Source organism: Roseinatronobacter domitianus (assembly GCF_023336755.1).
Lineage (GTDB): Bacteria > Pseudomonadota > Alphaproteobacteria > Rhodobacterales > Rhodobacteraceae > Roseinatronobacter > Roseinatronobacter domitianus.
The window spans coordinates 1-55,145 of record NZ_JALZWP010000009.1 but is presented as its reverse complement, the minus strand read 5'-3'; the positions used below and the strand labels follow the sequence as shown (position 1 = coordinate 55,145).

The 55,145-nt window shown below is 61.5% G+C and carries 58 protein-coding genes and 1 pseudogene (1 of these 59 running past the window's edge); 22 read left to right on the top strand and 37 right to left on the bottom strand.

Annotated elements, in window-relative coordinates; genetic code table 11:
* From M3N55_RS10445 to M3N55_RS10375, 15 genes are all read right to left on the bottom strand, one after another.
* A protein-coding gene (locus M3N55_RS10445; protein WP_249058598.1) for a glycosyltransferase family 4 protein crosses the window boundary here: on the bottom strand, positions 1–1,049 show its 5' portion. It extends 151 nt beyond the left edge of the window; 1,049 of the gene's 1,200 nt are visible here — the first part of the coding sequence; the start codon lies at positions 1,047–1,049; the stop codon falls past the left edge of the window.
* Complete coding sequence (locus M3N55_RS10440) at positions 1,046–1,921, bottom strand: hypothetical protein (RefSeq protein ID WP_249058597.1); 876 nt, start codon at positions 1,919–1,921, stop codon at positions 1,046–1,048. The genes M3N55_RS10445 and M3N55_RS10440 overlap by 4 nt, the downstream gene beginning before the upstream one ends.
* On the bottom strand, positions 1,914–2,756 hold the full coding sequence (locus M3N55_RS10435; RefSeq protein WP_249058596.1) for a sulfotransferase: 843 nt from the start codon (positions 2,754–2,756) through the stop codon (positions 1,914–1,916). The genes M3N55_RS10440 and M3N55_RS10435 overlap by 8 nt, the downstream gene beginning before the upstream one ends.
* On the bottom strand, positions 2,753–3,442 hold the full coding sequence (locus M3N55_RS10430) for an acylneuraminate cytidylyltransferase family protein (protein ID WP_249058594.1): 690 nt from the start codon (positions 3,440–3,442) through the stop codon (positions 2,753–2,755). The genes M3N55_RS10435 and M3N55_RS10430 overlap by 4 nt, the downstream gene beginning before the upstream one ends.
* A complete protein-coding gene (gene neuC / locus M3N55_RS10425) occupies positions 3,439–4,569 on the bottom strand; it encodes a UDP-N-acetylglucosamine 2-epimerase (RefSeq protein ID WP_249058593.1) in 1,131 nt (376 codons plus the stop codon). The genes M3N55_RS10430 and neuC overlap by 4 nt, the downstream gene beginning before the upstream one ends.
* Positions 4,566–5,612, bottom strand: a complete 1,047-nt coding sequence (locus M3N55_RS10420) for an N-acetylneuraminate synthase family protein (protein ID WP_249058590.1) — start codon at positions 5,610–5,612, stop codon at positions 4,566–4,568. The genes neuC and M3N55_RS10420 overlap by 4 nt, the downstream gene beginning before the upstream one ends.
* A 256-nt stretch (positions 5,613–5,868) precedes the next feature.
* Complete coding sequence (gene phnE, locus M3N55_RS10415) at positions 5,869–6,681, bottom strand: phosphonate ABC transporter, permease protein PhnE (RefSeq protein ID WP_249058588.1); 813 nt, start codon at positions 6,679–6,681, stop codon at positions 5,869–5,871.
* Positions 6,678–7,484: a phosphonate ABC transporter, permease protein PhnE gene (phnE, locus tag M3N55_RS10410; RefSeq protein WP_249058585.1), complete on the bottom strand. Its 807-nt coding sequence runs from the start codon at positions 7,482–7,484 to the stop codon at positions 6,678–6,680. Before phnE (M3N55_RS10410) ends, phnE (M3N55_RS10415) begins: the two co-directional genes overlap by 4 nt.
* Positions 7,481–8,308, bottom strand: coding sequence for a phosphonate ABC transporter ATP-binding protein (phnC, locus tag M3N55_RS10405; RefSeq protein ID WP_249058584.1), 828 nt, complete (start codon positions 8,306–8,308; stop codon positions 7,481–7,483). Before phnC ends, phnE (M3N55_RS10410) begins: the two co-directional genes overlap by 4 nt.
* A 75-nt stretch (positions 8,309–8,383) precedes the next feature.
* Positions 8,384–9,331: a phosphate/phosphite/phosphonate ABC transporter substrate-binding protein gene (gene phnD / locus M3N55_RS10400; RefSeq protein ID WP_249058583.1), complete on the bottom strand. Its 948-nt coding sequence runs from the start codon at positions 9,329–9,331 to the stop codon at positions 8,384–8,386.
* Between the two features lie 182 nt (positions 9,332–9,513).
* Positions 9,514–10,212, bottom strand: a complete 699-nt coding sequence (locus M3N55_RS10395) for a L,D-transpeptidase (RefSeq protein ID WP_249058580.1) — start codon at positions 10,210–10,212, stop codon at positions 9,514–9,516.
* A 53-nt stretch (positions 10,213–10,265) separates the two neighbouring features.
* Positions 10,266–10,640, bottom strand: coding sequence for a hypothetical protein (locus M3N55_RS10390; RefSeq protein WP_249058579.1), 375 nt, complete (start codon positions 10,638–10,640; stop codon positions 10,266–10,268).
* Between the two features lie 11 nt (positions 10,641–10,651).
* Positions 10,652–11,320, bottom strand: a complete 669-nt coding sequence (locus M3N55_RS10385; protein ID WP_249058577.1) for an orotate phosphoribosyltransferase — start codon at positions 11,318–11,320, stop codon at positions 10,652–10,654.
* A gap of 73 nt (positions 11,321–11,393) precedes the next feature.
* Entirely contained in the window at positions 11,394–12,431 is a 1,038-nt protein-coding gene (gene pyrC, locus M3N55_RS10380) for a dihydroorotase (RefSeq protein ID WP_249058575.1), read from the bottom strand.
* 10 nt (positions 12,432–12,441) lie between these two features.
* Positions 12,442–13,515, bottom strand: a complete 1,074-nt coding sequence (locus tag M3N55_RS10375; RefSeq protein WP_249058573.1) for a threonine aldolase family protein — start codon at positions 13,513–13,515, stop codon at positions 12,442–12,444.
* Between the two features lie 116 nt (positions 13,516–13,631).
* Here M3N55_RS10375 and M3N55_RS10370 point away from each other — a divergent pair, with 116 nt between their 5' ends.
* The 9 genes from M3N55_RS10370 to M3N55_RS10330 all read left to right on the top strand — a co-directional run bounded on the left by M3N55_RS10370 (position 13,632) and on the right by M3N55_RS10330 (position 21,717).
* Positions 13,632–14,189, top strand: coding sequence for a NifU family protein (locus tag M3N55_RS10370; protein ID WP_249058572.1), 558 nt, complete (start codon positions 13,632–13,634; stop codon positions 14,187–14,189).
* A complete protein-coding gene (gene tsaB / locus M3N55_RS10365; protein WP_249058570.1) occupies positions 14,179–14,823 on the top strand; it encodes a tRNA (adenosine(37)-N6)-threonylcarbamoyltransferase complex dimerization subunit type 1 TsaB in 645 nt (214 codons plus the stop codon). The genes M3N55_RS10370 and tsaB overlap by 11 nt, the downstream gene beginning before the upstream one ends.
* Positions 14,820–15,230 carry a ribosomal protein S18-alanine N-acetyltransferase gene (rimI, locus tag M3N55_RS10360; RefSeq protein WP_249058568.1) on the top strand — a complete coding sequence of 137 codons (411 nt, stop codon included), beginning with the start codon at positions 14,820–14,822 and terminating at the stop codon, positions 15,228–15,230. Before tsaB ends, rimI begins: the two co-directional genes overlap by 4 nt.
* Positions 15,231–15,387: 157 nt before the next feature.
* Positions 15,388–16,377: a BMP family lipoprotein gene (locus M3N55_RS10355; protein ID WP_249058567.1), complete on the top strand. Its 990-nt coding sequence runs from the start codon at positions 15,388–15,390 to the stop codon at positions 16,375–16,377.
* Positions 16,378–16,386: 9 nt separating this feature from the next.
* Positions 16,387–17,958, top strand: coding sequence for an ABC transporter ATP-binding protein (locus tag M3N55_RS10350; protein WP_249058565.1), 1,572 nt, complete (start codon positions 16,387–16,389; stop codon positions 17,956–17,958).
* The gene (locus M3N55_RS10345; RefSeq protein WP_249058564.1) at positions 17,955–19,049 is read left to right on the top strand and encodes an ABC transporter permease; all 1,095 of its coding nucleotides are present in this window, start codon (positions 17,955–17,957) and stop codon (positions 19,047–19,049) included. The genes M3N55_RS10350 and M3N55_RS10345 overlap by 4 nt, the downstream gene beginning before the upstream one ends.
* On the top strand, positions 19,049–20,011 hold the full coding sequence (locus M3N55_RS10340) for an ABC transporter permease (RefSeq protein ID WP_249058562.1): 963 nt from the start codon (positions 19,049–19,051) through the stop codon (positions 20,009–20,011). Before M3N55_RS10345 ends, M3N55_RS10340 begins: the two co-directional genes overlap by 1 nt.
* A 24-nt stretch (positions 20,012–20,035) precedes the next feature.
* Positions 20,036–20,956, top strand: a complete 921-nt coding sequence (locus M3N55_RS10335; RefSeq protein WP_249058560.1) for a sulfite exporter TauE/SafE family protein — start codon at positions 20,036–20,038, stop codon at positions 20,954–20,956.
* On the top strand, positions 20,956–21,717 hold the full coding sequence (locus M3N55_RS10330) for a TIGR02186 family protein (protein ID WP_249058559.1): 762 nt from the start codon (positions 20,956–20,958) through the stop codon (positions 21,715–21,717). Before M3N55_RS10335 ends, M3N55_RS10330 begins: the two co-directional genes overlap by 1 nt.
* A 132-nt stretch (positions 21,718–21,849) precedes the next feature.
* Here the strand turns inward: M3N55_RS10330 and M3N55_RS10325 are convergent, their stop codons facing one another.
* Together M3N55_RS10325 and M3N55_RS10320 are read right to left on the bottom strand one after the other, a co-directional pair.
* Positions 21,850–22,341 (bottom strand): flavin reductase family protein, encoded by a 492-nt coding sequence (locus tag M3N55_RS10325; RefSeq protein ID WP_249058557.1) that lies wholly within the window; start codon positions 22,339–22,341, stop codon positions 21,850–21,852.
* An 85-nt stretch (positions 22,342–22,426) separates the two neighbouring features.
* Positions 22,427–23,518, bottom strand: a complete 1,092-nt coding sequence (locus M3N55_RS10320) for a UDP-3-O-(3-hydroxymyristoyl)glucosamine N-acyltransferase (RefSeq protein ID WP_249058704.1) — start codon at positions 23,516–23,518, stop codon at positions 22,427–22,429.
* A 103-nt stretch (positions 23,519–23,621) separates the two neighbouring features.
* On the opposite strand from M3N55_RS10320, the gene M3N55_RS10315 reads away from it, so the two are divergent.
* From M3N55_RS10315 to rnr, 5 genes are all read left to right on the top strand, one after another.
* The gene (locus M3N55_RS10315; RefSeq protein WP_249058556.1) at positions 23,622–24,047 is read left to right on the top strand and encodes a YqaA family protein; all 426 of its coding nucleotides are present in this window, start codon (positions 23,622–23,624) and stop codon (positions 24,045–24,047) included.
* Positions 24,048–24,101: 54 nt separating this feature from the next.
* Positions 24,102–24,449 (top strand): hypothetical protein, encoded by a 348-nt coding sequence (locus M3N55_RS10310; RefSeq protein ID WP_249058554.1) that lies wholly within the window; start codon positions 24,102–24,104, stop codon positions 24,447–24,449.
* Positions 24,442–25,587: a succinyl-diaminopimelate desuccinylase gene (dapE, locus tag M3N55_RS10305; protein WP_249058703.1), complete on the top strand. Its 1,146-nt coding sequence runs from the start codon at positions 24,442–24,444 to the stop codon at positions 25,585–25,587. The genes M3N55_RS10310 and dapE overlap by 8 nt, the downstream gene beginning before the upstream one ends.
* A complete protein-coding gene (locus M3N55_RS10300) occupies positions 25,584–26,006 on the top strand; it encodes a GNAT family N-acetyltransferase (RefSeq protein WP_249058702.1) in 423 nt (140 codons plus the stop codon). The genes dapE and M3N55_RS10300 overlap by 4 nt, the downstream gene beginning before the upstream one ends.
* A gap of 145 nt (positions 26,007–26,151) precedes the next feature.
* Positions 26,152–28,362 (top strand): ribonuclease R, encoded by a 2,211-nt coding sequence (gene rnr, locus M3N55_RS10295; protein ID WP_249058553.1) that lies wholly within the window; start codon positions 26,152–26,154, stop codon positions 28,360–28,362.
* Between the two features lie 81 nt (positions 28,363–28,443).
* Here rnr and M3N55_RS10290 read toward each other — a convergent pair whose 3' ends face one another.
* The 8 genes and pseudogenes from M3N55_RS10290 to M3N55_RS10260 all read right to left on the bottom strand — a co-directional run bounded on the left by M3N55_RS10290 (position 28,444) and on the right by M3N55_RS10260 (position 35,303).
* Complete coding sequence (locus M3N55_RS10290; RefSeq protein ID WP_249058551.1) at positions 28,444–28,662, bottom strand: DUF1127 domain-containing protein; 219 nt, start codon at positions 28,660–28,662, stop codon at positions 28,444–28,446.
* 177 nt (positions 28,663–28,839) lie between these two features.
* Positions 28,840–30,132, bottom strand: coding sequence for a crotonyl-CoA carboxylase/reductase (gene ccrA, locus M3N55_RS10285; protein WP_249058549.1), 1,293 nt, complete (start codon positions 30,130–30,132; stop codon positions 28,840–28,842).
* A gap of 134 nt (positions 30,133–30,266) precedes the next feature.
* Entirely contained in the window at positions 30,267–31,664 is a 1,398-nt protein-coding gene (locus tag M3N55_RS10280; RefSeq protein ID WP_249058547.1) for a 1-acyl-sn-glycerol-3-phosphate acyltransferase, read from the bottom strand.
* 180 nt (positions 31,665–31,844) lie between these two features.
* Positions 31,845–32,267: a nucleoside-diphosphate kinase gene (gene ndk / locus M3N55_RS10275; RefSeq protein WP_249058545.1), complete on the bottom strand. Its 423-nt coding sequence runs from the start codon at positions 32,265–32,267 to the stop codon at positions 31,845–31,847.
* A 130-nt stretch (positions 32,268–32,397) separates the two neighbouring features.
* A pseudogene (locus M3N55_RS16850) lies at positions 32,398–32,628 on the bottom strand (hypothetical protein); the annotation flags it as partial.
* 147 nt (positions 32,629–32,775) lie between these two features.
* The gene (locus M3N55_RS10270; RefSeq protein WP_249058543.1) at positions 32,776–33,453 is read right to left on the bottom strand and encodes a DUF502 domain-containing protein; all 678 of its coding nucleotides are present in this window, start codon (positions 33,451–33,453) and stop codon (positions 32,776–32,778) included.
* Positions 33,454–33,472: 19 nt separating this feature from the next.
* Positions 33,473–34,399 (bottom strand): pseudouridine-5'-phosphate glycosidase, encoded by a 927-nt coding sequence (locus M3N55_RS10265; RefSeq protein ID WP_249058542.1) that lies wholly within the window; start codon positions 34,397–34,399, stop codon positions 33,473–33,475.
* Between the two features lie 10 nt (positions 34,400–34,409).
* Positions 34,410–35,303: a PfkB family carbohydrate kinase gene (locus M3N55_RS10260; RefSeq protein WP_249058540.1), complete on the bottom strand. Its 894-nt coding sequence runs from the start codon at positions 35,301–35,303 to the stop codon at positions 34,410–34,412.
* Here M3N55_RS10260 and M3N55_RS10255 point away from each other — a divergent pair.
* A complete protein-coding gene (locus M3N55_RS10255) occupies positions 35,302–35,445 on the top strand; it encodes a hypothetical protein (RefSeq protein WP_249058537.1) in 144 nt (47 codons plus the stop codon). The two genes, M3N55_RS10260 and M3N55_RS10255, sit on opposite strands and share 2 nt — an antisense overlap.
* A gap of 96 nt (positions 35,446–35,541) precedes the next feature.
* Here M3N55_RS10255 and M3N55_RS10250 read toward each other — a convergent pair whose 3' ends face one another.
* Positions 35,542–35,754, bottom strand: coding sequence for a hypothetical protein (locus tag M3N55_RS10250; protein ID WP_249058535.1), 213 nt, complete (start codon positions 35,752–35,754; stop codon positions 35,542–35,544).
* Positions 35,755–36,020: 266 nt separating this feature from the next.
* Between M3N55_RS10250 and recA the strand changes: the two genes are divergently transcribed.
* The 3 genes from recA to M3N55_RS10235 all read left to right on the top strand — a co-directional run bounded on the left by recA (position 36,021) and on the right by M3N55_RS10235 (position 40,145).
* The gene (recA, locus tag M3N55_RS10245; RefSeq protein ID WP_249058533.1) at positions 36,021–37,097 is read left to right on the top strand and encodes a recombinase RecA; all 1,077 of its coding nucleotides are present in this window, start codon (positions 36,021–36,023) and stop codon (positions 37,095–37,097) included.
* Between the two features lie 100 nt (positions 37,098–37,197).
* Positions 37,198–39,855 (top strand): alanine--tRNA ligase, encoded by a 2,658-nt coding sequence (gene alaS / locus M3N55_RS10240; RefSeq protein WP_249058531.1) that lies wholly within the window; start codon positions 37,198–37,200, stop codon positions 39,853–39,855.
* The gene (locus M3N55_RS10235) at positions 39,852–40,145 is read left to right on the top strand and encodes a DUF1330 domain-containing protein (protein ID WP_249058529.1); all 294 of its coding nucleotides are present in this window, start codon (positions 39,852–39,854) and stop codon (positions 40,143–40,145) included. The genes alaS and M3N55_RS10235 overlap by 4 nt, the downstream gene beginning before the upstream one ends.
* Before the next feature lie 92 nt (positions 40,146–40,237).
* Here M3N55_RS10235 and truA read toward each other — a convergent pair whose 3' ends face one another.
* Both truA and M3N55_RS10225 read right to left on the bottom strand, forming a co-directional pair.
* Positions 40,238–41,005 (bottom strand): tRNA pseudouridine(38-40) synthase TruA, encoded by a 768-nt coding sequence (gene truA, locus M3N55_RS10230; protein ID WP_249058527.1) that lies wholly within the window; start codon positions 41,003–41,005, stop codon positions 40,238–40,240.
* Positions 41,006–41,040: 35 nt separating this feature from the next.
* Positions 41,041–41,886, bottom strand: coding sequence for an SDR family oxidoreductase (locus M3N55_RS10225; RefSeq protein WP_249058525.1), 846 nt, complete (start codon positions 41,884–41,886; stop codon positions 41,041–41,043).
* A gap of 115 nt (positions 41,887–42,001) precedes the next feature.
* On the opposite strand from M3N55_RS10225, the gene ppk2 reads away from it, so the two are divergent.
* The gene (gene ppk2 / locus M3N55_RS10220; RefSeq protein WP_428982640.1) at positions 42,002–43,003 is read left to right on the top strand and encodes a polyphosphate kinase 2; all 1,002 of its coding nucleotides are present in this window, start codon (positions 42,002–42,004) and stop codon (positions 43,001–43,003) included.
* Between the two features lie 198 nt (positions 43,004–43,201).
* On the opposite strand, the gene phoU is transcribed toward ppk2, so the two are convergent.
* The 9 genes from phoU to M3N55_RS10175 all read right to left on the bottom strand — a co-directional run bounded on the left by phoU (position 43,202) and on the right by M3N55_RS10175 (position 51,403).
* Positions 43,202–43,924, bottom strand: a complete 723-nt coding sequence (gene phoU, locus M3N55_RS10215; RefSeq protein ID WP_283163945.1) for a phosphate signaling complex protein PhoU — start codon at positions 43,922–43,924, stop codon at positions 43,202–43,204.
* A 12-nt stretch (positions 43,925–43,936) separates the two neighbouring features.
* Positions 43,937–44,734 carry a phosphate ABC transporter ATP-binding protein PstB gene (gene pstB, locus M3N55_RS10210; RefSeq protein WP_249058523.1) on the bottom strand — a complete coding sequence of 266 codons (798 nt, stop codon included), beginning with the start codon at positions 44,732–44,734 and terminating at the stop codon, positions 43,937–43,939.
* A gap of 47 nt (positions 44,735–44,781) precedes the next feature.
* Complete coding sequence (gene pstA / locus M3N55_RS10205; RefSeq protein WP_249058521.1) at positions 44,782–46,104, bottom strand: phosphate ABC transporter permease PstA; 1,323 nt, start codon at positions 46,102–46,104, stop codon at positions 44,782–44,784.
* A complete protein-coding gene (pstC, locus tag M3N55_RS10200; RefSeq protein WP_249058519.1) occupies positions 46,101–47,564 on the bottom strand; it encodes a phosphate ABC transporter permease subunit PstC in 1,464 nt (487 codons plus the stop codon). The genes pstA and pstC overlap by 4 nt, the downstream gene beginning before the upstream one ends.
* A 125-nt stretch (positions 47,565–47,689) precedes the next feature.
* Entirely contained in the window at positions 47,690–48,730 is a 1,041-nt protein-coding gene (locus M3N55_RS10195; RefSeq protein ID WP_249058517.1) for a substrate-binding domain-containing protein, read from the bottom strand.
* A 159-nt stretch (positions 48,731–48,889) separates the two neighbouring features.
* Positions 48,890–49,747, bottom strand: coding sequence for a DMT family transporter (locus M3N55_RS10190; protein WP_249058515.1), 858 nt, complete (start codon positions 49,745–49,747; stop codon positions 48,890–48,892).
* Between the two features lie 114 nt (positions 49,748–49,861).
* Positions 49,862–50,701 carry a tyrosine-type recombinase/integrase gene (locus tag M3N55_RS10185; protein WP_249058697.1) on the bottom strand — a complete coding sequence of 280 codons (840 nt, stop codon included), beginning with the start codon at positions 50,699–50,701 and terminating at the stop codon, positions 49,862–49,864.
* A 131-nt stretch (positions 50,702–50,832) separates the two neighbouring features.
* Positions 50,833–51,177, bottom strand: coding sequence for a hypothetical protein (locus M3N55_RS10180; RefSeq protein ID WP_249058513.1), 345 nt, complete (start codon positions 51,175–51,177; stop codon positions 50,833–50,835).
* A gap of 7 nt (positions 51,178–51,184) precedes the next feature.
* Entirely contained in the window at positions 51,185–51,403 is a 219-nt protein-coding gene (locus M3N55_RS10175) for a MerR family transcriptional regulator (protein WP_249058511.1), read from the bottom strand.
* 177 nt (positions 51,404–51,580) lie between these two features.
* Between M3N55_RS10175 and M3N55_RS10170 the strand changes: the two genes are divergently transcribed.
* The 3 genes from M3N55_RS10170 to M3N55_RS10160 are packed head-to-tail and all read left to right on the top strand — an operon-like array spanning position 51,581 to position 55,032.
* Complete coding sequence (locus M3N55_RS10170) at positions 51,581–52,015, top strand: helix-turn-helix domain-containing protein (RefSeq protein WP_283163944.1); 435 nt, start codon at positions 51,581–51,583, stop codon at positions 52,013–52,015.
* Entirely contained in the window at positions 52,015–52,590 is a 576-nt protein-coding gene (locus M3N55_RS10165; RefSeq protein ID WP_249058509.1) for a hypothetical protein, read from the top strand. The genes M3N55_RS10170 and M3N55_RS10165 overlap by 1 nt, the downstream gene beginning before the upstream one ends.
* 6 nt (positions 52,591–52,596) lie before the next feature.
* Entirely contained in the window at positions 52,597–55,032 is a 2,436-nt protein-coding gene (locus M3N55_RS10160) for a class I SAM-dependent DNA methyltransferase (protein WP_249058508.1), read from the top strand.
* Positions 55,033–55,145: the final 113 nt, after the last annotated feature.

The window sequence follows — 55,145 nt, the reverse complement described above, 5'->3', positions numbered from 1 at the left end:
AGACTATCACGAATGGCATCGGTATCGTCGGACGCAACCAGTAGGGCGTTGTCCTCATGCGTGAAAATCTCTGGATTGCCATCTACAGCGGTGGCCAGCACCGCGCAGCCGGCGGCAGAGGCTTCAAGGTTCACCCGCGCAAAGGGTTCGACCCGCGACAGCATGGTGAAAATATCGGCAGCCCACAGAACCGGCCGCACATCCTGCACGAAGCCCAGGAAATGCACTCTTGGTGCCAGCGCATCCGGCAGATGCGCGGCGCGGAAAGCGGCAATATCCTCGGCGCTGCCGCCACCAATAATATAATGCAGATCGGGATTTTGCGCCTGCAAGCCCTGAGCGGCCGCCATTAGCAGGTCCAACCCTTTGCGAGGTTTCATGCTGCCCAGAAACGCCACCACAGGAGCGTCTTCAGCGATCCCCAACTGCGCGCGCAAAGCCTGTCCCTGCGCCGGGTCTGGACGGAATTGCTCGGCGTGAATACCATTGTAAACTGTGTGAACCTGGTCTGGGCGCAATCCGGTGCCCGGCACCTCCAGCACCAGTTTGCGCACGGCTTCTGACACACAGATCACCGCGCGCGCCCGGCCCAGCATACGTGACAACCGCCCCAGCGCCCGACCGCGCGGTTTGAGGTAGTTTTCAGCCTCGCGCACATGGATCACGACGGGCCGCTTGCGCAGCCAAGCGGCCAAAACAGGGGCGGAATGCAGCACTGTGTTGACATATACAAGGTCCACTATGCGAGCTTCGCGCCAGACCCGTCCCAGCCGCGCCAACTTGCACAGCCGCCTCTGCACCCGCAGCCATGCCTGTTCCACCCTGTAGGTAAGCGGGGCGCGTGTGGTGTCGGGAACCCCATTGCAGGGGTTCAACACCTTTATGTCAATTCCCTGTTCACGTGCGAAGCTCACCAGATCACCCGCGCCATGTGTCAACAGACGAATATCGTGCCTCTGCACAAGATGCAGGCATGCGAAAATCAGGCTGCGCGGTGCGCCATACAGCAGTGATTCATGCGAGATGGCCAAGATACTCAGACGGGTCATGGTCGCGAACGTCCTTTCCGTAATTGGGCCAGACCGGTCGCCTTGTAAATTCTGTAGCTCATCGCAATAGCGTTCCATTTTAGGTTATGCAGTCGGTAATGCAGGAAAGATTCAGGCTTGCGCGTTCCATTGGCCCGCACCCGGCTTGCCCGTAGCTTGGTCAGTCGCAGGGTTACTGGGTTAGTTCTAACCACATGTTTCAGCAGTTTTTCGCCATGTAGTGGGCCGTAGGCGCTGCAATACTCTAGCGCGGCGCCCAGCCTATTCCCGTAAGTTCGGGCGGCCACGCGCCCTTTGCATAGAGCAAACCGGTCGTTTAGCCCGCGCCAATGCTGCCAATTCGCCACTGTGACTACCTGATCCGCCCGGTCTTGCAAAAGCCGCCCAACTGCGCCGGTAAAATCATCATGGTATAGAAGGTCGGGGCGCAAGAACAGAAACAGTTCGGTGCGATCCGGTACTGGGTCTGCCAGTGCTGCTTCTGTCACAATGTCAAGCGACCGAAGCTGGTGCAATAGATTGCGACGTGAGCGTCCGCCATCGCCCCATGTGTCACCGAAAGATGTGATCTTGTTCGCCTCTATCTGCGGCAGGAATTGGTCCGGTGGGTCGATCTGTATCCAGTCTGGTGCAAGCAGTTTCCAGTCATCTGCGCCGACACCGACATGTTCGCCACTGCGTGGGTTGTCGATCTGACGCTGGTCGAAGAAATGCGCAAAAATGCGGCAAGGTCCGAGGGCTTGCGCTGGATTGATCACATTTTGGCGCAATGCATCTATTGTGTGCGGCAGGGATCTGGTGATCCCGAAAAAGCACAGGGTGATCTGCGGATCTGCCTCCGACACCTGTTGGGCGTAGGGTGCATTACACATTTGTATTCCACGCTAGAGGGCGGCCATCCAGCAACGGGGCAATGGCGTGTGCTTGCTCTGCCCGCCAATCCGCCAGATCACGTTCCAGCCCGGCGCGCTCTGCGTCTGTCACCGGCATCGGGGCCGGGGGGTTGAACCTGTCCCAAAGGCTTTGCACCAGTTGCTTGGCCCCCACGGCCTTGACCACGCGGCGCAGTGGCTCCAGCTCGGGCCGGATCAGCACCCGCGTCGCCACGTCATGGCGGCGTAGCGCGTCCGCCGTGCGATTGCGTTGTTCGCCCTGCTCAACGCGGATCGTAGGCAAGTCCAGCCCATTGCAAACCCGATCCATTATAGCTTGGGGGGCTTTTGCCAAGTCTTCTGCCTGAAGCACCATGACCGGGCCAAAACGCTTCTGGTAGGGGCGTATCTGCGCCGCGTAGTCGCCATAATCGCGGTAGCGCGGGTCTGCCGCCACGGCTTCGCGCAGCGGGCGCGTTTCGCCATGCACCCGCCGGTTGAACAAATACTGGCTGACGATCCGCGCTACGGGTTCACGGATCATGTAGATTATGCGCGCCTCTGGGCAGGCATCTGCCAGCCGCGCGGGCGCATTCGTCACAGTGGGGTGCTTGGTGTATTGCGTGCTCGACTCGCCCCGGTAGCGACAGCCCGCGCCCGCCTTGAACAGCGCCAGATAGCGTTCGGTATCTTGCTGGTCCGGGCTGCTTTTGGAAAAGTAGCTGGGTTCCTTCGGGTCGCACATAAAGATGTCTGGGTGCTGGTCCAGATAGGCGTGCAGCGCCGTGGTGCCCGCCTTCATGGCGCCGACGATGAACAGATTGGGCCAGCTCATGCGCGCGCCTCCAGCAACGCTTCGACACGGCTGAAATCCGCCAATGTGTCGATGTCGAATGCGCGGTCGAGCGGTGTTTCCACCATGCCCACGCCGTGCACTGCCAAGGCGCCAAGGCTGCCCGCGCGGCGATAGGCGTCGGCGTCAAAGACATAGACCGCGCCATCTGGCCTATAGACAGGAGGCAGTTCGGCGCGATTGGTGAAGCAATGCGCGGCATCGCGCGACAAGGGCACAAAACGCCCGTTTTCGGCGGTGCCCCATTTCAGCACGCCAGACTCGGCGCGGGTGGCGGACATCACCAAGGCATGCTCGCCAGTGGCATGCAGTGCGATTGCGCGCGCAATGTCCTGCGGCGCGCGCAGCGGCGTGGTGGCCTGCAACAGCACAATGGTCGCGGGGCCGGGCGCGTCATGGGTCAGCACATGGTCCAGCACGGCATCCATTGGCGTGGTATCCTGCGCCAGATGCGCCGGGCGGGGCGCGAAACGCGCACCGGGGCCAAGCTCGGCGCTGGCCAGTTCCGCAATATCGCTGGTGACAAGCGCTGGGGAAATGCCTGCGGCACGCGCCTGTTCAAGCGCATGCGCATAAAGCGGGCGGCCCGCCAGCAACCGGGTATTCTTGCCCGGCAGCCCCTTGGAGCCTGCGCGCAGCGGCACAATGGCAAGGCAAGGCGCGGTCATGTTGCACCTTCGGTGAAGTGTTTTTGCAGGGGCCGCGTCCAGAAAACGGGATCGGCCAGAACCGACAGGAAATTATCGGCGGCCCGACCTGCGCCGAATTCCTGGCTGGGGGCGTGGCGCTTGCCCCAGTCGTCGCGCAGGAACGTGGCGATTCCGGCGTGGTCGTCAGCGGCGGCTTGATGCACAGAGGCACTGAGCGCGCGATTGGTCTGGCGCGTGCCGATATCAAGGCTGGGGATGCCAAGGAACGGCGCCTCGCGCACGCCGGTGCTGGAATTGCCGATGATGGCCGCCGCGTTGCGCAAGAGTTCCGAGAAATGTGCAAACCGCATCGACGGCAGTACCCGGAACCGCGCCGGTGGCAGGGCGGCGATCACCGCCTGAATCGCATCTACGCCGGGGTCGTTATTGGGGCGGATTACGACAAAGCCATGGCCCGACGCGTCCAGCACGCGAAACAGGTCGGCGGCCTGTTGGCCCATGCTAGAGGCTTCTGACGTGACCGGGTGAAAGATCACGATGCCATAGCTGTCGAAGGGAATGTCATAGCGCGCGCGCACCGCATCAAGCGTGACACCAGAGGGCGCGGAATGGGTGTCGAGTTCAGGCGAGCCGATGACATGCACGCAATCGGCGCTTTCGCCCATGGCCAGCACGCGGCGGCGCGCGGTCAGCGAACTGACAAGGTGGCTATGCGCCAGCTTGGTGTTGCAATGCCGAAACACCTCGTCAATGGTGCCCGACACTTCGCCGCCTTCGATATGCGCGCAGCGGATGTAATTCGTGGCGCAGACCAGCGCGGTGGCCATGGCTTCGACCCGGTCGCCATGAATTACAACCAGATCGGGCGGCTCTACCCGCAGATGGTCGGAAAAGCCGATAACCGTCTTGGCAAAGATCACGTCCTGCGGGTCGCCCTCGCGGTGGTTGAGGAATTCGACCACATCCACGCCCGGCACGCGATGCACCTCGACCTTGGTCAGCCCGTAGGCGGGCAGCATGTGCATTCCGGTCACGAAAAACGACACATGATGCCCCGCATCGCGCGCCGCAAGCGCCAGCGGTTCCAGCTTGCCGAAATCGGCGCGCGTGCCGGTGACGAAGAGGATGCGGCGCGGCTTGGTCATGTCAAATCGGACCATTTCAACTGCGTGTTCCGGGTAACGGCGCGGGTCAGTGTGCGCCCCACGACCTTGTCGAAATCATAACCAGCGATTTCACCGGAACCGGGGCGGCGCGCCCAGATATCGGCTTCGGTCAGCACATGGCCTTGGGGCAGGTCGGTATCTGCGACGATGCTGGCGCGGGCGAAACGGTAAACATCTTCCTCGGCGGTGCTACGCGCCTTGGGGTTGTTGGCCGCAATCCAGATTTCCCGCGAACGGTCGATCAGGAAGCGCAGTTCCGCCGGGTCCATCGAATTGATAATGTCGGGGCCCTTGCGGTAGCGCGTATCGGTATAGTGCCGCTCCAGAATCGACGCGCCAAGCGCGACCGAAGCCAGCGCCATTTCCGGGCCGATGGAATGGTCCGAAAAGCCGACAACGGCCTTCGGGAATGCCTCGCGCAATTCGGTGACACCGCGCAGCGATACGATTTCGGGCGGGCTGGGATAGAGGTTTGTGCATTCCAGCAGCGCATAATCCGCGCCTTCGGCATCGAGAATATCGACCGCCGCGCGGATGCTGTCGATGCTTTGCATCCCCGTGGACAGAATGATGGGCCGTCCCTTGCGCGCGATATGGCGGATCAGCGGCAGGTTGTCGGCCTCTCCCGAACCGATCTTGAAGGCCGGCACGTCAAGCGTGTCCAGAAAATCGGCAGCCGCGCGCGAAAACGGGGTGGAGATGTAGATCACCCCAAGGCTTTCGGTGTAGCGCTTCAGCTCTGCCTCATCTTCCAACGAGAGCGCGCAGGATGCCATGACATCCCAGATCGACACATCTGCATTGGGCGGGAAGATCGACTTGGCCTCATCCGTCATCTCGTCTTCCAGAATATGCGTCTGATGCTTGACACATTCGCAGCCAGAGGCGGCGGCAAGGCGCACCATTTCTTTGGCGACGGCCAGATCGCCGCCATGGTTGATGCCGATCTCGGCAATGACCAAGGGCGGATGCATGGGGCCGATGGCGCGGCCTGCGATTGTCAATTCCGGGGCAGATCGCATGCGCATCATCCTGTCGCTAGAAGGGGAGCAAAGCTTGGCAAGGTGCAGAATGCCCGGCGCATGTGTAATCTTTTGGTAGCATGATCCGTCACGGCAATCTGAATTTTGGGGTCGGTTTGCTTACGAACTATGCCCGCAAATGTCAGGCCGCGCCCCAATCTTTCATGGGTCGTAGGTTCCGGCACGGGCTTTGTCAACCAAGTGGCCGCCGCAAGTGGTTGCTTGCGGCGGCGGTGCCTGTGCGATGGGCATGGGGTTAGATGATCGCGTGGCGGACCTTCGCGGACACCCATTCGCTGACCACGACCGTGCCCAGAATGACCAGCAGGATCAGCGACACCTGGTTCCAGGCCAGAACGCTCATGCTCGCTTGAAGTTGCAAGCCGATGCCACCCGCGCCAACCAGCCCCAGAATGGCGCTTTCACGGATGTTGATGTCCCAGCGAAACACGCTGATGCCGTAGAATGTGGGCAGCACTTGCGGCACGATGGCATAGTTCAGGATTTGCGCTTGGCTGGCGCCCGTGGCGGTCACGGCCTCTATTTGCCTGACATCGGTTTCCTCGATCGCTTCATACAGCAGCTTGCCGATAAACCCGACCGACCGCAGCCCGATGGCGATAATCCCCGCCAGAATGCCCGGCCCTAGGATGGACACCAGAAGAAGTGCCCAGATCAACGAGTTGATGGACCGCGATGCCACGATCAGGAACAGGGCTATGGGGCGCAGGATGTGGCGCGATGGGGTTGTGTTCGACGCTGCAAGAAAGGCCAGCGGCACCGCCATTACAATGCCCAGCAAGGTGCCCAGCGTGGCGATGTTCATCGTGTCCCACAAGGGCCAGAGCAGGCTGTCGATATAGCCCCATTTCGGCGGAAAAGCACGGCCCAGCAGGTCATTCGCAGCGACCGGCGCGTCGTAGACGAAGGCCCAGATGGTGCGTTCTGTCATCATCTCCCAGCACCAGACGAACAGCGCGACGCAGGCCAGCCAACCGGCCCAGATGGCCAATCGGGTTTTCGGGGTGCGGTGGCGCCATATCGGTGCTTGTGCTTCGGTCGCGCTCATTTCAGGAACCTCCGCAAGTAGCCAGAGGAATACTCTGCCACCATGACAATCGCGATGATAATCAGCAGGATCGCGCCCGCCGTGTCATACTCATACCGGCCTAAAGCGGTGTTGAGCGTGCCGCCAATGCCGCCCGCGCCGACAATGCCAATGACGGCGGATTCGCGGAAATTGATGTCCAAGCGATACAGCGACAACCCGATCAGGCGCGGCATGACCTGTGGTTGAATGCCGTAATTGACCAGTTGCACCCAGCTTGCGCCGGTGGCCCGGATCGCTTCGGCCTGTTTTTCGTCAATGTCTTCAATCTCTTCGGCCAGCAGTTTTCCGATAAACCCGATGGTCGCGAAAGACAGGGTCAGGAACCCCGCGAACGCGCCAAAGCCGAACAGCGCCACGAAGAAGATGGCGATGATGATCTCTTGCAACGAGCGGCTGACCGCAATGATGCTGCGGCAGACAAGGTAGACCAGCCGCGGCGCGATATTGCGCGCGGCCCCCAGCCCGATAGGAATGGAGATCAGAACCCCCACCACGGTGGACGTAAAGGTCATCGTCAGGCTTTCGCCAATCCCGATCCAGATATCGCGCGAGCGCGAGGTGAAATCGGGTTGCAGGAACCCCGCGACAAAGCGTTGCGCGCGTGACAAGCCCTCGATCACGCGGGCGTAATTCACTTCGATGGTGCTGAAGGCCAGCAACAGGTAGACAATCGCGCCAAGTGTCAACGCAATGCGCCAGAAACGCGATTTGACCATCATCGGCGGGCGTCGCCACTGTGTTGGATAGGCCATGTGGCTCATAGTGCGCTCATCATCTTTGCGGCCTCGGCTTGCTCCTCGGCCTCTGCCGCCGCATCTTCATCCGCGCCCTTGCGCATGGCGGTCCAATCCTCTGCACCATAGATCAACGTCAAGGCGTCTTCGGACAGCTCCGATGGTGGGCCGTCGAACACCACGCGCCCGGCTTGCAACCCGATAATGCGGTCGCTGAATTGCTGCGCCAGAACAACGTCATGAATGTTGATGATCGCAGGCAGACCGCGCTCGCGGCAAATTTCGACAATCAGGCGCATGATCTGGCGGCTAGTTTTCGGGTCGAGGCTGGCGGTCGGCTCGTCGATCAGCAGCAATTCGGGGTCTTGCGCCAGCGCCCGCGCAATCCCCACACGCTGCCGCTGCCCGCCCGACAACGCATCGGCGCGCTTGTCGGCGTGTTGCATCAGCCCCACGCGGTCCAGCAAGCGGTAGGCATTGGCAATATCGGCGGCGGGGTATTTGCGCAGAAAAGACCGCCAGAACCCGACATAGCCCAAACGCCCCGACAGCACGTTTTCCATGACGGTCAGGCGTTCGACCAACGCGTATTCCTGAAAGATCATGCCAATCCGGCGGCGGGCGCGGCGCAATTCGCCGGTGCGCAGATCGGTGATGTTCAGGTCATTCAGCAACACTTTGCCGGTGGTCGGTTGCACCAGCCGGTTAATGCAGCGAATGAGCGTGGATTTCCCCGCCCCCGACGGGCCGATCAGGCCCAGAACCTCACCTTTCGGAATATCGAAGGACACATCGCTCAGCGCTTTGTCTCCCGTCTTGTAGGTCTTGCCCAGACCTTCGATTTTCAGCATGTCGCGCCCTTTCCAAACGGTAAAACAACAGGCAGGGGATGACCCTGCCTGCTGAAATAGCGGACCCTGCAACGCTTAATTGCAGGAGTAGCTGACGCCATTGGCTTCATCGATCTGGCGGATCACAGACCAGTTTTCCAGAAAGGTGATCGGGATGAACTGCGCTTCACCAGAGTTCTGGAACTCTTCTTCCATGGAGGTGCCGGCCCAGTCGAAGGTGAAAAACGCCTCCTGAACTTTGGCTTGCAGGTCGGGGTGCAGGTTATAGACGGTGCCGTAACCCGTGGTGGGGAAGGTCTGCGAGGTGTAAACGATTTCGTAATCGTCTTCGCTGATTACATCGCGCGCGACCATCCGATTGCGCACAGAATTGGCAATGGCAGCCGCGTCGTAATCCTTGTTAACGACGCCCAGAATGGATTGGTCATGCGCACCGGAAAAAGCGGGTGTAAAGTCGCGGCCCGGCAGCATGTCGAATTCCGATGCCAGAATGGCCGAGGGCGCCTTGAACCCGGAATTCGATGTTTCCGAGGTGAAGGCCATATTGCGGCCCTTGATGTCCTCGACGGTTGAGATGCCCGAATCGGGGTGGGTGATGATTTCCATCTCATAGCCGAAAGAGCCATCGGCGGCGGCCATCATCGCAAAAGACCGGAAGCCCGCACAAGCCACGGCCAGCGGGTTCGACCCGGTGTTGAAGCCTGCGACATGCAGGCGGCCCGCACGCATGGCTTCGATCTGTGCAGCGTTCGACTGTACCGGGAAGAACTGCACCGGCTTGCCGGTCAGCTCTGACATGTGGTCAAGGAAGGGTTGCCAGACTTCGGCATAAACGGCAGGGTCTTCCACCGGGGTATAGGCGAAGATCAATACCGACGGGTCCAGCCATTGGGATTCGTCGGTGGGGATATCGGCGATCAGGTCGCCATCGGCATCGGTGTAACGGTCGTCCAATTCGAAAGCGGTTGCTGGCAGCGCAAGCAGCGCGGCAGCAGCGACCGTAGTCATGAATGTCTTAAACATGTCTCTCTCCCTTCGGGGTTGCTGTTCTGATCGCCTTTTAGCGCTGTATCTTGACAGATACTTTACAACCCCGTGACAGATTTATGACAATCTTTGACGATACCTGACAAGAGTTTTGTCACGTTCCAAGCTTTGGCAGGTCCAGCGGCGCGCGCCCATCCTGGACACGCGCTTGGTTGGCGTCAAAAAACGGTTCCCAGACCCTGCGGCGCAAGCGATGTCAAAACGATGACCTTGGACCCGTGAATCGCCCTGTCATGCAGGTCGATCACGTCCTGATCCAGCAGGCGGATACACCCGGACGACACGGCACGCCCGATATCGCGCGCCTCTGCGCCGCCATGAATGCGGTAAAGCGTATCGACCCCGTCTTGAAACAGATATAATGCCCGCGCGCCCATCGGGTTGTCCGGACCGGGGTCCATTCCGCCATTTGCCACAGAGAAGCGCGCCAAGTCCGGTTGGCGTGCGATCATGGCGGCAGGCACCTTCCAGCGGGGCCAGTCGCGGCAGAATTGCAGCCGCGCCACGCCGGCCCATGCAAACCCTTCGGCACCAACGCTCACGCCATAGCGCAGCGCGATGTCGCTGTCCTGCACAACGTGCAAGTTGCCGGCATCCGGGTCCACGATAATCGTGCCGGATGGCTCTTTGGGCCATGGGTTCGGCACGGTCTGGCGCCAGTGTTTCGGCGGCAATGTGGCGTCGACAATCGCCGGAATGGGGTAGGGCTCGTCCGTGATCGCGCCATAGAAGGGCGGCAGTGGCGGCGCTTTGGGGGGTGTGGTCGCGGCGCGTGTGGTCGGAGCAGCTGGCGGTTTTGCGCAGGCTGATAGGCCGAACGCTACCGCCGACGCGGTGAAAGCTCTGCGAGTAAGCATGGGAATTCCTTCGGGATATAACAGGTTTGGGCGCTTTGCGCGCCGCGAACGTGTTACGCCCTCCGGGGAGGTGCCTTGGGAGGCGCGGGTTGATCCTGCACCTTCCACGCCTGCGCAGGCGGATGAGCGGGATTTGCCTTGCGTGTTGAGGCTGCCTGTGACGCTTCATTCGTGAAGAACTTGGCGCAGCCCGCCCCTGGCAAAAACCCGCTGCGGCAGGTGCGCGGGGTTTGGGCGCTGCTTTGGGCGGGCGTCTGCATGTTGTGCGGCGTGGCATCCGCCACTGCTGGAACCCATGCGTTCAGCGCGCCCAAGGGCAGCATCAGAACCATCATCAGGGCCAGCAGGGCGGAACGAACAGCGTGCATTCTTAACCGTTGTGGCAGATCATGCGCGAGCACAAGCCGGGCGGCGGTCTGTCCGATCACGATTGCGCGCGTCAGCCTTGGCCCCAGTCACGCGGGTTGCGCAAAAACGCCTCGACCGCATCCAGCGTGGCGGTGTCGAAATCCTCAGCCCGCCGGGCTTCGGCAAGCACGTCCCACCATGTGCACAGGTAATGCAGCTTCACCCCATGCTCTGCCAAGCGCGGTTCGGTTTCCGGGAAAATGCCGTAATAGAAGATCACGGCCGTATGGCCGCACTCCGCCCCGGTGTCGCGGATCGCATCGACAAAGCTCAGTTTCGAGCCGCCATCGGTGGTCAGGTCTTCGACCAGCAGCACGCGCTGGCCCTCATGCATTGCCCCCTCGATCCGTGCATTGCGCCCGTAGCCTTTGGGCTTCTTGCGCACATAGGTCATGGGCAGGGCCATGCGTTCGGCGACCAGCGCTGCAAAAGGAATACCCGCGGTTTCCCCGCCTGCGATATTGTCAAACGCCTCCATCCCTGCATCTTCCAGCACGCGGCAGGTCAGGAAATCCATCAATGTGCTGCGAATGCGCGGGAAAGAAATCAGCTTGCGGCAGTCGATATAGGTCGGCGCTTTCAGCCCGCTTGCGAAGATAAACGGCTCTGCGGCGTTGAAATGCACGGCCTTGATGTCCAACAGCATCCGCGCGGTCAGGCGGGCGGCAGTTGCGCGGTCGGGATAAGTGGCGGGGATCATGGCTGTCCTTTCGGGCGGCGGGCTTTGCGGCAGGCGGTGTATTAGAGTATTTTTGGCAAGATGAAGACGAGGGTCAGGCTTGAGTTACGGCCCAATGCAGCGGAAAGCCGGGGTCAAAGACGGTCACGGGGCCGGCGCCGGTGTCGATCTTGGCGGGGTAGGCGACGGGATCGGCTGTTTTCTTCAGCGTGATCGTGTCTGTGTTGACCGGCAGGCGGTAGAAGCCAGGGCCATTACGGCTGGCAAAGCCTTCGAGCTTGTCCAGGGCACCTGCCGCGTCGAACACATGCGCAAGGATGGACATGGTGTTGGTCGCGGTAAAGCAGCCCGCGCAGCCGCAGGCGTTTTCCTTGGCGTCATCGCTATGCGGCGCGCTGTCGGTACCAAGAAAGAAGCGCGCATCGCCAGAGGTTGCGGCCTGCACCAGTGCCAGCCGGTGGCTTTCGCGCTTGGCCACCGGCAGGCAGTAATAATGCGGCTTGATGCCACCAACCAGGATATGGTTGCGGTTGATCACCAGATGATGCGTGGTGATCGTCGCGCCCAGATTTTCGGGCTGGCTTTGCACATACGCGACTGCATCGGCGGTGGTGATATGTTCCATTACCACACGCAGGCCGGGCGTAGCGCGGCGAATGGGGTCCAGCACGCGGTCGATGAACACGGCTTCGCGGTCGAAAATGTCGATGTCGTGATCCGTCACCTCGCCATGGCAACAGAGCGGGATGCCCGCTTCGGCCATCGCGTCGAGCACCGGGCGCACCTTGTCGAAATTCGTCACGCCAGAGGCCGAGTTGGTCGTCGCGCCCGCCGGGTAGAGCTTGACCGAGGTGATGATCCCGTCGCGATGGGCGGCAACCACATCGGCCGGGTCGGTGTCTTCGGTCAGGTAAAGTGTCATCAGCGGTGTAAACCCGTCGCCCGTGACCTTCAGGATGCGGTCGCGGTAGGCGGCGGCCTGCGCGCCCGTCACGACAGGCGGCACAAGGTTGGGCATGATGATTGCACGGGCGAAATGGCGCGCGCTCTCATGCGCAATGCCTTCCAGCATGGCCCCGTCTCGCAGGTGCAGGTGCCAATCGTCGGGGCGGAGAATGGTAAGCTGTTTCATGGACATTTCCTTAGCCAAGCGCCGCGCCGGATGGAAGCGCGTTTTGCGAAGCCAGCGTGGTTAGAAAGCGGTCGACATGGGCTTCGGTCGTGGACCAGCTTGTGACCAGCCGCGCGCCGATCGGGTCCGGGTCGTCCCATGTCGCATGGTCGGGCCAGAGGTAATATTCCGCGCCGGCATCTTGCAGCCGGTCATGGCCCGCACGCGGCCATGTTGCAAAGATCATATTACCGCCGCGCGGATAGGCGATCTGGGCATGCCCTGCCAAGCCCGCTTCCAGCCGCTCGGCCATGGCATTGGCGTGGCGGGCAAGGTCCAGCCACAAGTCATTTTCCAGCCAAGCCAGCATTTGCGCCGACAGGTAACGGTGTTTCGAGGGCAAATGCCCACCGCGTTTGCGCCGCAACTGGAATTCCCACGCTTTTGCCGGATCAAAAAACACCACCGCTTCCACACCCATCAGCCCGTTCTTGGTGCCGCCCAAGCACAGCACATCGACGCCCGCGCGCCATGTCATCTGGGCAGGCGAGCACCCCTCGGCCACCAGTGCATTGGCAAAGCGCGCGCCGTCCAGATGCACGGGCAGGCCATGGGCATGGGCGATTTCCGCAAGTGCCGATATTTCGGCCACCGAATAGCGCGTGCCGCATTCGGTGAGGTTCGTCAGGCTGACCATGCCCGGTTGCACATGATGCACCACGCCTTTGCCCGATTGCGCCAACACGCTGGCCAAGGCGTTCGGGTCAATTTTGCCGTCTGTCCCGGCCACATGGGTCAGTTTTGCGCCCGCGGTGAAGAATTCCGGCGCGCCGCATTCATCGACCTCTATATGGGCCAGTTTATGGCAGTAAATAACGCCCCATGGCGGGCAATAGCTGGCACAGGCCAGCGCATTTGCCGCCGATCCCGTGGCGACAAGGAACACCTCGGCCTCTGGCGCCTCGAACAACGCGCGGATGCGGTCGCGCAGCGCGTCCATATAGCGGTCGGCCCCGTAGCCCATGGCAAAGCCCGCGTTGGCGTCGCGCAAAGCGTCCAGAATGGCGTCGGGCACACCGGATGTGTTGTCAGAGGCGAAATGCATGGGATGGCCTTTTCGTTTTCCACAAGCTGCGCGGGCGGCGCGCAGGTGTCAAGGTGGCGGCCTTGACAGGTTGGGGGGCAGGGCGCATATGCCCTGCAACACCAAGGAGTTTACTCATGTTCATCCAGACCGAAAGCACCCCGAACCCGGCTACGCTGAAATTCATCCCCGGTCAGGACGTGATGGAAGTGGGCACCGCCGATTTCCCTTCGGCGGATACGGCGGTATCGTCGCCTCTGGCAAAACGTCTGTTCGCGGTTCAGGGCGTAACGGGCGTGTTTCTGGGCCTCGACTTCATCACTGTGACCAAGGCGGAAGATCTGGATTGGCAGCACCTGAAGCCCGAAATCCTTGGCGCGATCATGGAGCATTTCCAGTCGGGCGCGCCCGCGATTGAAGGGGCCGCGCAGTCGGGCCATATGGCGCATGACGGGCCGGACAGCGAAATCGTGGGCCAGATCAAGGAATTGCTGGATACGCGCGTGCGCCCTGCGGTCGCGCAGGATGGCGGCGACATTACCTTCCACGGGTTCGAGCGTGGCGTGGTCTACCTGCATATGAAGGGCGCATGTGCTGGTTGTCCGTCTTCGACCCTGACGCTGAAAATGGGCATTGAAAACCTGCTGCGGCATTATATCCCCGAAGTGACAGAGGTGCGGCCCGTTGCCGTCTGACGGTCTGGTTCTGGGGTTCGACACATCGGCCGCGCATTGCGCGGCCGCTTTGGTGTCGGGCAACCGGGTGCTGGCGCAGGCGCAAGAAGACATGGCCAAGGGCCAATCCGAACGTCTGATGCCGCTTCTGGAACAGGTTTTGGCCGAAGGTGGCGCGCAATGGTCTGACCTCTCTGGCATTGGCGTGGGTATCGGCCCCGGCAATTTCACCGGCATTCGTATTTCCGTGGCCGCTGCGCGCGGGCTGTCTTTGGGTCTGGGCGTGCCCGCGCTGGGCGTCAGCGTATTCGAGGCCCGCGCGCATGGCTTGCCGCGCCCGCTCTATGTTGTCGAGGATGCGCGCCGTGGCATGGTGTATGTGCAGGAATTCGGCGTCATGGCGAAAGCCCCGCTGCTCTTGGACCTGTCTGATATTGGTTTTGCGATCGATGCGCCCTTGGTCGGAACCGCCGCAGAGATGGCCGCGGAGCGGCTTGGGCTGCCCGTCCTCTTCCCTGCCGCGCCTGTTGCGGTTGCCATTGCGCAAATCGCCGCCAGCCGCCTTGGCACGCCGCATCCGCGCCCTGCGCCGCTATACCTGCGCGCGCCCGATGCCGCGCCGTCCAATGATCCCGGCCCGGTTATGCTGTCGTGACGCCAAATGCGATTGCGGCGCTGCATGCAGCGGCTTTTCCGCATGAACCTTGGAGCGCTGCGGATTTTGCCGCATTTTTGCAAGACCCGACCACGCTGTTGGTCACGCACAGCCACGGTTTTGCCCTGTTGCGCATCGTGCTGGACGAGGCCGAGATCCTGACCTTTGCCGTTGACCCGGCGGCACAAGGGCAAGGCCATGGTGGGGTGATTCTGGCCAATGCGCTGAGGCAGGCGAACGCGGGTGGCGCCGCGCGTGTCTTTCTGGAGGTTGCCGCGGATAACGCACCCGCCCGCGCGCTTTATGCGCGCGCCGGATTTGTGCAGACGGGCCTGCGCAAGGGCTATTACGCCCAATCCGCTGCCGCCCCGGTTGATGCGCTGCTGCTGGAACGCGCGCTGTCCTGACCTTTGGTCACTTCTTGGCCAAGGCTGCGCGCCTTGGGTTTTTACTGTTGACCCTGCCTGCGCTTAGGGCGTTAATCGTCAGCAATCGCGGCCCACCGCGAGTGTTCCCCAAGTCCCAAGCGCGCAACAGCCGCGCATCCCAACAGGAGAGCTTTGCATGACGTCCCTCAAGACCCTGACCCTTTCGGTTTCGGCGCTGGCACTTGGCACCGGCATCGCCGCCGCCGACCCGGCGCTGATCTTCGATCTTGGTGGCAAGTTCGACAAGTCGTTCAACGAGGCCGCCTATAACGGTGCCGAGCGTTGGAAGGCCGAGACCGGTGGCGATTACCGCGACATCGAAATGCAATCGGCTGCGCAGCGCGTGCAATTCGCCCGCCGCATGGCCGAATCTGGTGCAAACCCCATCGTGGTCATGGGCTTCCAGAACGCGCCCACCTTGGAAGAAGTCGCGCCCGATTATCCCGACACCTCGTTCGTGCTGATTGACGCAGTGGCGGACCTGCCGAATGTGCGCTCTGTCATCTTTGCTGAGCATGAGGGCAGCTACCTTGTTGGCATGTTGGCTGCGATGGCGTCGGAATCGAACACGATCAGCTTTGTTGGCGGTATGGAAATTCCATTGATTGCGGCCTTTGCCTGCGGCTATGCGCAAGGTGCCAAGGCGGTGAACCCTGATATGGAGGTAATCGTCAACTACACAGGCAACACCCCAGATGCGTGGAACGATCCCGTGCGTGGCGGTGAAATCGCGCGCGGTCAGGTCAGCCAAGGGTCTGACGTGGTTTTCGCCGCCGCGGGTGGCACCGGGCTGGGCGTGCTGCAAGCGGCCGCCGATGCGGGCGTTTATTCCATCGGTGTGGACAGCAACCAGAACTATCTGCATCCCGGTTCTGTCCTGACCTCTATGCTGAAACTGGTGGATGAAGCCGTCTACACCGCCTTCACCGATGGTCCCGGTCTGGAAGCCGGTGTTGTCACCATGAACCTTGCCGCCGGTGGCGTCGGTTACGCGCTGGACGAGCATAATGCGGACCTGATCACCGCCGAGATGCAAGCCGCCGTCGAAGCTGCGCGCGAAGCGATCATCGCAGGCGAAACCGTGGTGCATGATTACCGCACCGACAGCACCTGCCCGGCGTTCTGAGCCACGGGAATGGCCACAATACCAGACCAAACGGCGCGGCAGGAAGCTGCCGCGTCCGCCCCCCCTGCAATTGAATTGCGGGGGATTTCCAAGGCTTTTGGGCCGGTTCAGGCGAATAAGGACATTTCCATCACGGTGCAGCGTGGCACGATTCACGGCATTGTGGGCGAAAACGGCGCGGGTAAATCGACGCTGATGTCCATCCTCTATGGGTTCTACAAGGCCGATGCGGGCGAGGTGTTTATCAACGGTCGCAAGACAGAGATCCCCGACAGCCTTGCTGCGATCCGCGCAGGTATCGGAATGGTGTTCCAGCACTTCAAACTGGTCGAGAATTTTACGGTGCTGGAAAACGTCATCCTTGGGGCCGAGGATAGCGCACTTCTGGGACCGTCACGGCGGCGCGCGCGCGGCGTGCTGAAGCAACTTGCGTCTGATTTCGAGCTGGAGGTCGATCCCGACACCCTGATCGAGAACCTGTCCGTGGGCCACCAGCAGCGGGTCGAGATACTGAAGGCGCTCTACCGCGAAGCCGATATTCTGATCTTGGACGAACCGACAGGCGTTCTGACCCCGTCAGAGGCCGACCATTTGTTCCGCATCCTGCGCGGGCTGAAAGAGCAGGGCAAGACGATCATCTTGATAACGCATAAATTGCGTGAAATCATGGATGTAACGGACGATGTTAGCGTCATGCGGCGCGGCGAGATTGTCGCGACCCGCGCCACCGCCGACACCAGCCCGACCGAATTGGCAGAATTAATGGTGGGCCGTAAGGTCTTGTTGCGCGTCGAAAAAACCGAAGCGCAGCCGGGTGAAGAAGTGCTGCGCGTTGACGGTCTGCGACTGGTCGACGGCCAAGGCGTGGAACGGTTGCGCAAGATTGGCTTTTCCATTCGCGCGGGAGAGATACTGGGCATTGCGGGCGTTGCCGGGAATGGCCAGTCCGAGCTTTTGGAAGTTTTGGCCGGGCTGCGAGAGGCCGAGGGGCAGGCCATGCTGCGTGGTCAGCCTTTGCCGCTGTCGGGACAGGACTGCAATGGGCAAGCGCGGCGCGCGCGCCGCATTGCGCATGTGCCCGAAGATCGCCACCGCCGTGGTCTGGTGCTGCCATTTCATGCGTGGGAAAACACCGCGCTGGGCTACCACCATGACCCGCGCTACAACCCCAGCCCGTGGCGGATGGATGGCGCGGCGATTATCGCCGATACCGCCGCCAAGATGGAACGCTTCGACGTGCGCCCCCCTGACCCGCAATTGCCTGCCGAGGGGTTTTCTGGCGGCAACCAGCAAAAGATCGTGCTGGCGCGCGAAATCGAATATGGGCCGGACCTGTTATTGGTCGGCCAGCCCACGCGCGGGGTCGATATTGGCGCGATCGAATTTATTCACCAACGTCTGATCGAATTGCGCGACGCGGGCGCAGCGGTGCTTCTGGTCTCTGTCGAGCTGGATGAAATTTTGTCATTGTCGGACCGGATACTGGTCATGTTCGACGGGCGGATCATGGGGGAACGCATGGCCGATGCCACCGATGCGCGCGAACTGGGCCTGCTGATGGCGGGAATGGAGCACGCATGAGCACCAAACGCATTCCCCATTGGGCCGATGTCACACTTGTGCCGCTGGTCTCTGTCCTGCTGGCCTTCGCAATTTCCGCCGCCCTGATCTGGGCGATTGGCGAAAGCCCGTGGAACGCAGTCAAGCTGATGGTGGATGGCGCTTTCGGGTCCAGCTATGGCTGGGGCTATACGCTGTATTACGCCACCAATTTCATGTTCACCGGGCTGGCTGTGGCCGTCGCCTTTCAGGCGCGGTTGTTCAATATCGGTGGTGAAGGACAGGCGGCGGTTGGGGGTTTGGGCGTGGCTTTGGTGTGCCTCTACATCCCATGGCCGCATTGGACCTTGGCGCTGCTGGGCGCGTCGCTTGGCGCGGCGGCGTTTGGGGCGCTCTGGGCGTTCATCCCCGGCTATCTGCAAGCCAAACGCGGCAGCCACATCGTGATTACCACGATCATGTTCAACTTTATCGCGGCGTCCTTCCTGAACTACATGCTGGTCAATTTCCTGCGCCCGCAAGGGTCGCAAGATCCGTCTTCGCCGCGCTTTCCCGATACAGCGTCGCTGCCAAAACTACATGAAATCCTTGGGCTTTTCGGCATTCCCTTTTCCAAGGTTCCGCCGGTGAACATCTCTCTTTTGATTGCCGTGGCACTTTGCGGGGCGGTGTGGTGGCTGCTATGGCGCACGCGGTTGGGCTACCAGATCCGGGCCTTTGGCGAATCCGAATCCGCGGCGCAATATGCGGGCATCAGCCCCGCGCGCATTACCATCATCGTCATGCTCATTTCCGGCGGTTTGGCCGGGCTGATGGCGCTGAACAACGTGATGGGCGAACAGGAGCGCTTGGTTCTGAACGCGGTCGAAGGCGCGGGCTTCATCGGCATCGCCGTGGCTTTGATGGGGCGCAACCACCCGTTCGGGGTGTTCCTTGCGGCAATCCTGTTCGGCTTTCTGTATCAGGGCGGCGCGGAACTGGCGCTTTGGACGGGCATTCCGCGCGAATTGATCGTGGTCATTCAGGCGCTGGTTATCCTGTTCACGGGCGCGTTGGACAATATGGTGCGCATCCCGATTGCGAAACTGTTTTCCCTGCGGAGGGCGGACTGATGGATATGGCAACCCTCGCGCAGGTGCTTGACAGCACCTTGCGGCTGGCCACGCCCTTGTTGTTCGCCTGTCTTGCGGGCCTTATCTCGGAACGTGCGGGCATTTTCGACATCGGGCTGGAGGGTAAAATCCTGGCCGCCGCGTTTCTGGCCGCCGCCATTGCCTTCGTGTCGGGCAATGTCTGGCTTGGCGTGCTGGCGGGGATAGCGATTTCGGTCTGTATGTCGCTGATACACGGTGTCGCTTCGATTACCTTTCGCGGCAACCAGCTTATTTCCGGCGTGGCGATCAACTTTCTGGCGGCAGGGCTGACCGTCGTGATCGCGCAAAACTGGTTCCGGCAGGGCGGTCGCACGCCGTCCTTGACGGGCGATGCGCGCATGGCCCAGATTGACCTTCCCTTTGCCGAAGCCTTGGCCGATGTGCCGGTAATTGGTCCGATCTACAACATCTTTTCGGGGCATGCGTTGCTGGTCTACCTTGCGTTTCTATGCGTGCCGGCAACATGGTTCTTGCTGTTTCGTACCCGCTTCGGGTTGCGCCTGCGTGCGGTGGGCGAAAATCCGGCGGCGGTGGACACGGCGGGCGTGTCGGTCATTGGCCTGCGCTTTGGCGCGGTGGCAATCTGCGGTGTGCTCTGCGGGCTGGCAGGGGCGTATCTGTCGACGGGCCTGTCGGCGGGGTTCGTCAAGGATATGAGCGCGGGGCGCGGCTATATCGCGCTGGCGGCGATGATCTTTGCCAAATGGCGCCCTTGGCACGCAATGGGTGCGGTGCTGCTGTTCGGGCTTCTTGAAGCTGTCGCAAACCGCTTCCAGTCGATAGAGATCATGGGCCTTGCACTTCCCATTCAGGTCATGCAGGCCTTGCCCTATATCCTGACCGTTGTCATTCTGGCCGGGTTCGTTGGGCGCGCCATTCCGCCAAGGGCGGGTGGTAGCCCGTATGTGAAAGAACACTAGCCGCGCTGGGCGCTGGGACCGAAGATGCAGATTTACCTGCCGATTGCCGAAACCTCTGTCAACGCCTTCACGTTGCTGGGGGTTGGCGGTGGCGTCGGGGTGCTGTCTGGCATGTTCGGTGTTGGCGGGGGGTTCCTGATAACACCGCTTTTGTTCTTTATCGGCGTGCCGCCGACGGTGGCGGTGGCGACTGGCGTTAACCAGGTTGTTGCAAGTTCCATCTCCGGTGTGCTTGCGCATCTGAAGCGCAAGACCGTGGACCTGCCAATGGGCTGGGTGCTGCTGGCAGGCGGGTTGATCGGGTCGATCATCGGGATATGGTTCTTCAACCTGATGAGCCGCCTTGGTCAGATCGACCTGATCGTGCAACTGTCCTATGTTATTTTTCTGGGCATTATCGGCGCGATGATGTTCAACGAAAGCCTGCGGGCGCTGCTGCGAACGCGCTCGGGCACTGCGCCAAGGCGGAAACGGCACACGCATACATGGGTGCATAACCTGCCGCTGAAGATGAAATTCCGCGCCTCTGGTCTTTATATTTCGGTGTTTCCGCCGCTTCTGGTGGGTGTCGGCGTGGGTATTCTGGCGGCGATCATGGGGGTGGGCGGCGGCTTCATCCTTGTGCCCGCCATGATCTACCTGTTGGGCATGCCGACCAAGGTCGTGATCGGCACCTCGCTGTTTCAGGTCACATTCGTTGCGGCCTTTACCACCATGATGCATGCGATCACCAACCAGACGGTCGATGTGATGCTGGCGGTGTTCCTGATTATCGGTGGCGTTATCGGCGCGCAGATCGGCACGCGCGTGGGGCTGAAGCTGGGGGCAGAGCAACTGCGCATCCTGCTGGCGCTGCTGGTGCTGGCGGTGTGCGGCAAGATCGCCTTTGACCTGCTTTGGCCACCGGCCGAGCTTTACTCCATCTCTGTATCCGGGGGCGTGTGATGGGACGTCTGTTCGCCTTGGTCACCTTGCTGCTCTTCACCATCCCCGCGCAGGCGCAAGAAGAGGTCGTCGCGGGGCTCAGCCAGAACAGTGTTGCGCTGACGGTTAATTTTGTCGGCTCTGACATCCTGATCTTCGGTGCGGTGCGCCGCGACGGGGCCATTCCTGAAGGGCCGCTTGATGTGGTCGTCACCGTCGAAGGCCCGCCGCAGGAAGCCACGATCTGGCGCAAGGCGCGCCGTGCAGGCATCTGGATGAATACCGAGGCCCAGGAGGTGCGCGCCGCGCCCAGTTTCTACGCAGTGGCCAGCACCGCGCCCCTGGCCGACATCCTGTCGCCAGAGACCGATCTGGATTACCGCATCTCGACACGGCTTGCGATATTCGAGGCCCGCAGCAGTGTTGATGTGTCCGACCCTGCCGCCTTTACCGAAGCGCTGATCCGCATTCGCCAGAACGAAGGGCTTTATCAGGAAGGGCAATCCTCGGTCTCGCTGGAGCGGGATACGCTGTTCACGACACGCATCACTTTGCCCAAGAACATCGTCGAAGGCAGCTATGCGGCGCGTATTTTCTTGCTGCGCGAGGGCGCGGTGATCGATGAGCACGAGACATTCATCGAGGTGCGCAAGGCGGTGCTGGAACGGTGGCTCTATTCGCTCGCCTATGACCAGCCTGCGCTCTACGGATTGCTGGCTTTGTTCGTCGCGGCCTTCTTCGGCTGGGGTGCGTCGGCGGTGTTCCGGTTGATACGAAGCTGATGTGACAGTGATCCCCGCCCCGGCCTTGAGCCGGGGCCTCCACGTTCAGATGTGCAGGTAGAGGCCCCGGCTCAAGGCCGGGGCGGGAGTCAAGATTATCCGAGGATTGTCCAACTTTAAGCCTGGCGGACCTTAGCCAATCGACCCGTAAGCACCGCCGAAAAAGCTCAGCCCTGCACCCTCGCGGGTGGTCACGCGCAGCACTTCGCCCACGACGATGGCGTGATCGCCGCCCGGATAAACCGCATGGCGCGCGCATTCGAACCGCGCAAGACAGCCCGGCAGCAGAGGCGCATCGCCCAGACCAGCCTCTATGCCCGGCAGGCTGAAATCAAACCCGTCGCGGGCGAAATGCCGAGCGACGTCCAGCTGGTCCTCTGCCATGACATGAATGGCGAAATGTGTCGCGCGGTCGAATATCTCAAAACGGCGCGAAAACCGTCCCGGTGCCCACATCACCAGCGCCGGTTCCAGCGACAGCGCAGCAAAGCTGTTGGCGGTAATTCCAACCGGTCCGTCGGCTGTTTGTGTGGTCACGACGGTCACGCCGGTCGCAAACCGCCCCAGCGCATCGCGCAAGGCCCGCTGATGCTCTGCATCCGGGGTGAAAACCTGTTCACTCATGACTGCTCCGTCCATATTTGCTCACCCTTGCCCGAGTCTGTCTTGTTGTGATCTCAGTTAAGCCGCGCAGGCAACAGGGCAAGGCTCAGTCCCGCTGTCCTGGCTTGAAAACCGCCTTTTGCAATTCGGCTACGGTTGCGGCCAGCCGCGGCAGTCGGCGCAGCGCCCTGCGAATTTCCAACTGGGTTTCGATCTTGGTGGCCGGGTCTCCCAGCACCGCCCGGCCTGCCGGCACGTTTGTGAACACCCGCGCCGCGCCGCCGACAATGACATCATCGCCCACGAAAATATTGTCGTTCACAGCCGATTTGCCCGCCAACAACACGCGGTTGCCGATCCGGGCCGACCCGGCCACGCCGGCCATGCCGCACATCATGCAATCTTCGCCCATCTGCACATTATGGCCAATTTGGCAGACCGAATCTATCTTGGTGCCCGACCCGATAACCGTGTCGCGCACCGTGCCCCGGTCGATCGAGGAACTGGCCCCCAATTCCACGTCATCGCCGATGCGGACAGCGCCCATGGAGTTAATCCGCTGCCATTTCTGCGCGCGGATTTCGCGGTCCCCTGACAGCGTGGCGCGCACGTCTTCGGCCGCTGACGGCTCTGGCGTCACAAAGCTGAAGCCGCAGCCGCCCACCACCGAATTGGGCTGCCCGATAAACCGGTCCCCGATCACACAGCGCGCCGCGATCCGGGCGCCCGCGTGCAAGGTCAGCCCGGCACCGATCACCACGTCCTCGGCAATGCTGGCATTCGGCCCAATCCGCGCATCCGGCCCGATCTGTGCCCGTGCGCCGACCGATACGAATGGGCCGATGCGCGCGCCGTCCCCGATCTGGGCGGTGGGATCGATGAACGCCATCGGGTGAATGCCCGTGCCAAAGTCATAGCCGGGGTCCATGACCTGAGAGACGCCGGCCATGGCCCAGCGGGGGCGAGGCGCGAAAATCGCGGCCTTTAGCCCGAAGCCTTGCCAATCAGCACCCGACCACAGAATTGCCGCGCAGGCCTGGCCTGCGGTCAGACCGTCGGCATATTTAGGGTCCATTGCCAGTGCCAGCGCATCGCGCGTTGCAGAGCTGGGCTCGGCCACATGGGTTACGATCAGGTCTAGGTCGCCGTCTGCCTGCAAGCCCAATGCGCGGGCAATATCTGCGATACTATGCGCCATATCGGGGCCTTTCTGCATGTGCTGCGCCCTTGTAGCGAAAGCCACGGCACAGGGCCAGACGTTTGGCGCGTGACTTTGCCAGACGGGCGCGGCATGAGCGTGCATGGATTTGCTTGCCCTGTTCATGTCGGCGCTTGTTGCCGCTACGCTTTTACCCGCCCAGTCGGAAATCGTGCTGGTGGCGCTTGTGCTGTCTGGCGTGCATCCGGTCTGGCTGCTTCTGGCGGTGGCGACAACGGGCAATGTGCTGGGGTCTTGCGTGAATTGGGCGATGGGCCGGTTCCTGATGCGCTTTTCCGACCATCCGCGCTTTCCGTTCAAGCCAAGCCAAATTCACCGCGCGCAGAATTGGTATGCCCGCTTTGGCTGGTGGAGCTTGTTTTTTGCATGGGTTCCCATCATCGGCGATCCGCTGACATTGGCGGCTGGTATCCTGCGCGAGCCCTTCTGGCGCTTTCTGCTGATGGTGGGCCTTGGCAAATTCGCGCGCTACGCGGTGCTGGTGGCGGCGGTGCAAGCTGCCTCGTAAAGGCTTGCCAGCCGCGCGCCGACCTGCGAGGAAAAAGAAAAACCGGAGCCGGATATGACCAAACTCGACCGTCCCAAGACGACCCCGCCAGAGCAAGTCTATACATTGCTGGTGGAACTGGGTCAGACCGACGATCTGCCAAAGGGCGCAACCGGCGCGGGCTTACTGCTGTATGCGCCGGGGCTGGACGAAGCAAGCGCCGTGCGCGATGCGGTGTCGGTCCTGAAACAGGCCGATGTCAAACCGCTGGACGTAACCAGCTACGGCACGCTTGACGAACGGTTGGCGGCGGGCGATCAGATCCCCCCCGAAGAAAAAGAGCTGATGGCGCGTGCGCTGGCTGAAAACGCGGTCATCGTGGCGCAGAAAACATGGTTTACCGATGACCCGGACGATGATTGATCCCGTAGCCCTGACCGCTGATCTTGTGCGCTGCCCCTCCGTCACGCCCGCAGAGGGCGGCGCGCTGGTGCTGCTGGAGAAGATGCTGACAAAGGCGGGCTTTGCCTGCACGCGCGTTGACCGGAACGGCACGGCCAATCTGTTCGCCCGCTGGGGCGCGAAAGGACATGCGCGCAGTTTCGGGTTTAACGGGCATACCGATGTTGTGCCAATCGGTGTGCGCAGCGATTGGACGCGCGACCCATTTGGGGGCGAATTGGCCGAGGGCCGTGTCTGGGGGCGCGGCGCGTGTGACATGAAATCGGGTGTTGCGGCCTTCGTGGCGGCGGCTGTGGATTTCGTGCAAGCCACACCGCCCGAAGGTGCGATCATCCTCGCCATCACCGGCGACGAGGAAGGCCCGGCGCAGGACGGCACCGTGGCGCTTCTGGACTGGATGGCGACCGAGGGCGAGGCGATGTCGGTCTGCCTTGTGGGCGAGCCGACATGCCCGGAGCGCATGGGCGAGATGATGAAAATCGGGCGGCGCGGGTCGATGAATGCGACCATCACCGCGCGCGGGCGGCAGGGCCACGCGGCCTATCCGCACCGCGCGGCGAACCCGCTGCCGGTGTTGGTGGGGTTGCTTGACCGGCTGGCGCGGCATGAACTGGACCAAGGGACTGACCATTTCGATCCGTCCACACTGGCACTGACCACGGTTGATGTGGGCAATGATGCGACCAACGTCATTCCGGCCACGGCGCGGGCCGGGCTGAACATCCGGTTCAATGATCTGCACTCGGGGCAAAGCCTGTCGGACTGGCTGCACGCGCTGGCGGCGGAAGAAAGCGCCGGAACTGGCGTGGCGCTGGAGCTTGCGATCCGTGTTTCCGGCGAGGCGTTCCTGACGCCACCGGGACCGCTGTCGGAGCTTGTCGCGCGTGCGGTTCAGGCCGAATGTGGGGTGGTGCCGGTCTTGTCCACTTCGGGGGGCACTTCCGACGCGCGTTTTGTGAAAAACCATTGCCCGGTGGTGGAGTTCGGGCTGGTGGGCCAGTCGATGCATCAGGTCGATGAATTCGCGGAAATTGCGCATATTGAACAGCTTAAACGGGTTTATTCACGCGTTTTGCAAGATTATTTCGCCGGATGCTGACGATTGGCCTGACCGATGACATCGCAACCTGCCACGCGCTGCGGCGGGTTGTGTTCATCGAGGAACAGAATGTCGATGAAACGCTGGAGGTTGATGGCCGTGACGCTGACGCGCTGCATCTGCTGGCGCGTCTGGATGGCGTTCCGGTGGGTTGCGCGCGCGTGCTTATTGCAGGTGACACCGCCAAGATCGGCCGGGTTTGCGTGCTGCGGGCGCATCGTGGCACGGGCATCGGGCAGGCGCTTATGCGCGCCACGGTGGATGTGCTGCGCGCGCGGGCCGATGTGCGGCGGGCGAAACTTGGCTCGCAACTGCACGCGCTTGGGTTCTATGCCGGGCTTGGATTTGCGCCGGTTGGGGCAGAGTATCTGGACGCCGGGATAATGCATCGCGACATGGTGCTTGATCTGTCCGCGTGACAGCTATTCGCGTGACGAGTCGCGCGCGCCATGCTAGAGCGCGGCGCATGAGACATGCCCCCTGCTGCCCAGATCGCCCACCCGCCCACCCCCGGCAGAGGCTGCGCCCCTGCCTTGCGCTCTGGGCAGCAGGGGGCGCGTGGCTATGAAGCAATTGCCTTCCCTGACCGAATTGCGCGCGTGGATGACCGCGAACCCCGATGCAACGCGCCGCGATATCGCGCGCGCTTTCGGGATCAAGGGCGCGGCGAAGATCGACCTGAAAGCCCTGCTGCGCGAGTTGGAGGGCGAGGGCGTTGCCTCGCGTCGCCGAGCCTCTGGCGGGGCATTGCCGCCGGTCACGGTGCTGGAGGTGCTTGGCCCCGACGCCGATGGCGACCTGTTCGCCCGCCCGATTGAGTGGCGCGGGCAGGGCGCAGCCCCGCGCGTTATTTTGCTGGCCCCAAAGGATATTGGCGCAGGCGACCGTGTGCTGGCCAAATGCGAGGCGATCCGTGGGCCGGATTACGACTATCAAGCCAAGATCATTCGCAAGATCGGGGCGAACCCGCAGCGTATATTGGGCTTGTTCCGCACCGGGGCCGAGGGCGGGCGCGTTATGCCTATCGACAAGGGCGCTGACCGCGACTGGATGGTCGGCCCGCATGATGTGAATGGCGCGCAGGACGGCGAATTGGTTCTGGCAGAACCCATGGGCCGTGCGCGGTTCGGCCCGCCGCGCGCACATGTGGTCGAGCGCTTGGGTGACCCGACCGCGCCCAAGGCGGTGTCGCTGATCGCGATCCACCAGCATGGCATTCGCGATGCGTTTGACGATGCGGTCGTGGCCGAAGCCGACAGTGCCCAGCCCATGCCCTTGGGCAAGCGACTGGACCTGCGCGATGTGCCGTTGATGACCATCGACCCGTGGGATGCGCGCGACCATGATGATGCGCTATTTGCCGAAAAGCGCGGCGATGGGTTCACCCTGTGGGTCGCCATTGCCGATGTCGCGGCCTATGTGCGCCCCGGATCGGAACTGGACCGCGAAGCGCGCAAGCGCGGCAATTCCACTTATTTTCCCGACCGCGTGGTGCCGATGCTGCCCGATACGCTCTCGGGCGATCTGTGCTCGCTGCACGAAGGGGTGGACCGCCCCTGCATTGCGCTGGAAATGCAGATTGATGCCGAGGGCAACAAGACTGACCATAAATTTCACCGCGCGATGATGCGGTCCGCCGCCAGCCTGACCTATGAGCAGGCGCAGGCCGCCGATGACGGACGGCTGGACGCGCAGACGGAGCCGCTTGCTGGACCCTTGGGCGATCTGTTCGCCTGCTACCGCGCACTGACCCGCGCCCGCGAACGCCGTGCGCCTTTGGAAATTGATCTGCCCGAACGCCAGATCGTGCTGTCGGATGAAGGGCGCGTCACCTCGGTCGCGTTCAAAGAACGCTTCGACGCGCATAAGCTGGTCGAGGAATGCATGGTGCTGGCCAATGTCGCGGCCGCCGAAACCTTGCGCGAAAAGGGCCGTCCGCTGCTGTATCGCGTGCATGAAGAGCCTAGCCCCGACAAGCTGGAAGGGCTGCGGCAGGTGGCGCGCGAAACCGGGCTGGTGCTGGCCAAGGGGCAGGTGTTGCACACGCGCCACCTGAACCGCTTGCTGGCGCAGGCCGAGGGCACCGAGTTTGACGAGATGATTAACATGGCCACGCTCAGGTCCATGACGCAGGCCTATTACGCGCCGCAGAATTTCGGGCATTTCGGGCTGGCCTTGCGCGAATACGCGCATTTCACGTCACCCATCCGGCGCTATGCCGACCTGATCGTGCATCGCGCGTTGATTTCGGCGCATGGCTGGGGCGATGACGGGCTATCGCCTTGGGATGTGGAGCATCTGGAAGACACCGCCAAGGCCATATCAGAGGCCGAGCGCCGGTCCATGACCGCTGAACGCGACACGAATGACCGCTACTTGGCTGCCTTTCTGGCCGAACGGGTGGGCGCAGAATTTGCCGGGCGCATTTCGGGTGTCGCGCGGTTTGGCGTCTTTGTGAAGCTGGACGAGACGGGCGCGGACGGGCTGGTGCCCATTCGCAGCATCGGCGCCGAGTATTTCCGCCACGACCCGGACGCGCAAAGCCTGACGGGCGAGCGCACGGGGATCACCATCAGCATGGGGCAGCAGGTTCTGGTCAAGCTGGCAGAGGCCGAACCGATCACCGGCGGGCTTATGCTGGAGCTGCTGGAAGTGGACGGCGATGCGCTGCCGGTTGCGCGCGGTGGACCTGCGCGGGGCGGGCCCAAGCGCAAGGCGGCAAAAGCCAAGCACAAATCAGCCAAACTGGCACGCAAGAGCCGTCGCAAAGGGTAGGGGGCAAAATATCGGGACAGCAAGGCATGCCGCAGCGCGCCCTGATGCCCGACTATTTGCGGCTCATCGCGCTCAGCCAGGTCAGGATTTGAACGCCGCTTCGGCCGCAAGGCGCGGTATTTCGCTGCGGTGAATGCCCAGATCGGCCAGTTCCCGGTTGGACAGCGCCTGCAATTCGCTCAGGGTCTGGTTGTAGACGGCGCGTTGTTGCAGCGTCTCTGCCAGCATTGCGCGAAAGCTCTGTAGGCGGGCAAGGAACCCGCCAAAGCGTAGGTCGGTGGTGTGATTTGCATAAGCCATGATTGCGTCTCTCATTTGCGTTTCTTGACACCAGACATACGCCGATGCTGCGATTGCACAATGAACAAACCGGAAATGCCGCTATGCAGCATTTGCAAGGCAGAGAAATGCGAAACGTAAAAACCGCGACCGGCCACGTGGGCAGATCGCGGTCAGGCGCAAGGGTTTGCGCGTAGTTTATTTGGTCGGGCCGGCCTCCAGCACCTCTTCCAACGTGCGCAGACCCGTGCGCGGGGCTTGCACCAGCACCGACATGTTGCCGGGCTTGTGTTCGTTGCGCAGCATTTTCATATGCGCGTCCGGGATGTCGACCCAGGGGAAAACCTCTGACATGCACGGATCGACGCGGCGCTCCATTACCAGTTTGTTGGCGGCGGCGGCTTGTTTAAGATGCGCGAAATGGCTGCCCTGCAAACGCTTCTGATGGGACCAGACATGGCGCACGTCGAAGGTGCAGTTATACCCCGAAGTGCCCGCGCAGATTACCACCATGCCGCCGCGCTTGCAAACGAAGGACGACACCGGGAAGGTTGCCTGTCCGGGGTGTTCGAAAACGATGTCGACATTGTTGCCTTTGCCGGTGAATTCCCAGATCGCCTTGCCGAAGCGGCGTGCTTCTGCGAACCACGCGGCGTATTCGTCGGAGCCGACTTCGGGCAGGGTGCCCCAACAGTTGAAATCCTTGCGGTTGATGACGCCCTTGGCCCCAAGGTTCATGACGAAATCGCGCTTGTCTTCCTCTGAGATGACCCCGATGGCATTGGCGCCCGCGGCCACGGCAAGCTGGATCGCGAAAGACCCGATGCCGCCCGACGCGCCCCAGACCAGCACATTCTGGCCTGGCTTCAATTCATGCGGATGATGGCCAAACAGCATTCGGTAGGCGGTGGCCAGCGTCAGGACATAGCAGGCCGATTCTTCCCATGTCAGATGCTTGGGGCGCGGCATAAGCTGCTGCGCCTGCACCCGCGTGAACTGCGCAAAAGACCCGTCGGCGGATTCGTAACCCCAGATGCGCTGGCTGGGCGAGAACATCGGATCGCCGCCATTGCATTCCTCGTCATCGCCATCATCCTGATTGCAATGGATCACGACCTCGTCGCCAACCTTCCAGTTCTTGACCTTGTCGCCGACCTTCCAGACAATCCCCGCCGCATCCGAGCCGATCACGGCATATGGTGCCCCATGACCCTTGAACACCGAAACCGGCGTGCCCAGACAGGCCCACACCCCGTTGTAATTGACCCCGGCTGCCATCACCAAAACCAGCACGTCATGGCTGTCAATTTCCGGTGTGTCGACCACTTCGACCTTCAGCGCGTCGGTCGGGTCGCCATGGCGTTCCTGGCGCAGAATCCACCCATACATTTGCTTGGGGACATAGCCCAAAGGCGGCATTTCCCCAATTTCATACAGGTCTTTTTCGGGCGCGTCATACTGCGCCATGCCCGTCTGGTTATCCAGCGCCATTTCGGCCTCCAAAGCTAAGACTACGGGGGGTGTCCCCGATCATGATGCTGCGTCGCAGAATTCACGCGGCGCTTGCAGCGTGGATAAAATGGGTCGCGCAACATTGCAACCCTGAATATTGTTTTTTTGTAATTTTATGTCGGAGTATCTGCGGGCTTTTCTGGGCTTGCATCCACCTCTGCCGCGTTTTGCAGGATCGAAGCCGCGTAATAAGCGATCGCGGCTTCTTCTCCGGATGTGACAGTGAAGATGTTGTTTTCCTTGGCGATCATGCCGCGCAGCGCCAAGTGGTCCAGACCTTTGCGCAACAGCTCTCCTTGTGCGGCGGCGGGCCAGGTATCGGCCTTGTCCGGCCCAAGCAGATCTTCCGAGGCCGCGTGAAGCTGCGACCACGCGCCGCGCCCACCGGACCGGAGCAGTGCAGCTGCGGCAAACGGGACAGCCAGCACCGGCATCGCGGCCTGAATCCGCTTCATCAGCAGATCGCCCAAGGCATCGGCATCCGCCTCTGGGTTGGCCTGCATATAACTGCGCAGCGACACCGGCGCGCCATAGCTCACCGCCGCTTGCCCGAAGCCCTGGAACCGTCCGCGCAGCTTTTGCCATAGCACCCGTGCGACAAAAGCCAACGCCACGCCGGGACGCCCCCGAAACCGCCGAGAGCCGCTGGCCTTGGCCGCCAATAGCAGACGGTCCTCCAGCACCCGGTCGTAATTCAGCGCCACCGGGACGAAAATCACGTCACGCGGGCCGCGTGCATCCCAGCCACGCAAGATATAGGTCAGCAAACCCACGCGGCCTTGCCCGACGCGCCCGTCCAGGCTTAGCCCGCCCTCTGGAAAGATCGCTTGCGTGCTGCCTTGCTGCACCGACATCTGCACATAGCGCGCCAGCACCGCCCGATACAGCGCATTGGCATAGCGTCGGCGGATGAAATACGCCCCCATTGCGCGGATAAAGCCTTTTAGCGGCCATATGCGCGCCCATTCGCCCACCGCATAGCTGAGCGCGGTGTGCTGCGCGGCCAACCAGGTGACCAGAACGTAGTCCATGTTCGAGCGGTGGTTGATTACAAAAACAATGGCATCTTCTGGCGCGACCTCGTCCAGCCCGTTCTGATCCTCGGCCTGCACCACGACATCATAGAACCCCTCTCCCAGCCGCCGCGCCAAACGGATGGCAAAGCCGAAATATGTGGCGGTGGAAAACCCCGGCACGATTTCGCGCGCGTAGGACCGGGCCTTTTCAAAGGCCACGTTGGGCGGAATGCCCTCGTCGCGGGCATGCGCGCGCACCGCTTCCATCACCTGCGGGTCATAAACCAGCCGGATGACCTGGTCCTGGCGTCGCATCAGCTTGAATGGCTCGATCGGGCGCTTCAGCCGCTGGTTCAACCGCGCCACCGCACGCTCAGCCCGTTTTCGGAAAAACCAGCGCACCGATGGAAACAGGAAATGCGACGCGAAGGTGACCGCGGCAAACCCAACGATAAGGGTCAGGGCCCAGACGGGCAACTCAACGCTCTGAAACATAGTGTCAATCTGGCAGGAAATTCTGCAATGGTAAATGAGGAACGGCGCTCCCCTTCATCCTTGCATAAATATCCTCGGGGGTGAGCCGACCCGCAGGGCGGCGAGGGGGCGGAAAGCCCCCTGATAACGCAAAAGACCCCGCACAAACGGCGGGGTCTTTCAAATGCGTGTCGCAGCGGATTAGCCGACCAGTTCCAGCCCGGAAAAGAAATACGCGATTTCTTCTGCGGCGGTTTCCGGTGCGTCCGAGCCGTGGACAGAATTCTCGCCAACCGACTGCGCGAACTCGGCGCGGATGGTGCCCGGCGCTGCATCGGCAGGGTTCGTGGCGCCCATCACTTCGCGGTTTTTGGCAATGGCGCCTTCGCCTTCCAGCACCTGCACCACGACCGGGGCAGAGGCCATGAATTCGCACAATTCATCATAGAAGGGGCGTGCGGCGTGGACCTTGTAGAACTCGCCGGCTTGCGCTTTGGTCATGTGAATGCGCTTTTGCGCCACGATACGCAGGCCAGCGTCTTCGAACTTGGCGTTGATCCTGCCGGTCAGGTTGCGGGCGGTTGCGTCGGGTTTGATGATCGAGAAGGTGCGCTCTAGGGCCATGATGTCTCTCCGGGTATATCTGGGCGCGAAAGTGATTTTCCGCGTGCGAGGGCCGCTTACCATGGGCGTATGACGGTGAAAAGACCCTGCGCGTGGGGCGCGTCGCTGCGGTTGAAATCCGGCGGGCGCATCACCCCCAAGGGGAATAGCGACAGCGGACTGCCCGACAGTTCAAACACTTCGAAACGCCGGAAAACGACTTGCGGTTGTAGCTGCGCGCGGCGCAATCCTCGTCGCCGAATTTGTCGAAGGGCTGAGCCGAGGTGCCGCAATAGTCATTCGCATGCGCCCAGCAACCGCGCTTCGATGTGGCGCGGTAACAAGTGAAGCGGTTTTGCAAAGGCTCTGACAGCGCTGCCCGGCACGCGCGCTCTGATGGCCACCTTTATGCAAGCGCTGGTCGCAGTGCAGAAGCGCAATTCGGCGGCGGCAGGGTCGGGCAGGGCAAGGGCAGAAAGGGCAAGGGCGCGCAAGGAAATTGCGACCTAGGCTATCGCGCGGCGCTTGGTCAGCTTTCCACACCCGGCGCGGCCACCAGTTTGCCTTTGCGCGTGTCCGGATAGACCAGCCCAGCGGAAATCACCAGTTTCGCGGCGTCTTCGATGGACATATCCAACTCGATCACGTCACGGCGCGGCAGGAACAGCAGAAACCCCGAGGTCGGGTTTGGCGTGGTCGGCAGAAACACCGAAACCAGTTCCTCCCCGTTCGACAGCTTGTCGCCAATCTCGCCACGCGTGGTGGTCGAGATAAATGCCGTGGCCCAAATCCCCTTGCGCGGATATTCCACCAAGCACGCCCGGTCAAAGGTTGGGGCGGTGCGTGCAAGGATCGTATCCGCGATCTGTTTCACCGCGTTGTAGATGGAGCGCACGACAGGCATCGCCTCGACAATGCGCTCGCCCCAGCCGACAAGCGTGCGGCCGATAAAGCCCTTGGTGAAATAGCCCATCACCAGCGTAAAGACCAAAAACAGCGCCACGCCCACGCCCGGCACGTCCCAGCCGGTCAGCACTTCGGGTTGAAAGCGGCGCGGGATCAGCGGCATCACGATCCCGTCGATCCATGTGACCACGTTCCAGACCAGCCAGACCGTCAGCACGCCGGGGGCGATCACCGCCAATCCAGCCAGAAAATTAGAACGGATTGAACCGAGGAACCCGCGTTTGTGATGATCTGCCGACATGATCTGTCCTGTTGCCGCTCTAGGCGCCGATATGGGGGGCGGGGATGGCCGATACAAGCGCGCATGCAATCGCGGCACCCAGCCGCGCATTGTTGCGCACCAGCGCGATATTGGCCGTTAGCGACGCGCCGTCGCTCAGCTCAAAGATACGGGCAAGCAGACGGGGGGTCACATCCTTGGCGGCAACGCCCGCGCAATCGTGCAGGGCTTGCGCGATCCAACCGTCGATCACATCGCGCGGGATTTCATCGGCTTCGGGGATGGGGTTGGCGACAAGCTGGCCACCGGGCAAACCAAGCGCGGCGCGCATCTGGTGGGCGCGGGCGATCTGCGCGGGGTCATCCATTCGCAGGGGCGCAGGCAGGCCGCTCTCGCGCGACCAGAAAGCAGGGAACCCGTCTTGCCCATGAGCGATGACAGGCACACCCAGCGTTTCCAGCACTTCCAGCGTTTTGGGCAGGTCCAGAATGGCCTTGGCCCCGGCGGCAACCACGGTAACGGGGGTTTGCGCCAATTCCTGCAAATCGGCGGATATGTCGAAGCTCTGCTCTGCGCCGCGATGCACCCCGCCTATGCCGCCGGTGGCAAACACCGCGATACCGGCGCGGGCGGCGCAGATCATGGTCGCGGCAACGGTTGTGGCCCCGGTTGCACCCATTGCCAGCGCTGCGGCCAGATCGGCACGCGACAGTTTCAGCGCGCCGGTGGTTTGGGCCAGTTGCTCAAGCTCGACCATCTCCAGCCCGATATGGATCACCCCGTCCAGAACAGCGATGGTTGCCGGAATGGCCCCGGCGGCGCGGATGTCGTTTTCGACCTGCCGTGCCATGTCCAGGTTGCGGGGGTAAGGCATGCCATGGGTGATAATGGTCGATTCCAGCGCGACAATCGGCGCGCCGGTGTCGCGCGCTTCGGCCACTTCGGTTGAGTAACGCATCTCAAACATCTGACATTCCTTAATGTTCTGGCCCACCGGCCACGTAGTTTGCAGCCACTTTCAACGCATGTCTCAAGGCATCCTCGCGGGCCATTCCCTGCGCTTCTGCGGCCATATGTGCGGCCATGAACGTGTCGCCCGCGCCGGTCACGCGAGCTGCCTGAACCTGTGGGGGAGCCTGCGTCAACACCGCGTCGGCGCAGGCATCGGTCGTGTCGCGGGCACCATCCGTGACCAGCACGCGCCGCGCGCCACGCGCCAGCAGGCCGCGCGCAGCTGCGGCGGACCCGTCGAATTCGGTGCCGCAGAGCAGCCCTGCCTCTTCAAGGTTTACATAGAACACCGTGCCGGGCCGTTTCAGCAGCGGCAGCACCCGCTCGCCCTTGCCCGGAGAGGCAGGTGCGACCCGCAAATCGGCCTGCGCCAAGGCCGGCGCGCTGCCGATTTCCGCGAGCAGCGCCACTGTCAAATTCCCGTCCAGCGCGATCATTCCATGCCACGGGGCGGCATCACTTGCCAACCGACCATCGCGCAATGGGGCCAGCACTTTGGCCCCCGCCATTTCCAGCGAATGCACATCGGCAATGGCGGCGATCAGCCCGCCCGCGCCCTCTATGGCCATGTAAGTATCTGTGGGCAAGTCGGGCGCGCGATACAGGTGCTGTACGCTGACACCATAGGCGGCCATGTCTGCCACAAGCGCATCTCCCGCAGCATCCTGCCCGACGGCGGCCAGCAGGTCAGGGCGCGCCCCCGCCCGCACCAAAGCCATGGCAATATTCAGCGCCACGCCGCCGGGAATACGGGCGATCCGGCCCGCCACGTCAGAGCCGATCCGCATGGGGGCGGGCGTGCGCCCGATAATGTCCCAAAGCGCGGCACCAATGCACAAGATATGCGACTGTTCATTCATGCCAAAGGTGATGGGCGAAACCCGCAAGCTTGGCAAGCCCGCGCAACCCGTTCAACCAAGGCAGATGACCGCGAAAGCTCCAGAACGCTACGGCACCATTTTGTCGGTGGTGAACGGCGCGCGCCATGTTGCTGGCGTATGACGGTTGCTCAGGCGCTTTCTGGCGCATTCCGCCGATCTGGGCCGGGTAGAGCGATTGCGCGCGCCGGGTTTGCACCGGCGCGTTCGCATTGCGGTATCAGACGTAAAACTTGTTGCCAAAAACGCGCGCCGCGGCCTGCTCTCGCGTCATGTTTTGGGCAGCCAGCTCCGCATCGGTCAAGTTGCTCAATGCCTCGACCCGGCGATAGGTCGGCGAGAGCTTGGCAAGGCGCGTCAAGCCGTGCATCAGTTTGTCGCCCATCGATTCGGTTGCACGGGTTGCAAAGATATCGGTTGTCACACTAGCCATGTCGTCATCCTTTCCCAGAGACGTTGCGCCTCCCTTTGGTTGAAGTTAGGTCAGGCAAGCTGTCCTTACCATGTCCAAAACCGAATGACCGCCTTGCGCCCCGTGCAACCCTCACCGCGCAAACGCTTTCTTAACCAAATTGCACCAAGCTGCCCGGGATCGTTAATCATAAAGTTCTCGCTTTGTGCTGCACGATCGTGTAGAACATGTCGGGAACAAACGCGCGATTGCCGCAACCGGCACGCTGTGAAATAAGGGGCGAAACAATGGCTGTAGCGGACCTGCTGAACATGACAGACAAGACCGATAAAAAGGCGGCGGAAAAACAAAAAGCGCTCGATTCGGCGCTTGCACAGATCGAACGGCAGTTCGGTAAAGGCTCGATCATGAAACTTGGGGGTGACAATGTCCTCAAGGATATTGAATCAACCTCGACTGGCTCGCTCGGTCTTGATATTGCGCTGGGCATCGGCGGCCTGCCCAAAGGGCGGATCATCGAGATTTATGGCCCGGAATCCTCTGGCAAGACCACATTGACCCTGCATGTCGTGGCCGAAGAGCAGAAGAAAGGCGGCGTTTGCGCCTTTGTCGATGCCGAACATGCGCTCGACCCGCAATATGCCCGCAAACTGGGTGTCGACCTTGACGAGTTGCTGATCTCGCAGCCCGATACGGGCGAGCAGGCGCTGGAAATCGTCGACACATTGGTGCGGTCCGGCGCGGTTTCTCTCGTTGTGGTCGATTCGGTTGCCGCACTGACGCCGAAATCCGAGCTTGAAGGCGACATGGGCGACAGTTCCGTCGGCGTTCATGCCCGCCTTATGTCGCAGGCCATGCGCAAGCTGACCGGCTCTATCAGCCGCTCGAATTGCATGGTGATCTTCATCAACCAGATTCGTATGAAAATCGGCGTCATGTTCGGCAGCCCCGAAACCACAACTGGCGGCAACGCACTAAAATTCTATTCTTCTGTGCGCCTCGATATTCGCCGCATCGGCTCCATCAAGGACCGGGATGAGGTTGTTGGCAACCAAACCCGCGTGAAGGTCGTTAAAAACAAGGTGGCACCGCCTTTCAAGCAGGTGGAATTCGACATCATGTATGGCGAAGGCATCTCTAAAACCGGCGAATTGCTGGATCTGGGTGTCAAAGCTGGCGTGGTCGAGAAATCTGGCGCGTGGTATTCCTACGGTGATGAGCGCATCGGGCAGGGGCGCGAGAATGCCAAGGGTTTCCTGCGCGAGAACCCGCAGCGCGCATTGGAGATAGAGGATAAGATCCGCGCGGCGCACGGTCTGGATTTCCACATGGCCGAGGGTGACGCGGACCTGACCGAAGACTGACCTGATATGCTCCGGGATTTCGGCGCGGGGTGTGGACAGCCTCCGCGCCGGGGGCTACACCGTGCCATCCAGACAGCACGCGCAAGCGCCGGAGTGTGACATGCCCAGCCTCAACGATATCCGCTCGACCTTTCTCGATTACTTTGCCCGCAACGGGCATGAAGTTGTCGACAGCTCGCCCCTTGTTCCGCGCAACGATCCGACCCTGATGTTTACCAACTCTGGGATGGTGCAGTTCAAGAACTTGTTTACCGGGCTGGAGCACCGCGACTACACGCGCGCAACCACCTCGCAGAAATGCGTCCGTGCGGGCGGAAAGCACAATGATCTCGACAATGTCGGGTATACCGCGCGCCACCACACATTTTTTGAAATGTTGGGCAATTTCAGCTTCGGTGATTACTTCAAATCTGAAGCGATCCCCTTCGCGTGGGAGTTGCTGACGCGCGATTTCGACATTCCCAAGGACAGACTGCTCGTCACTGTCTACCACACAGATGACGAAGCCGCCGACATGTGGAAAAAGGTTGCCGGCCTGTCGGATGACCGGATTATCCGCATCCCGACCGATGACAATTTCTGGCGTATGGGCCCGACCGGCCCTTGCGGCCCCTGCACAGAAATTTTCTTTGACCACGGCCCTGAAATCTGGGGCGGACCTCCCGGAAGCCCCGAAGAAGACGGCGACCGTTTCATCGAAATCTGGAACCTCGTTTTCATGCAGAACGAACAGCATGACGATGGCTCCCTGACCGAATTGCCCAACCAATCCATCGACACCGGCATGGGGTTGGAACGCATCGGCGCGCTGTTGCAGGGCAAGCACGACAATTACGACACCGACCTGATGCGCGCGCTGATCGAAGCCTCTGCGCATGCCACCAGTTCGGACCCCGACGGCCCCGGCAAGACCCATCACCGCGTTATTGCCGACCATTTGCGCGCGACGTCTTTCCTGATCGCCGATGGCGTGCTGCCTGCCAATGACGGGCGCGGTTACGTTCTGCGCCGCATCATGCGCCGCGCCATGCGCCACGCGCATATGCTGGGCGCGCAAGACCCGGTCATGCACCGTCTGGTGCCCGCGCTGGTCACGCAGATGGGCGGCCATTTCACCGAATTGCGCGAAGCGCAGGCGCTGATTGCCGAGACCCTGCGCGCAGAGGAAACCCGTTTTCGGCAGACGCTGGATCGCGGGCTGAAGCTGCTGGATGCCGAAATGACCGACCTGTCGGATGATGCCGACCTGCCCGGCGCCACCGCGTTCAAGCTTTACGACACGTTCGGCTTCCCGCTTGATCTGACGCAAGATGCGTTGCGCGAACGTGGCCGCAAGGTCGATGTGGACGGGTTCGATGCAGCCATGGCAGACCAAAAGGCCCGTGCGCGTGCGGCATGGTCCGGCTCTGGCGAAGCGGCGGATGCAACCATCTGGCTCGACCTTGCCGACCGCATGGGCGGCACGGAATTTCTTGGCTACAAGACGGAAACAGCCGAAGGGCAGGTGCTGGCACTGGTCACGGACGGGGATGAGGCCGACCGCGCCGAGGGGGCGGTCCAGATTATCACCAATCAGACGCCTTTTTACGCAGAATCGGGTGGCCAGCTGGGCGACACGGGTTTCATCCGCACCGCGACGGGCGTTGCGAAAGTGACCGACACACGGAAAGCGGCCGGCCTGCATATTCATGTGGCCGAGGTTACCGAAGGGCATATCGCCAAGGGCCAGCCCGCCAAGTTGGAGGTGGAGCATACCCGCCGCAGCGCGATCCGCGCCAATCATTCGGCCACGCATCTGCTGCATGAAGCCCTGCGCCGCGCGCTTGGGGATCATGTCGCGCAGCGCGGCTCGTTGAATGCGCCCGACCGTTTGCGCTTCGATTTCAGCCATGGCGCGGCGTTAAGCCCGGAGCAGATCGAACAGGTCGAGGCCGAGGTGAACGCGTTCATCCGGCAGAACAGCGCCGTCGACACCCGGATCATGACGCCCGATGACGCGCGCGCCTTGGGCGCACAGGCCTTGTTCGGCGAGAAATACGGCGAAGAGGTTCGTGTCGTGTCCATGGGCACGCTGCATGGGTCTGGCAAGGGCGCCGAGGGGGACACCTACTCGCTGGAGCTGTGCGGCGGCACGCATGTTGCGCGCACGGGCGATATCGGGGCTTTCGTGGTGTTGGGCGATAGCGCCAGTTCGGCAGGTGTTCGCCGGGTCGAAGCCTTAAGTGGCCAGCCCGCGCTCGACTATCTGCGCGCGCAGGATCACCGGCTTGCCGATGTCGCGCTGGCGCTGAAAACGCCTGCCGCTGATGTGCCGGCGCGTGTCCGTGCGCTGATGGACGAGCGTCGCGCGCTGCAAAATGAGGTTGCACAACTCAAACGTCAGATCGCCATGGGCGGTGGCGGTGCGGAAGATGCGCCGCAAGAGGTGGGCGGCATCAAGCTGATTGCCCGCGTTATGCAAGGCGTGGGCGGCAAGGATTTGCCTGCGTTGATTGACGCGATGAAGGACAAGCTGGGCAGCGGCGTCGTGGTTCTGGTGGCCGATACCGGTGCGAAACCCGCCGTGGCCGCAGGCGTCACAGCAGACCTGACCGACCGTATCTCGGCCGTGGATCTGGTGCGCGCGGCGGTTGCGGAACTAGGCGGCAAGGGCGGCGGTGGCCGCCCGGACATGGCTCAAGGCGGCGGGGCCGATATCGCGGGTGCAGAGGCCGCGCTCAAAGCCGCCACAGATCATATTGCAGGAGTATCCGCATGAGTGCGCTTTGGATTGCCCATGTTACCGTCACCGATGCCGATGCCGAGGCCTATGGCCAATATGCCAGCCGCGCAACACATGCGATTGCCGATCATGGTGGCGTCTTCTTGGCCCGTGCAGGGCGCGCTGTTCAGTTGGAAGGGCAGGGCCATGCGCGCAATGTGGTGGCCCGTTTCCCGTCTGTCGAGGCGGCGGTCGCGTGTTACAACTCGCCCGCTTATCAAGAGGCGCTGAGCTTTGCCAAGAACGCCGCGACCCGCGAATTGGTCGTGGTCGAAGAAGTCGAGTAACACTTCATCCTTGCAAAAATATCCTCGGGGGAGTCGCCATTGGGCGAAGGCCAATGGCGGCGGGGGCAGACAGCCCCCTTCCACCGCAGCCCTTATGCGAAGGGTTCGCTCGGGTAGCCGACCCCGGTCAGGCATAACCCATCGGGCGGGCTGACCGGCCCACAGGCTATGCGGTTGCGAGCGTCGAGCGCCGTTTTTACGTCTTCAGGTGCCCAAGCCCCCGCACCAACCCGTTCCAGCGTGCCGACAATGCTGCGCACCTGGTTGTGCAGAAACGACCGGGCGCGCAGATGGAAGCGGTATTCGACCCCGCTGGGAATATCTTGTGCCTCTATTTCCAGGGAATCCAGCGTCTTGACGGGCGACAGCGCCTGACATTGGCTGGCGCGGAACGTGGTGAAATCATGCGTTCCCAGCAGATGCGCGGCACCGGCCTGCATGGCGGTCAGGTCCAGCGCGTGCCGGATATGCCAGACGAAACCCGCCTCCAGTGTGGGGGGCGCGCGGCGGGCCAGCAGGCGGAAGGTGTAGCGCCGTTCAAGTGCCGAAAATCGCGCGTGGAAATCTTCGGTTACGCGGGCGCAGGCCAGCACCGCCACGGGCTGTGGTTTCAAGTGGTGGTTCAGCGCTTCCATCAGGCGGAAGGCGTCCCAATCGCGCGTCATGTCGCAATGGGCGATCTGACCCGTCGCATGCACGCCGGTATCTGTGCGCCCGGCGGCGGCGATGCCGGGCACATCCGGTTCCAGCCGCGCCAAGGCCGCCTCTATCGCGCCTTGCACAGAGGGTAGGTCGCGCTGGCGCTGCCAGCCGCAAAACGGGCGTCCGTCATATTCGATTTTCAAGGCATAGCGTGGCATGGCGCGGGATTACCGCCCAGCGGCGGCAGATGCAATTACCCTTCAGCGGCGAGTATGGCGCGCAGCCCGCTGCGGTAATCGGGGTAGCGCGGTTGCCAGCCCAAGTCGCGTTTGATGCGGTCATTGTGAACCCGTTTGCTTTCGGAATAAAAGCTACGCGCCATGGGTGACAGATCGGCCTTGTCGAATGGAACCTCTGGCGGCGGTTCCATGCCCAGCAATTCGGCGGCATAGGTTATCACGTCTTGCGGTGGGGCGGGTTCGTCATCGCACAGGTTATAGATTGCACCTGCGCGCTCGGACTGGAGGCACGCCAAAAGCGCTGTTCCGATGTCGTCGCGGTGGATGCGTGAAAACACCTGTCCAGGTTTGATGATGCGTTGCGCCGTGCCGCGTTTCAGCTTGGTGAACGGGCCGCGACCGGGACCGTAGATCCCCGCCAGCCGCAAAATGTGCAACCGCGCAGGGGCTATGGTCTGCCATGCGGCCTCTGCGGCAACACGGGCACGCCCGCGCGCGGTGCCGGGGGTCAGGGCTGTGTCCTCATCCACCCATGCCCCGGCATGGTCGCCGTAAACCCCCACGGTCGAAAGATAACCCACCCAGTTCAGATGTGTGGCGGCCGCGATATCTGCGCCATGCGCCACAAGCACCGGATCGCCCTCTGCCCCCGGCGCGACAGATGTCAGCAGATGTGTCGCGCGCGCCAGGGGCAGCGGATTGCCCGGCCAGATCAAGGGCTCTATGCCCGCGCCCGCCAGCTCTGCCGCGCGGTCGGCGCTGCGTGTGGTGCCGATGATATGCCAACCAAGCGGCAGCAGATGGTCTGCCAAAGCCTGCGCGCTGTATCCATGCCCGATGGAAAGAAGTGTGTTTGTCATACCCAGATTATCAAGCCCGTCCGAGTGCGACGCAAGTCCCGATTGAGGCATGTCAAAGACAGGTTTCTGGCGGAATGGTAGAGTAGGGCGTTCTTATTCAGACAGGATAGCGCCCATGAAAGATGCCGATGCAATCGCAGCTCCTATGACCGAGGTGGCCACGCCCCAGCACACCGCAGCACGGGCAGAGCCGCCCGTGAGTGTGGAACCGGCGGAACCCGCGCGCCTGAAAACGGCGCCTGCGAAGTATAACTGGATGCCTGATCCGGCCACGCTGACGCATGACGAGATTCGCAAGTTCTTCGAATCTGACCGCTATCCTTACCGCTACAAGATGGCCCGCGCGCCCTATGAGGCTGAAAAGGCGCGGCTGCAGGCAGAGCTTCTGAAAGTTCAGAAATGGGCAATAGAGACGGGCGAGCGGTTCGTCTTTTTGTTCGAAGGGCGCGATGCGGCTGGCAAGGGTGGCACGATCAAGCGGTTCAACGAGCATCTGAACCCGCGCTTTGCGCGTGTGGTCGCGCTTAACAAGCCGTCGGAAAGCGAGTTGGGCCAGTGGTATTTCCAGCGCTATGTCGAGCATCTGCCGACTTCTGGTGAAATGGTGTTCTATGACCGTAGCTGGTATAATCGCGCGGGTGTCGAGCGTGTCATGGGGTTCTGCACGCCGACGGATTATCTGGAATTCATGCGCCAAGCCCCTGAATTTGAACGCATGTTGGTGCGGTCGGGGATTCGGCTGTTCAAGTTCTGGTTCTCTGTCACCCCCGAAGAGCAGCGCCGCCGGTTTGTCGCGCGCGAAACCGACCCGCTGAAACGCTGGAAGCTGTCCCCCATCGACAAGGCGAGCCTTGGCAAATGGGATGAATACACGCAAGCCAAGGAAGCGATGTTCTTCTACACCGATACCGCCGATGCGCCTTGGACGGTGGTGAAGTCGAAGGACAAGAAACGGGCGCGTCTGGAGTGCATGAAACACGTTCTGTCCACACTGGATTACCCCGATAAAGACCCTGAAATCGCCCGCGCGCCCGATCCGCTGATCGTAGGACGTGCGCGCCATATGGTGCTGTCAGGCGCTGAACTGGGGCATGTTATGGGGGCATCGGGCGACTAGAGCGGGCAGCGTTCAGTCCCGTTCATGCGACGGATGCTGACCTTTTGTGACCACATGACGCGCAAAGCTGGTTCCGACTTTAGCGCGACATGCGATGGCAGAGGCCAGATTACCATCTGGCGCGCCCATTCGCCATGAAGGGTGCCAAAAGACGTGGCCGGGCAAAATATGTCCGGTCGTTTGCCATCATGTGGCGGGTCAGGGCGTAGGTTGCTCCCCGTCCTGGGGCTGGGCGGTCATATCGCCCTTGGGCCGGTCATCGTCGGGCATCTCTCCGGTGGTCAGATAGATCACCTGTTCCGCGATCCCAGTGGCGCGGTCGCCGATCCGTTCCAGGTTCTTGGCAACAAAATGCAGATGCATTCCGGCGGTAATGTTGCGCGGGTCTTCCATCATATAGGTCAAAAGCCCGCGAAATAGCGAATTGTAACGCTGGTCGGTCTCTAGGTCTGCATCAATCACGGCGCGCGCTTTGTCGGTATCGCGGTCCAGATAGGCTGCCAGCGCATCCGCCAGCATCTGGTTTACCGCGTCGGACATACGCAATAGCGCGCGGTCGGTGCCGGTGAAATGCCCATGTGGGCCAAGGGCCAGGCTGCGCTTGGCGATGTTCTTGGCATAATCGCCGCAGCGCTCCAGATGCGCGCACACTTCCAGCACGGTCAGAACGAACCGCAGGTCGACCGCACTGGGCGCACGCAGCGCCAGTAGCTTGATCGCGGCCATGCGGGTCTGTGTTTCCAGCGTGTCGAGCGCCCGATCCCCGTCCTGCACCCGCAAGGCGATTTCCTTGTCGCGCAGCAGACAGGCTTGGGTTGCGTCCTCTAGGGCATCGCGCGCCATCGCGCCGATCTGGGCCACAAAGGTTTCAATGGCCATAATATCGCGGTCGAAGCCAGAGACGATGTGTTTGTCTGACATGATCTTGCGACCTTAGCCAATGCGGCCCGTCACATAGCGTTCGGTGCGTTCGTCCTTGGGATTGGTGAAGATTTGCTCTGTGTCCCCATATTCGACCAGATCGCCCAAGTGAAAGAACGCGGTCTTCTGGCTGACACGCGCGGCTTGCTGCATCGAATGCGTGACGATCACCACGGTATAATCACGGCGCAATTCGTCGATCAGTTCTTCGACCTGCGCAGTCGCAATCGGGTCAAGCGCAGAGCAGGGTTCGTCCATCAGCAGAACTTCGGGTTCGGTGGCAATCGCGCGGGCGATGCACAAGCGCTGTTGCTGGCCGCCGGACAGGCCGGTGCCGGGGGCTGTCAGGCGGTCCTTGACTTCGTCCCAGATAGCAGCGCGGCGCAAGGCACGTTCCACGATGATGTCGAGATCGGCTTTGTTCTTGGCCAGCCCGTGAATGCGCGGGCCGTATGCCACGTTGTCATAGATCGACTTGGGGAACGGGTTGGGTTTTTGGAACACCATACCCACCTTGGCGCGCAGTTGCACCGGGTCCACGCGTTTATCGTAGATGTCATCGCCGTCAATGCGGATGTCGCCTTCGACCCGGCAGATGTCGATCGTGTCGTTCATCCGGTTGATGCAGCGCAGGAAGGTGGACTTGCCGCAACCCGACGGCCCGATAAACGCGGTCACGGCACGGTCAACGATATCGACATTCACGTTCTTGATGGCATGGGTGTCGGCGTAATAGACCTGCACGTCCTTGGCCGTGATCTTGATGTCCTGCTGACCGACTTCGGTGGCGGGGTTGGGAGCGTCATACATGACTGTCATTCCTTTATGTGCCGCGATTTCTGACGAGGCGAAAGCGATTACCAGCGGCGCTCGAAGCGGCGGCGCAGAAGGATGGCGATGATGTTCATGGCAAGCAGGAACACCAGCAGGATGATGATACCGCCCCAGGCCTTTTCGTAAAAAGCGCCGTCAGAGCGGGCTGCCCAAGTGTAGATCTGGGCGGGCATGGCAGAGTTCGGGTCCATGAAGCCAGAGATCAGGCCATCGGGGTATTCGCGTGCCACGAAGCCAACCATTCCGATCAGCAGAAGCGGTGCCGTTTCGCCCAAGGCCTGGGCAAGGCCGATGATGGTGCCCGTCAGAATGCCGGGCATGGCGAGCGGCAGAACATGATGGAACACCGCCTGCATTTTCGAAGCACCGACGCCCAAGGCTGCGTCACGAATGGAGGGCGGCACCGATTTCAGCGAGGCACGGGTCGAGATGATGATCGTGGGCAGGGTCATCAGCGTCAACACCAGGCCGCCGACCAGCGGGGCCGATTGCGGCAGATGTGCGAATTGGATGAACACGGCCAGACCCAGAATACCGAACACGATGGACGGCACTGCGGCGAGGTTCGAGATATTCACCTCGATCAGGTCGGTAATCCGGTTCTTGGGCGCAAATTCCTCAAGATAGATCGAGGCTGCAACACCAATGGGCAGCGACAGGAACAACACCACCAGCATCATGAAGAACGACCCGATCACGCTGGCCCCGATCCCCGCACCGCCGGGGTTGTCTACGCCGGAGTCCTTGCCCGTGATAAAGGTCCAGTTGAATTTCGACTGGATGATCCCGGCTTCTGCCAGTTCATCGGCCAGATCAAGGTCGCTGACTTCCAGAAAGCGCGAGTCGGTCACGTTCTCGCGCAGCAGGCGACCCTTGAAATAGCCATCAATCCGGGACGATGTCGGCAGGTTGAATGTAACCGGCTGGCCCAGCAGATCCTCGTTCTCAAGGAAGAAACTGCGCAGCGTTGCGCCGGTGTTGCCGATGATGCGATTTACCGCCTCTGGGTCGAAACCCGCCTGAACATTCCGATCTTGCAATTGCTGTTCAAACGCTGCGTTGAAATACCCTTCATAGGCGCGGGTCTTGAACAGTTGCCCTTCGGCATCGGCGTATTGTTCCGCTGTCAGAGTAAATTCGACCTCGACCGCCATGGTTGTGAAGGCCGGCAGGCCAGACCGAACAATCGACACGGCAAGCACGACAAGGAACGCGACCCCGGTCAGAATGGCTGCCATGCCGTAATACCGAAACCGGGCCTCGGCGGCGTTGCGCTTGCGGGTGCGCGCATCGACAGTCAGCAACGACCCACGATGATGGGCGCCACTTTGGCTTGCGTCGGTCATTCGTACTGCTCCCGATATTTGCGCACGATATACAGGGCGAAGACATTCAGCCCCAGCGTGATGATGAACAGGGTCATGCCAAGGGCGAAGGCCACAAGTGCCTCTGGCGAGGCGAAATCGCTGTCCCCGGTCAATTGCGACACGATCTTGGCGGTCACGGTTGTCATGGCGTCGAACGGGTTCAGCGATAGGCGGGCGGCGGCCCCGGCACCCAGAACCACGATCATTGTCTCGCCAATGGCGCGCGACGCAGCCAGCAAGATCGCGCCGACGATACCGGGCAGGGCGGCAGGCAAAACGACTTGCCGGATGGTTTCCGACTTGGTTGCGCCCAACCCATACGACCCGTCGCGCATGGCCTGCGGCACAGCGTTAATGATGTCGTCCGACAGCGAACTGACAAAGGGGATAAGCATGATCCCCATCACCAGCCCCGCGGTCATCACCGCTGTGCCCGATTGCATCCAGCCCAGACCATCATTGCCGAAAACGCCCATCAGCAAGGGGCCAACGGTCAGCAGCGCGAACAGGCCGTAGACGATGGTCGGGATACCCGCCAGCACCTCGATCGCCGGTTTTGCGAAGGCGCGCACGTTTTTGCTGGCGTATTCAGACAGGTAGATCGCGGCAAACAGCCCGATCGGCACGGCGACCAGCAGCGCGATAATCGAAATGTAGAGCGTGCCCCACAAAAGCGGCCAGATGCCCAGTTGCGAATTGCCCTGGAAGCTGGGCGACCACGTCATGGAGCCAAAGAAATCCGATGCGGGGTAAATGCGAAAGAATTCGATCGTGTTGAAGATCAGCGACAGGACGATTCCGATGGTTGTCAGGATCGCAATAGAGGCAGCCGCGATGAGCAAGGCCCGAACCGAGGCTTCGACCACATTGCGTGCCCGAAATTCGGGATAGCTTTCGCGCAGGCCCCAAACCGTGCCGCCCAAGGCCAGAAGCAGAACCAGCCCGGTCATCAACAGGTTCCCGGTTGCGTTCATGGCGCGGTAGCTTTGCGCAGCGTTCAGGATCGGCTGTGTAATGGTCGCAGTCACGATCTGGCCGGCATCTTGCAACCGCGTGGTGAAATCGCTGATGTCGGCGCGCCCGCTGGATGCCATTTCCGGCGACATGGCACCGGATGCGACTGCGGCGTTGATCCCCTCTGCGGTGCGGCGCACTTCGGCCATGACCAACGACATGGAGCTGCCATCGGCCACGATCCCGTCGGGCAAATCCCCGGCAACCTGCGATGAGACAAAAATCGGTTGGGCGATCAGCCAGACGATCATGAGCAGAAACGCAGGGGCGACCGCCTTGATGGCCACGTTCGAGCCGTAATAGTTCGGCAGCGAATGCAGATGACGGCTATCGCCCCCTGCACCAGCCAATGCGCGCCCGCGACCGAGGATGTATCCCCCGATTGCAATGGCAAGCACGATCATAACCAGCCAGAATACAGGCATATGCCCCCCGATACTTGGTTGTCGTCTTGGTAATTCCGGCCACCGCGGGATCGCCCTGACCTATATCAAATAACCAAAAAGGAAAACGGGGCGGCGCAATATGCCGCCCCGGTAATCTTGGCAGATTACATGCCACCGCCCATGACGGTTTCGTTTGCGATAGCGGCTTGGGTTTCGGCCAGAGCCGGATCGGGCACCAGGCCGTAGTTGGCCAGCGGGCCGCCGGCGCCTGCGATCTGGTCATCCATGAAGAACTGAGCGTATTCCTTCAGGCCGGGGATCACGCCGATATGCGCTTTCTTGACATAGAAGAACAGCGGGCGCGACACCGGGTATTCACCCGAAGCGATGGTTGCGGTCGAGGGGGCAACGCCGCCCATGGTCGCAACCTTCAGCTTGTCGGTGTTGTTCTCGTAGAAGGACAGGCCGAACACGCCCAGACCGTTCGGGTTCGAGTCGATGCGTGCCAGAGTCTCGGTGTAGTCGCCGTCGATATCGACCGAAGCGCCATCGGTGCGCACAGCCATGCAAGCGCCTTCAGCGTCGTCTTCGGACATGCCGGCTTCCATCATGGCGGCCATTTGACCGGTGTCTTCGCAGCCCTGAAGCAGAACTTTCTCTTCGAACACTTCACGGGTGCCGTGCTTGGTGCCGGGGATGAAGGCTGCGATCGCAACTGCTGGCAGGTCCGGGTTCACGTCAGCCCATGTGGCCGGACGGTTGTCGACGATTGCACCATCGACGACGACTTTGTCGGCCAGAGCCAGGAAAATATCGGACTGCGAGAATGCGGTGAATTCAGGGCCATTGATCTGGCTGGCGAACACGATGCCGTCATAGCCGATACGGACTTCGATGATGTCGGTCACGCCGTTCTCGGCACAGACTGCGATTTCACGCTCGCGGATGGCGCGCGATGCGTTTGCGATGTCGATGGTGTTGGTGCCGACACCTTCGCAGAAGCGCGCCAGACCCGAGGAAGACCCACCCGATTCGACGACCGGGGTCGGGAAATCGGTGTTGTCACCGAACACTTCGGCCACAATGGATGCGTAGGGCAGCACGGTCGAAGACCCGGCGATCTGAACATTGTCGCGTGCAACGGCGGCACCGGCGGACAGTGCCAGGATGGCTACTGCGGAGGTGGTGAAAGTCAGCTTGGACATGATTACTCCTTAGCATTCGCTTTGGACCGGTCATCCGATCTCGGACAGCGGATAGTCCGATTCTGCAACGCTTCTACGACGCTTTCATGACAGTTATGTAACAGTGCCCGTTGGTGCCGGAGTTTTCTGCGGCCCATGCCCTAGTGCTTGCGCATCACGCTAAGTTTTGCGGCGTTCCGCCCCCCACAGGGCCAGCGCCACGCCGCCCAATATGCCGCCTGCGCACAGGATCATCCGCAAGCTCAGCGGTTCCGCAATGAACAGCACACCGCCAATGGCGGCAATTGCAGGGACGGTAAGTTGCACATAGGCCGCAGAACTGCGGGGCAGGGCGGGTAGCACCGCATACCAGATCGCATAGCCCAGCCCTGACGCCAGCGCCCCCGACGCGATGGCATAGGCCCAGCCCGGCGGTGATATCGCGTTGCCCCAAACGGCGGGGGCAGCCAGGACCATCCCCAGCGGGGCACAGCGCAGGAAATTGCCAGCCGTGTCACGCAAAGGCTGCGAAGAGCCGCGCCCGATCAGCGTGTAGGCGGCCCATGCCAACCCGGCCAGCACCATCAGGACCACGGCAAAGGGCGCGGGAGCGCTGGTGCCGGGGCGCAACAAAAGCGCAAGGCTCAGGAACGCCAGAAAGAAGCCCCCGCCTTCTAAGGCGCCCGGCCGTTCGCCCTTGAGAACCGCCCAAGCCAACATCCCGATCTGAACCGAAGCAAACAGGATCAAAGCCCCCAACCCGGCATCAAGTTGAAGATAGGCAAGGGAAAACGCCGTGGCATAGGCAGCCAGCGAGGCGGCCCCGCCCCAAGAGCCAGCAATGCGGTCGCCCGGACGCATGGCACCGCGCAAGGCCAGAATGGCTGCCAGGGTCAGCGCCCCGGCGGCAAGACGAATTCCGCTATATGAAAGCGCGTCGATTGTGCCATCGGCCAAGGCAAGCCGGTTCAGCACCGAATTGGCGGCAAAAGCGACCATTGCGAGTGTTGTCAAAACAAGAAGACGTGCGTGTGTCATGCCGGTCTTATCCTCTTGCGGCATGTGCCCCCGCCCTGCGACTTTGGCCAGACGCGCCGGACCTGTGGTGACCCCGGCAGGATTCGAACCTGCAACCTGCCCCTTAGGAGGGATTCATTCATTTTCGTGATCTTTCTTTGTTTTCTTGTGGTTGTGCTTTTCACCGGGGGTCCGCTGTACATAGACTGTACGAAACCGCGCCCTGACATCGGCCTCGTCGGTCTCTGCATGGGCATAGATGTGCATCGGCAAATTGGGGTCTGACCAGCGCCCCGCCTTGGCCGCCGTGACCGGATCGACACCTTGCCGCACCACCAGTTCGGTGAAAAATCCGTGCCGTCCGGCTGGGTGCGCCGACAGGTACGGGATGCCTGCACGCTTGCAGATCGTCTTCCAGCGGTTGTTGTAGCTGGTCGGGCTGCCGTAGCCAAAGACGCGCGGCGACAGCAGCTGCCCTGTCTTGAGGTTCTTGGGGCGTTTGGGCTTCAGCACCACCAGCTCGGCCATCATCTGCGGCGAAACGGTGATCCAGCCCTCCGGGTGGCCTTTCTGCGCCTTGACGCGAACTTCACATGTTGCCGGTCGCAGATCATCCGGTTCAATGGACACGGCCTGATCGATCCGCGCCGCGGTTTCGAACATGAAGCGCACCAAGGCTGCGTTGTAGGGATCAGCAGCGGCACAGAACGCCTCGATCCAGTCGCGTGTAGCAGGGATGCGCTCAATCCGGCTGGGCTTGCGTCGCCGCTGGTCCTGCGCGATGCGCTCGAACTTGTCATAGCGCTTCACGCGCAGAAGCGGCGTGCCTTTGTGCTCATGCGCATTGTTGATGACCGCCCGCGCGGGGGTTACGATCTCTCGCCACCAGGTATCGGTGCAGGCATTCGGCTTCAGCTTGCGGCCAAGGCTTTTCAACAGCGCGCCCGTGATCGCACCCAGCGGCATATCCCCGATCTCGTCCAGGATCGGCAGAAGCTGTTTCGCGGTTTTGGCAGACGGGTGGTAGAAATCGACCGCATCGGCAAAGCGCAGACTGTGCTCTTCCCCGATCAGGTACTTGCGGACCTGAAGCTGCGTTTCGTCGTTTATCCAGTCCCGCGCGCCAGCTTCAGTAACCGCTCGCGTGCTTTGGCGGTATGGACCGGCGATCGGTCGGCCATTGTATTCGACCCAGCCCTTGACCCAGAAGACGGCGCCACGCTTGTAGATTTCGAGCGGCATGCCTGTCCTTCCTCGAAGATGGCGTCAATTTGCGCGGGCGTGATCAGCATCGTGCGTCCCAGCCGGAAGAACGCGCCGGTGTCGTTGGCCTTCTCGCGCAGCGTCCGCTCGGGAATCTCGATACCGTGTGTCGCCATGATCTCGACCCACTGGGCCGGGGTCTTGCCGATGGTGAGGATCTGGGACTGCTCCGCGTGTTCCGTATTCATCGTCGCCTCACCCTTTCTGGCCGCTACGGGCGGTCTTGCTTTCTGCCGTGACGGTGAACTGCGAGACATACTTCTCCCAAGCCCCGCTCGGGATCTTCGGATTGCGTTTGCCGGGGGCAGTGAAGATGTGATCCAGCATGTCTTCGCGGATCAGATAGCGGATGTTGGACACGGGGATGCCCACCCGTTCGGCTAGTTCCTTTGGGGGTTCCAGCAGCTTTTCCATGCTTTGCCTCCTCAAACCGTTTGCTTACAAACTGAGGCGGGAAAAATCGTTTTGCGTTCAGAATGAAACAAAACTACGCTGAACCTGCATGAATCAAGCGTGTCGCCATCGATCGTATCTTACTTTGATATATTTGACTACGAATGAGGTCAACACAAATACAAATGAAAGTTGAACATGGCTGTATCAGGCCTTGGACATCGCCTTGCGGCAGTACGGAACATGGCTCGCCTCTCCCAAGAGGAGATGTCGCAGAAGCTTGGCATCAGCCGAAGCGCCTACCAGAACTACGAACGTGGCCAGCGAGACCTGACCGCGCAGTTGCTTTTGGAAATCTACGCGGCCTTCGACGTTGACCCGCTCTGGATGCTGGAGGGTGACACCGAAGACGGCAAGAACCGTCGGCATGAAGAGATCGCGGCGGCCTATCGCAAGATCGGGATAGCCGTAGAGCGGCGGATTATTGATCGCGACTTGTCCGTGACCCCCGAAAAGAAATGGGATGTCATCGAATTCCTGTTCGATGAGTTCCTGAACACCGATGCCTTGGCCGCCGATGGCGGGGCACCGGATACCACAAGAATTGACAGTGTTTTGAGGCTTGTAAGCTGATGTTGGATCAAGAATTCTCCGATGATGTGATGAACCTGCGGCCGCGCAAGTTGCGGCTTGGCCGCGACGTAGAGCGTTTGCTGGAAGGTGTGTGTGGCGCTGAAGAAGACTCTGGCGGGTCGCGCAACAAACAGGCCCTGCGCCCAAATGCCGACAGCGCCAACGCGATCCGCTGTGCAGCCTGCGGGCGGGTCGAATACATCACCCGCGAACATTGCCGCTGCGGCCATTACCTCGTTGGCCAGATCGAAGACGAGTATTTCGCCTACGAACGTGGCCTCGCCGATGCGCATGAACGTCTCTCGACGGCAGCGGAGCGCAAACTGAAACCGCTCAGGCTCGCAACACTGGCAGGCTTGCCTTTCATGGTCTGGCCTTTGCTTTACGCGTTCCTTTACGGGTCAACCGCCTCGCTCACGATCTGGCTCTGGACGCTTCCAGGGATAGCCATTTACGGCCTGTTCGGCGTCATCCAGGCAAAGATCAACGCGAAGCGCAACGCCAGCGCCAAAACGCTGCAGGCCGCCACCTTCGAGCAATTCCTGATCGACCGCGCGCCCGTAACAAGTACTTGATTTCACATGAGCAACGCCCCGCAGATCGACGCCTTCATCGCTCGCTGGAAAGACACCGGCGGCAGCGAACATGCCAATTACCAGCTCTTCGTGATCGAGCTGACGGAGCTGCTGGGTCTCGACCGGCCCAACCCGGCCACGGATGACGACAGCAACGACCACTACCGGTTCGAACGGCCCGTCACCTTCGCCCACACACACAAGCGCACCACGGGCTTCATCGACGCCTATCGCGCGGGGCATTTCGTGCTGGAAACCAAGCAGGGCGTGAACCAGAAAAAGAACCGCGCCGCCGATCTGGCCAAGGGCACCGCCGCGCGCAGCCAGAGGCGCATCGGGCATGGCGTGCGGGGCACCGCCGCCTGGGACGACACCATGCTCAAGGCTCGCAATCAGGCCGACAACTACGCCCGCGCCGTCGCCCGCGAGGATGGCTGGCCACCCTTCCTGATGATCGTCGACGTGGGCCATGTGATCGAGCTGTATGCCGACTTCTCGAAACAGGGGCAGGGCTACAACCAGTTCCCGGATGGCAACCGGTATCGCATCTACCCCGACGATCTGCGCAAGGACGACATTCGCGATCTGCTCTGCACGATCTGGACCGATCCCTACAGCCTCGACCCCTCGCTCAAGGCCGCCGAGGTCACGCGCGACATCGCGGCCCATCTGGCCGAACTGGGCAAAAGCTTCGAAGGACAGGGCCACTACAGCGAAACCGTCGCCCGCTTCCTGATGCGCTGCCTGTTCTCGATGTTCGCCGAGGATGTGGACCTGATCCCGCGCGGCAGTTTCACCGACCTGCTGCGCAAGCTGCGGGGCCATCCACAGGACGCCGAACATGCGCTCGCGGGGTTATGGCAGGCCATGGACAAGGGCGAATACGCCCATGCGCTGCTGACCAAGGTCAAGAAGTTCAACGGCGGCCTGTTCAGGGACCCGTCGGCGCTCCCCCTCAACGACCTTCAACTGGGCCTGCTGATCGAAGCGGCAGAGGCCGACTGGAAACAGGTCGAACCGGCGATCTTCGGCACGCTCCTCGAACGCGCGCTCGACAAGCGACAGCGCCACAAGCTGGGCGCGCATTACACACCGCGCGCCTATGTGCAGCGGCTGGTCACGCCCACAATCATCGAACCCCTGCGTGAAGACTGGCGCGATGTGCAGACCGCCGTTCAACGCCTGACCGAGGATGGCAAAACCGACGACGCGCTCAAGCTCGTCCGCGACTTCCACGGCAAGCTCTGCGAAACCACCGTGCTCGATCCCGCCTGTGGCTCGGGCAACTTCCTCTACGTCGCGCTGGAGATGATGAAGCGGCTGGAGGGTGAGGTCACATCACTGATGATCGAGCTGGGCGACACGCGCCCGCTGATCACCGTGGACCCGCACCAGTTTCTGGGGATCGAGCTGAACCCATGGGCCGCCAATGTGGCCGAGCTGGTGCTGTGGATCGGCTACCTGCAATGGCACTACCGCACCTATGGCACCGCCGCCCCGTCCGAGCCTGTGCTGCGCGACTTCAAGAACATTAAGAATGCGGACGCCGTTTTGGAATGGTCCGACCGTAGCCCGCGCCTGGATGAATTGGGCGCTCCAGTGACGGTTTGGGACAAAGTTACAACATCGCCGCACCCCGTCACTGGTAATGAGCTACCGGATAAATCGGCTAGAGAGCCAGTTTTTGACTATGTCAGTCCAAGGGCAACGGTTTGGCCCGATGCTGACTTCATTGTCGGCAATCCGCCATTTATTGGGTCAAAGAATCTCAGAGAAGATTTGGGCGATGGGTATGTCGAGGCACTTTGGCAAGCTTACCCAAAAATGCCCGGCAGTGCGGATCTCGTCATGTTTTGGTGGGAAAAGGCTGCACTGGCGGCGCGTACCTACGATGCGAAGAAGGGTAAAGGCACCCGCCGCTTTGGCCTGATCACCACCAACTCCCTGCGCCAAACATTCAACCGCCGAGTGCTTGAACCGCACCTCAACGATCAGAAAAATCCTCTGTCGCTACTATTTGCAATTCCCGATCATCCTTGGGTGGATACACTCTACGGTGCAGCGGTCCGCATCTCAATGACTGTTGCCTCTCAGGGGCAACGGATCGGGATGGTTTCAAGCATTGCAAGCGAGAAGAAGGAGGAGCACGAAGCAGAAGGCCGCACCGTGACGTTCGAAAGAAGGCACGGAAAGATTTTCTCTAATCTGCAAATTGGGCCTAACCTCTCGGACTGCGTCCCACTTAGCTCCAACCTCGGCTTGGCTCATCAAGGTTTCAAACCATACGGTCTAGCATTCTGGGTTGACGAAGCAGAGGCGCGCCGTATGGGCTACGGCACAAAACCTAATGCAGACATGTTTATTCGACCCTACATAAACGGTCGAGACCTGAACCAAGTATCTAGAAACCGGTTTGCACTCGGTAATTCCCCCCGAAAGTAAGGGGCTGCATAAGTAGAATTTTCTCGGCATGATGAACGAGGAGATTTCGAATGAAGACAAGCAGATACACTGAGGCGGAGATCATCGCGCTCCTGCGTCAGGCCGAAGGCGGG

What these genes read in the sequence shown, in the direction of transcription:
- M3N55_RS10440 (WP_249058597.1), bottom strand. Translation starts at nt 1,921, where the DNA reads ATGTGTAATGCACCCTACGCCCAACAGGTGTCGGAGGCAGATCCGCAG.
- M3N55_RS10435 (WP_249058596.1), bottom strand. Translation starts at nt 2,756, where the DNA reads ATGAGCTGGCCCAATCTGTTCATCGTCGGCGCCATGAAGGCGGGCACC.
- M3N55_RS10430 (WP_249058594.1), bottom strand. Translation starts at nt 3,442, where the DNA reads ATGACCGCGCCTTGCCTTGCCATTGTGCCGCTGCGCGCAGGCTCCAAG.
- neuC (WP_249058593.1), bottom strand. Translation starts at nt 4,569, where the DNA reads ATGACCAAGCCGCGCCGCATCCTCTTCGTCACCGGCACGCGCGCCGAT.
- M3N55_RS10420 (WP_249058590.1), bottom strand. Translation starts at nt 5,612, where the DNA reads ATGCGATCTGCCCCGGAATTGACAATCGCAGGCCGCGCCATCGGCCCC.
- phnE (WP_249058588.1), bottom strand. Translation starts at nt 6,681, where the DNA reads ATGAGCGCGACCGAAGCACAAGCACCGATATGGCGCCACCGCACCCCG.
- phnE (WP_249058585.1), bottom strand. Translation starts at nt 7,484, where the DNA reads ATGAGCCACATGGCCTATCCAACACAGTGGCGACGCCCGCCGATGATG.
- phnC (WP_249058584.1), bottom strand. Translation starts at nt 8,308, where the DNA reads ATGCTGAAAATCGAAGGTCTGGGCAAGACCTACAAGACGGGAGACAAA.
- phnD (WP_249058583.1), bottom strand. Translation starts at nt 9,331, where the DNA reads ATGTTTAAGACATTCATGACTACGGTCGCTGCTGCCGCGCTGCTTGCG.
- M3N55_RS10395 (WP_249058580.1), bottom strand. Translation starts at nt 10,212, where the DNA reads ATGCTTACTCGCAGAGCTTTCACCGCGTCGGCGGTAGCGTTCGGCCTA.
- M3N55_RS10385 (WP_249058577.1), bottom strand. Translation starts at nt 11,320, where the DNA reads ATGATCCCCGCCACTTATCCCGACCGCGCAACTGCCGCCCGCCTGACC.
- pyrC (WP_249058575.1), bottom strand. Translation starts at nt 12,431, where the DNA reads ATGAAACAGCTTACCATTCTCCGCCCCGACGATTGGCACCTGCACCTG.
- M3N55_RS10375 (WP_249058573.1), bottom strand. Translation starts at nt 13,515, where the DNA reads ATGCATTTCGCCTCTGACAACACATCCGGTGTGCCCGACGCCATTCTG.
- M3N55_RS10370 (WP_249058572.1), top strand. Translation starts at nt 13,632, where the DNA reads ATGTTCATCCAGACCGAAAGCACCCCGAACCCGGCTACGCTGAAATTC.
- M3N55_RS10355 (WP_249058567.1), top strand. Translation starts at nt 15,388, where the DNA reads ATGACGTCCCTCAAGACCCTGACCCTTTCGGTTTCGGCGCTGGCACTT.
- M3N55_RS10350 (WP_249058565.1), top strand. Translation starts at nt 16,387, where the DNA reads ATGGCCACAATACCAGACCAAACGGCGCGGCAGGAAGCTGCCGCGTCC.
- M3N55_RS10345 (WP_249058564.1), top strand. Translation starts at nt 17,955, where the DNA reads ATGAGCACCAAACGCATTCCCCATTGGGCCGATGTCACACTTGTGCCG.
- M3N55_RS10340 (WP_249058562.1), top strand. Translation starts at nt 19,049, where the DNA reads ATGGATATGGCAACCCTCGCGCAGGTGCTTGACAGCACCTTGCGGCTG.
- M3N55_RS10335 (WP_249058560.1), top strand. Translation starts at nt 20,036, where the DNA reads ATGCAGATTTACCTGCCGATTGCCGAAACCTCTGTCAACGCCTTCACG.
- M3N55_RS10330 (WP_249058559.1), top strand. Translation starts at nt 20,956, where the DNA reads ATGGGACGTCTGTTCGCCTTGGTCACCTTGCTGCTCTTCACCATCCCC.
- M3N55_RS10325 (WP_249058557.1), bottom strand. Translation starts at nt 22,341, where the DNA reads ATGAGTGAACAGGTTTTCACCCCGGATGCAGAGCATCAGCGGGCCTTG.
- M3N55_RS10320 (WP_249058704.1), bottom strand. Translation starts at nt 23,518, where the DNA reads ATGGCGCATAGTATCGCAGATATTGCCCGCGCATTGGGCTTGCAGGCA.
- M3N55_RS10315 (WP_249058556.1), top strand. Translation starts at nt 23,622, where the DNA reads ATGGATTTGCTTGCCCTGTTCATGTCGGCGCTTGTTGCCGCTACGCTT.
- M3N55_RS10310 (WP_249058554.1), top strand. Translation starts at nt 24,102, where the DNA reads ATGACCAAACTCGACCGTCCCAAGACGACCCCGCCAGAGCAAGTCTAT.
- dapE (WP_249058703.1), top strand. Translation starts at nt 24,442, where the DNA reads ATGATTGATCCCGTAGCCCTGACCGCTGATCTTGTGCGCTGCCCCTCC.
- rnr (WP_249058553.1), top strand. Translation starts at nt 26,152, where the DNA reads ATGAAGCAATTGCCTTCCCTGACCGAATTGCGCGCGTGGATGACCGCG.
- M3N55_RS10290 (WP_249058551.1), bottom strand. Translation starts at nt 28,662, where the DNA reads ATGGCTTATGCAAATCACACCACCGACCTACGCTTTGGCGGGTTCCTT.
- ccrA (WP_249058549.1), bottom strand. Translation starts at nt 30,132, where the DNA reads ATGGCGCTGGATAACCAGACGGGCATGGCGCAGTATGACGCGCCCGAA.
- M3N55_RS10280 (WP_249058547.1), bottom strand. Translation starts at nt 31,664, where the DNA reads ATGTTTCAGAGCGTTGAGTTGCCCGTCTGGGCCCTGACCCTTATCGTT.
- ndk (WP_249058545.1), bottom strand. Translation starts at nt 32,267, where the DNA reads ATGGCCCTAGAGCGCACCTTCTCGATCATCAAACCCGACGCAACCGCC.
- M3N55_RS10270 (WP_249058543.1), bottom strand. Translation starts at nt 33,453, where the DNA reads ATGTCGGCAGATCATCACAAACGCGGGTTCCTCGGTTCAATCCGTTCT.
- M3N55_RS10265 (WP_249058542.1), bottom strand. Translation starts at nt 34,399, where the DNA reads ATGTTTGAGATGCGTTACTCAACCGAAGTGGCCGAAGCGCGCGACACC.
- M3N55_RS10255 (WP_249058537.1), top strand. Translation starts at nt 35,302, where the DNA reads ATGCCAAAGGTGATGGGCGAAACCCGCAAGCTTGGCAAGCCCGCGCAA.
- M3N55_RS10260 (WP_249058540.1), bottom strand. Translation starts at nt 35,303, where the DNA reads ATGAATGAACAGTCGCATATCTTGTGCATTGGTGCCGCGCTTTGGGAC.
- M3N55_RS10250 (WP_249058535.1), bottom strand. Translation starts at nt 35,754, where the DNA reads ATGGCTAGTGTGACAACCGATATCTTTGCAACCCGTGCAACCGAATCG.
- recA (WP_249058533.1), top strand. Translation starts at nt 36,021, where the DNA reads ATGGCTGTAGCGGACCTGCTGAACATGACAGACAAGACCGATAAAAAG.
- alaS (WP_249058531.1), top strand. Translation starts at nt 37,198, where the DNA reads ATGCCCAGCCTCAACGATATCCGCTCGACCTTTCTCGATTACTTTGCC.
- M3N55_RS10235 (WP_249058529.1), top strand. Translation starts at nt 39,852, where the DNA reads ATGAGTGCGCTTTGGATTGCCCATGTTACCGTCACCGATGCCGATGCC.
- truA (WP_249058527.1), bottom strand. Translation starts at nt 41,005, where the DNA reads ATGCCACGCTATGCCTTGAAAATCGAATATGACGGACGCCCGTTTTGC.
- M3N55_RS10225 (WP_249058525.1), bottom strand. Translation starts at nt 41,886, where the DNA reads ATGACAAACACACTTCTTTCCATCGGGCATGGATACAGCGCGCAGGCT.
- ppk2 (WP_428982640.1), top strand. Translation starts at nt 42,002, where the DNA reads ATGAAAGATGCCGATGCAATCGCAGCTCCTATGACCGAGGTGGCCACG.
- phoU (WP_283163945.1), bottom strand. Translation starts at nt 43,924, where the DNA reads ATGTCAGACAAACACATCGTCTCTGGCTTCGACCGCGATATTATGGCC.
- pstB (WP_249058523.1), bottom strand. Translation starts at nt 44,734, where the DNA reads ATGTATGACGCTCCCAACCCCGCCACCGAAGTCGGTCAGCAGGACATC.
- pstA (WP_249058521.1), bottom strand. Translation starts at nt 46,104, where the DNA reads ATGACCGACGCAAGCCAAAGTGGCGCCCATCATCGTGGGTCGTTGCTG.
- pstC (WP_249058519.1), bottom strand. Translation starts at nt 47,564, where the DNA reads ATGCCTGTATTCTGGCTGGTTATGATCGTGCTTGCCATTGCAATCGGG.
- M3N55_RS10195 (WP_249058517.1), bottom strand. Translation starts at nt 48,730, where the DNA reads ATGTCCAAGCTGACTTTCACCACCTCCGCAGTAGCCATCCTGGCACTG.
- M3N55_RS10190 (WP_249058515.1), bottom strand. Translation starts at nt 49,747, where the DNA reads ATGACACACGCACGTCTTCTTGTTTTGACAACACTCGCAATGGTCGCT.
- M3N55_RS10180 (WP_249058513.1), bottom strand. Translation starts at nt 51,177, where the DNA reads ATGAATACGGAACACGCGGAGCAGTCCCAGATCCTCACCATCGGCAAG.
- M3N55_RS10175 (WP_249058511.1), bottom strand. Translation starts at nt 51,403, where the DNA reads ATGGAAAAGCTGCTGGAACCCCCAAAGGAACTAGCCGAACGGGTGGGC.
- M3N55_RS10170 (WP_283163944.1), top strand. Translation starts at nt 51,581, where the DNA reads ATGGCTGTATCAGGCCTTGGACATCGCCTTGCGGCAGTACGGAACATG.
- M3N55_RS10165 (WP_249058509.1), top strand. Translation starts at nt 52,015, where the DNA reads ATGTTGGATCAAGAATTCTCCGATGATGTGATGAACCTGCGGCCGCGC.
- M3N55_RS10160 (WP_249058508.1), top strand. Translation starts at nt 52,597, where the DNA reads ATGAGCAACGCCCCGCAGATCGACGCCTTCATCGCTCGCTGGAAAGAC.